Source organism: Comamonas guangdongensis (assembly GCF_041079535.1).
GTDB classification, from domain to species: domain Bacteria; phylum Pseudomonadota; class Gammaproteobacteria; order Burkholderiales; family Burkholderiaceae_C; genus Comamonas; species Comamonas guangdongensis.
On the sequence record NZ_JBFYGN010000016.1, the window covers coordinates 53,984 to 103,014 of the forward strand.

The 49,031-nt window shown below is 64.2% G+C and carries 49 protein-coding genes (1 of these 49 cut by a window edge); 22 read left to right on the top strand and 27 right to left on the bottom strand.

What is annotated here, in order from left to right:
• The 8 genes from AB6724_RS14310 to AB6724_RS14345 form a co-directional block, all read right to left on the bottom strand.
• Positions 1-1,101: the 5' portion of a CpaE/TadZ family protein gene (locus AB6724_RS14310; protein ID WP_369339195.1), read on the bottom strand. 243 nt of this gene lie to the left of the window's left edge; 1,101 of the gene's 1,344 nt are visible here — the first part of the coding sequence; the start codon lies at positions 1,099-1,101; its stop codon lies beyond the left edge, outside the window.
• Between the two features lie 15 nt (positions 1,102-1,116).
• Positions 1,117-2,481, bottom strand: coding sequence for a type II and III secretion system protein family protein (locus AB6724_RS14315; RefSeq protein WP_369339196.1), 1,365 nt, complete (start codon positions 2,479-2,481; stop codon positions 1,117-1,119).
• A 1-nt stretch (position 2,482) separates the two neighbouring features.
• Positions 2,483-3,469 carry a Flp pilus assembly protein CpaB gene (cpaB, locus tag AB6724_RS14320; RefSeq protein ID WP_369339197.1) on the bottom strand — a complete coding sequence of 329 codons (987 nt, stop codon included), beginning with the start codon at positions 3,467-3,469 and terminating at the stop codon, positions 2,483-2,485.
• A gap of 48 nt (positions 3,470-3,517) precedes the next feature.
• Positions 3,518-4,051 (bottom strand): TadE family protein, encoded by a 534-nt coding sequence (locus AB6724_RS14325; protein ID WP_369339198.1) that lies wholly within the window; start codon positions 4,049-4,051, stop codon positions 3,518-3,520.
• An 18-nt stretch (positions 4,052-4,069) separates the two neighbouring features.
• A complete protein-coding gene (locus AB6724_RS14330) occupies positions 4,070-4,540 on the bottom strand; it encodes an A24 family peptidase (protein ID WP_369339199.1) in 471 nt (156 codons plus the stop codon).
• Position 4,541: 1 nt separating this feature from the next.
• A complete protein-coding gene (locus tag AB6724_RS14335) occupies positions 4,542-4,706 on the bottom strand; it encodes a Flp family type IVb pilin (protein WP_369339200.1) in 165 nt (54 codons plus the stop codon).
• A 420-nt stretch (positions 4,707-5,126) separates the two neighbouring features.
• The gene (locus AB6724_RS14340) at positions 5,127-5,441 is read right to left on the bottom strand and encodes a helix-turn-helix domain-containing protein (RefSeq protein ID WP_369339201.1); all 315 of its coding nucleotides are present in this window, start codon (positions 5,439-5,441) and stop codon (positions 5,127-5,129) included.
• Positions 5,442-5,558: 117 nt separating this feature from the next.
• Complete coding sequence (locus tag AB6724_RS14345) at positions 5,559-6,407, bottom strand: YecA/YgfB family protein (RefSeq protein ID WP_369339202.1); 849 nt, start codon at positions 6,405-6,407, stop codon at positions 5,559-5,561.
• Positions 6,408-6,559: 152 nt separating this feature from the next.
• Between AB6724_RS14345 and AB6724_RS14350 the strand changes: the two genes are divergently transcribed.
• On the top strand, positions 6,560-8,290 hold the full coding sequence (locus AB6724_RS14350; protein ID WP_369339203.1) for an FMN-binding glutamate synthase family protein: 1,731 nt from the start codon (positions 6,560-6,562) through the stop codon (positions 8,288-8,290).
• A 34-nt stretch (positions 8,291-8,324) separates the two neighbouring features.
• Positions 8,325-9,170, top strand: a complete 846-nt coding sequence (locus AB6724_RS14355; RefSeq protein WP_369339204.1) for a BUD32 family EKC/KEOPS complex subunit — start codon at positions 8,325-8,327, stop codon at positions 9,168-9,170.
• 111 nt (positions 9,171-9,281) lie between these two features.
• Here AB6724_RS14355 and AB6724_RS14360 read toward each other — a convergent pair whose 3' ends face one another.
• Positions 9,282-10,622 carry a dicarboxylate/amino acid:cation symporter gene (locus AB6724_RS14360; RefSeq protein WP_369339205.1) on the bottom strand — a complete coding sequence of 447 codons (1,341 nt, stop codon included), beginning with the start codon at positions 10,620-10,622 and terminating at the stop codon, positions 9,282-9,284.
• Positions 10,623-10,829: 207 nt separating this feature from the next.
• On the opposite strand from AB6724_RS14360, the gene AB6724_RS14365 reads away from it, so the two are divergent.
• Positions 10,830-13,481 carry a hybrid sensor histidine kinase/response regulator gene (locus AB6724_RS14365; protein WP_369339206.1) on the top strand — a complete coding sequence of 884 codons (2,652 nt, stop codon included), beginning with the start codon at positions 10,830-10,832 and terminating at the stop codon, positions 13,479-13,481.
• Between the two features lie 55 nt (positions 13,482-13,536).
• Here AB6724_RS14365 and AB6724_RS14370 read toward each other — a convergent pair whose 3' ends face one another.
• From AB6724_RS14370 to AB6724_RS14385, 4 genes are all read right to left on the bottom strand, one after another.
• Positions 13,537-14,637, bottom strand: a complete 1,101-nt coding sequence (locus AB6724_RS14370; RefSeq protein ID WP_369339207.1) for a GGDEF domain-containing protein — start codon at positions 14,635-14,637, stop codon at positions 13,537-13,539.
• Positions 14,638-14,798: 161 nt separating this feature from the next.
• Positions 14,799-15,437, bottom strand: a complete 639-nt coding sequence (locus tag AB6724_RS14375) for a response regulator (protein ID WP_369339208.1) — start codon at positions 15,435-15,437, stop codon at positions 14,799-14,801.
• A gap of 54 nt (positions 15,438-15,491) precedes the next feature.
• Complete coding sequence (locus tag AB6724_RS14380) at positions 15,492-16,781, bottom strand: dicarboxylate/amino acid:cation symporter (RefSeq protein ID WP_369339209.1); 1,290 nt, start codon at positions 16,779-16,781, stop codon at positions 15,492-15,494.
• Between the two features lie 144 nt (positions 16,782-16,925).
• Complete coding sequence (locus tag AB6724_RS14385; protein ID WP_369339210.1) at positions 16,926-17,801, bottom strand: IclR family transcriptional regulator; 876 nt, start codon at positions 17,799-17,801, stop codon at positions 16,926-16,928.
• Positions 17,802-18,000: 199 nt separating this feature from the next.
• On the opposite strand from AB6724_RS14385, the gene AB6724_RS14390 reads away from it, so the two are divergent.
• Positions 18,001-18,981 (top strand): Bug family tripartite tricarboxylate transporter substrate binding protein, encoded by a 981-nt coding sequence (locus AB6724_RS14390; RefSeq protein WP_369339211.1) that lies wholly within the window; start codon positions 18,001-18,003, stop codon positions 18,979-18,981.
• Between the two features lie 103 nt (positions 18,982-19,084).
• Complete coding sequence (locus AB6724_RS14395; protein ID WP_369339212.1) at positions 19,085-21,436, top strand: cytochrome P450/oxidoreductase; 2,352 nt, start codon at positions 19,085-19,087, stop codon at positions 21,434-21,436.
• On the opposite strand, the gene AB6724_RS14400 is transcribed toward AB6724_RS14395, so the two are convergent.
• The gene (locus tag AB6724_RS14400; protein ID WP_369339213.1) at positions 21,437-22,267 is read right to left on the bottom strand and encodes an urease accessory protein UreD; all 831 of its coding nucleotides are present in this window, start codon (positions 22,265-22,267) and stop codon (positions 21,437-21,439) included. It lies immediately after the preceding gene.
• Positions 22,268-22,436: 169 nt separating this feature from the next.
• Here AB6724_RS14400 and AB6724_RS14405 point away from each other — a divergent pair, with 169 nt between their 5' ends.
• On the top strand, positions 22,437-23,504 hold the full coding sequence (locus tag AB6724_RS14405) for a tripartite tricarboxylate transporter substrate binding protein (RefSeq protein ID WP_369339214.1): 1,068 nt from the start codon (positions 22,437-22,439) through the stop codon (positions 23,502-23,504).
• Positions 23,505-23,531: 27 nt separating this feature from the next.
• On the top strand, positions 23,532-24,521 hold the full coding sequence (locus tag AB6724_RS14410) for a TauD/TfdA dioxygenase family protein (protein ID WP_369339215.1): 990 nt from the start codon (positions 23,532-23,534) through the stop codon (positions 24,519-24,521).
• A gap of 74 nt (positions 24,522-24,595) precedes the next feature.
• Here the strand turns inward: AB6724_RS14410 and urtE are convergent, their stop codons facing one another.
• The 5 genes from urtE to urtA form a co-directional block, all read right to left on the bottom strand.
• Positions 24,596-25,288 (bottom strand): urea ABC transporter ATP-binding subunit UrtE, encoded by a 693-nt coding sequence (gene urtE, locus AB6724_RS14415; protein ID WP_369339216.1) that lies wholly within the window; start codon positions 25,286-25,288, stop codon positions 24,596-24,598.
• A gap of 53 nt (positions 25,289-25,341) precedes the next feature.
• The gene (urtD, locus tag AB6724_RS14420) at positions 25,342-26,217 is read right to left on the bottom strand and encodes an urea ABC transporter ATP-binding protein UrtD (protein WP_369339217.1); all 876 of its coding nucleotides are present in this window, start codon (positions 26,215-26,217) and stop codon (positions 25,342-25,344) included.
• On the bottom strand, positions 26,214-27,416 hold the full coding sequence (gene urtC / locus AB6724_RS14425; RefSeq protein WP_369339218.1) for an urea ABC transporter permease subunit UrtC: 1,203 nt from the start codon (positions 27,414-27,416) through the stop codon (positions 26,214-26,216). Before urtC ends, urtD begins: the two co-directional genes overlap by 4 nt.
• Positions 27,417-27,557: 141 nt before the next feature.
• Positions 27,558-29,171 carry an urea ABC transporter permease subunit UrtB gene (urtB, locus tag AB6724_RS14430; protein ID WP_369339219.1) on the bottom strand — a complete coding sequence of 538 codons (1,614 nt, stop codon included), beginning with the start codon at positions 29,169-29,171 and terminating at the stop codon, positions 27,558-27,560.
• A 204-nt stretch (positions 29,172-29,375) separates the two neighbouring features.
• Positions 29,376-30,635 carry an urea ABC transporter substrate-binding protein gene (gene urtA, locus AB6724_RS14435; protein WP_369339220.1) on the bottom strand — a complete coding sequence of 420 codons (1,260 nt, stop codon included), beginning with the start codon at positions 30,633-30,635 and terminating at the stop codon, positions 29,376-29,378.
• 617 nt (positions 30,636-31,252) lie between these two features.
• Here urtA and AB6724_RS14440 point away from each other — a divergent pair.
• The 5 genes from AB6724_RS14440 (at position 31,253) to AB6724_RS14460 (ending at position 34,809) form a co-directional block, all read left to right on the top strand.
• On the top strand, positions 31,253-31,555 hold the full coding sequence (locus AB6724_RS14440) for an urease subunit gamma (protein ID WP_369339221.1): 303 nt from the start codon (positions 31,253-31,255) through the stop codon (positions 31,553-31,555).
• Positions 31,556-31,619: 64 nt separating this feature from the next.
• Positions 31,620-32,237, top strand: a complete 618-nt coding sequence (locus AB6724_RS14445) for a HupE/UreJ family protein (RefSeq protein ID WP_369339222.1) — start codon at positions 31,620-31,622, stop codon at positions 32,235-32,237.
• Between the two features lie 22 nt (positions 32,238-32,259).
• The gene (locus AB6724_RS14450; RefSeq protein WP_369339223.1) at positions 32,260-32,565 is read left to right on the top strand and encodes an urease subunit beta; all 306 of its coding nucleotides are present in this window, start codon (positions 32,260-32,262) and stop codon (positions 32,563-32,565) included.
• 1 nt (position 32,566) lies between these two features.
• The gene (ureC, locus tag AB6724_RS14455) at positions 32,567-34,309 is read left to right on the top strand and encodes an urease subunit alpha (RefSeq protein WP_369339224.1); all 1,743 of its coding nucleotides are present in this window, start codon (positions 32,567-32,569) and stop codon (positions 34,307-34,309) included.
• A gap of 8 nt (positions 34,310-34,317) precedes the next feature.
• Positions 34,318-34,809 carry a GNAT family N-acetyltransferase gene (locus tag AB6724_RS14460; RefSeq protein WP_369339225.1) on the top strand — a complete coding sequence of 164 codons (492 nt, stop codon included), beginning with the start codon at positions 34,318-34,320 and terminating at the stop codon, positions 34,807-34,809.
• On the opposite strand, the gene AB6724_RS14465 is transcribed toward AB6724_RS14460, so the two are convergent.
• A complete protein-coding gene (locus tag AB6724_RS14465; protein WP_369339226.1) occupies positions 34,806-35,351 on the bottom strand; it encodes a gamma-glutamylcyclotransferase family protein in 546 nt (181 codons plus the stop codon). The two genes, AB6724_RS14460 and AB6724_RS14465, sit on opposite strands and share 4 nt — an antisense overlap.
• A 95-nt stretch (positions 35,352-35,446) precedes the next feature.
• Here AB6724_RS14465 and ureE point away from each other — a divergent pair, with 95 nt between their 5' ends.
• From ureE to AB6724_RS14495, 6 genes are all read left to right on the top strand, one after another.
• Positions 35,447-35,971, top strand: coding sequence for an urease accessory protein UreE (gene ureE / locus AB6724_RS14470; RefSeq protein ID WP_439329873.1), 525 nt, complete (start codon positions 35,447-35,449; stop codon positions 35,969-35,971).
• Positions 35,952-36,671: an urease accessory protein UreF gene (locus AB6724_RS14475; RefSeq protein ID WP_369339242.1), complete on the top strand. Its 720-nt coding sequence runs from the start codon at positions 35,952-35,954 to the stop codon at positions 36,669-36,671. The genes ureE and AB6724_RS14475 overlap by 20 nt, the downstream gene beginning before the upstream one ends.
• A 13-nt stretch (positions 36,672-36,684) precedes the next feature.
• Positions 36,685-37,038: an antibiotic biosynthesis monooxygenase family protein gene (locus AB6724_RS14480; protein ID WP_369339243.1), complete on the top strand. Its 354-nt coding sequence runs from the start codon at positions 36,685-36,687 to the stop codon at positions 37,036-37,038.
• Positions 37,039-37,049: 11 nt separating this feature from the next.
• The gene (gene ureG, locus AB6724_RS14485; RefSeq protein WP_369339227.1) at positions 37,050-37,706 is read left to right on the top strand and encodes an urease accessory protein UreG; all 657 of its coding nucleotides are present in this window, start codon (positions 37,050-37,052) and stop codon (positions 37,704-37,706) included.
• Between the two features lie 507 nt (positions 37,707-38,213).
• Entirely contained in the window at positions 38,214-38,711 is a 498-nt protein-coding gene (locus AB6724_RS14490; RefSeq protein WP_369339228.1) for a RidA family protein, read from the top strand.
• Positions 38,708-39,226, top strand: a complete 519-nt coding sequence (locus tag AB6724_RS14495; protein ID WP_369339229.1) for a GNAT family N-acetyltransferase — start codon at positions 38,708-38,710, stop codon at positions 39,224-39,226. The genes AB6724_RS14490 and AB6724_RS14495 overlap by 4 nt, the downstream gene beginning before the upstream one ends.
• Positions 39,227-39,249: 23 nt before the next feature.
• On the opposite strand, the gene AB6724_RS14500 is transcribed toward AB6724_RS14495, so the two are convergent.
• Positions 39,250-40,398 carry a 3-deoxy-7-phosphoheptulonate synthase gene (locus tag AB6724_RS14500; protein ID WP_369339230.1) on the bottom strand — a complete coding sequence of 383 codons (1,149 nt, stop codon included), beginning with the start codon at positions 40,396-40,398 and terminating at the stop codon, positions 39,250-39,252.
• 152 nt (positions 40,399-40,550) lie between these two features.
• Between AB6724_RS14500 and AB6724_RS14505 the strand changes: the two genes are divergently transcribed.
• Positions 40,551-41,213, top strand: a complete 663-nt coding sequence (locus tag AB6724_RS14505; protein ID WP_369339231.1) for a hypothetical protein — start codon at positions 40,551-40,553, stop codon at positions 41,211-41,213.
• 21 nt (positions 41,214-41,234) lie between these two features.
• On the opposite strand, the gene AB6724_RS14510 is transcribed toward AB6724_RS14505, so the two are convergent.
• Positions 41,235-41,555, bottom strand: coding sequence for a DMT family transporter (locus AB6724_RS14510; RefSeq protein ID WP_369339232.1), 321 nt, complete (start codon positions 41,553-41,555; stop codon positions 41,235-41,237).
• 319 nt (positions 41,556-41,874) lie between these two features.
• Between AB6724_RS14510 and fos the strand changes: the two genes are divergently transcribed.
• Positions 41,875-42,285 (top strand): fosfomycin resistance glutathione transferase, encoded by a 411-nt coding sequence (gene fos, locus AB6724_RS14515; RefSeq protein ID WP_369339233.1) that lies wholly within the window; start codon positions 41,875-41,877, stop codon positions 42,283-42,285.
• Here the strand turns inward: fos and AB6724_RS14520 are convergent, their stop codons facing one another.
• Together AB6724_RS14520 and AB6724_RS14525 are read right to left on the bottom strand one after the other, a co-directional pair.
• Positions 42,286-42,777: a PIN domain-containing protein gene (locus AB6724_RS14520; RefSeq protein WP_369339234.1), complete on the bottom strand. Its 492-nt coding sequence runs from the start codon at positions 42,775-42,777 to the stop codon at positions 42,286-42,288.
• Positions 42,774-44,057, bottom strand: a complete 1,284-nt coding sequence (locus tag AB6724_RS14525) for a THUMP domain-containing class I SAM-dependent RNA methyltransferase (RefSeq protein ID WP_369339235.1) — start codon at positions 44,055-44,057, stop codon at positions 42,774-42,776. The genes AB6724_RS14520 and AB6724_RS14525 overlap by 4 nt, the downstream gene beginning before the upstream one ends.
• A gap of 159 nt (positions 44,058-44,216) precedes the next feature.
• On the opposite strand from AB6724_RS14525, the gene AB6724_RS14530 reads away from it, so the two are divergent.
• On the top strand, positions 44,217-44,555 hold the full coding sequence (locus tag AB6724_RS14530; protein ID WP_369339236.1) for a tRNA-binding protein: 339 nt from the start codon (positions 44,217-44,219) through the stop codon (positions 44,553-44,555).
• A 159-nt stretch (positions 44,556-44,714) separates the two neighbouring features.
• On the top strand, positions 44,715-45,635 hold the full coding sequence (locus AB6724_RS14535) for an aspartyl/asparaginyl beta-hydroxylase domain-containing protein (protein WP_369339237.1): 921 nt from the start codon (positions 44,715-44,717) through the stop codon (positions 45,633-45,635).
• Positions 45,636-45,797: 162 nt separating this feature from the next.
• On the opposite strand, the gene AB6724_RS14540 is transcribed toward AB6724_RS14535, so the two are convergent.
• The 3 genes from AB6724_RS14540 to lptA all read right to left on the bottom strand — a co-directional run bounded on the left by AB6724_RS14540 (position 45,798) and on the right by lptA (position 48,891).
• Positions 45,798-47,393 (bottom strand): RNA polymerase factor sigma-54, encoded by a 1,596-nt coding sequence (locus AB6724_RS14540; protein WP_369339244.1) that lies wholly within the window; start codon positions 47,391-47,393, stop codon positions 45,798-45,800.
• A 62-nt stretch (positions 47,394-47,455) separates the two neighbouring features.
• Positions 47,456-48,238 carry an LPS export ABC transporter ATP-binding protein gene (gene lptB / locus AB6724_RS14545; RefSeq protein WP_369339238.1) on the bottom strand — a complete coding sequence of 261 codons (783 nt, stop codon included), beginning with the start codon at positions 48,236-48,238 and terminating at the stop codon, positions 47,456-47,458.
• Positions 48,235-48,891: a lipopolysaccharide transport periplasmic protein LptA gene (gene lptA / locus AB6724_RS14550; protein ID WP_369339239.1), complete on the bottom strand. Its 657-nt coding sequence runs from the start codon at positions 48,889-48,891 to the stop codon at positions 48,235-48,237. Before lptA ends, lptB begins: the two co-directional genes overlap by 4 nt.
• Positions 48,892-49,031: the final 140 nt, after the last annotated feature.

Here is a 49,031-nt window from a genome sequence, read left to right on the forward strand (position 1 = left end):
CAACCCGGCCTGAGGATTGAAACGGTTCAGCACCAGCTTGAGCATGCGGCGCTCAATTCCCTTGGACTCCAGTTCCTTGACCAGCTGGGCGGTGGAAATAATCCCGCCCAGGGACTGGTCGCACACCACCCAGGCTGACCCGCATTCGCGCAGCACGGGCTCCAGGAAATCCGTCTGCACCATGCCCCCCAGATCGATGACCTGGGCTTTCAGCAGGCCCTTGAGCGTTCTGAGCACATTGGCGGCTGCCACGGGGCTGACCTCGCGCAGCAGGCTCAGATCTGCGGGCCAGGCCATGGCGGCCGTGCCGGTAAAGTGCTTTTCCACCGCCGAGTCCAGCAGCGTGGCGTCCAGCCGGCGCAGATTCTGTACCGCATCCACAAAGTTGAAGTGGCCCGTGACGCTCAGATAGAGCAGTCCATCACGCGCCGGCAGACCCAGATCCAGCAGAGCCGCATAGGCCTTCTCTTCCTGAGTTGCAGAGTTCGCTCCGAGCTTGCGCGCAACCTGGCCGCGGCGCGCCGCGCCACGCATGTCATGCGCATGTATTTCCTGCAGCATCACGGCCAGGTGCGTGGCCAGCGTCGTCACGCCCAGGCCCGCGCGGCCGCCCAGCAAGGGCAGGACGATATTGCCGGCCTCGGCCTCTGTTGCCACGGGCGAGGGCGAAGGAGCTGCCGGCGCCTGCAGCTGATGCCTGAAGGCGGCGAATGCCTCGGCCTCGCTGGCATCCCAGTTCACGAATTCGGTCACGCCGCAGCGCAGCGCAGCCAACATGGACGCGGAGTCCGCCGCCGAGCCCGCGCCCATCAGCACCACGCCGGGCCAGCCGCTGCGCAGATCGCCCGCCAGCAGGACGGCGGTTTCTGTGCCTGGTGCGGAGAAATCCAGCATCACCATGCCCAGACCCGGCGCTTGAAGATAGGGCGTCAACTCGGCCACATCCGGCGACACAGGGATCACCTCGGCCTCGTCGCCAAGAGCGCTGGCCAGCCAGAAGGCATGGGCGGACGAGTGCGTTGCCAGCACCACACGCACCGTCCCGGCCAGGCCTGCGGGCGGTGCGGCCTTGAGATCGGAAGAGTCCGTGCGCGTATTCATGGCTGGATCTTTGCCTCAGCGAGAAAATCCCGGCGCCACGCTGCCGGACAGACCGCCGGCCAGCCAGGGGCCCCAGACCATGGGGTCGCGCTGCTCGCTGCGCCCCGGCAGCAGCTGCTCCACATTCACATCGCGCGCCAGCGGCTTGACCAGGCGCGGCGTGACCACGATCGCCAGCTCGCTTTCCTTCTGGTTGAACTCCTGGCGCTTGAACAGCACGCCCAGAATCGGGATATCACCGAGCAGAGGCACTTTGTCGGTGCCGGACATCGTATTGCGGCTGACCAGACCGCCGATCACAAAGCTCTCGCCATCACCGAGTTCCACCGTGGTGTCTGCGCGGCGCGTGGTGATGGAGGGCACGGAGGTTCCGCTCAGCAAGATGCTGTTGGCATAGTCGAGCTCGCTGGCCTCGGGAGCGACCTTCAGCACGATGCGGTCGTTGGAAAGCACGGTCGGCGAAACCGTCAGGCCTATGCCATAGGGCTTGTACTGAATGGCCACCAGACCGGTGCCCGCGGGCACCGGAACCGGCACTTCACCGCCCGACAGAAAGTTGGCGCTTTGCCCGGACAAGGCAACCAGCGTCGGGGCCGCTAGGACCCGCGCCAGATTGTTGCCCTCGAGCATGCCGATATTCACGCCGATGCCGGCCTTGTCAAACTGCATCAACAAATTGAAAGCCTGGGTCAACGGGTTCAACGAAGACCCAGGAATGGAGCTTCCCCCACCTCCGTTGTATGAGCCACGACCAAAAATTCCGAAACTGAAGCCTGAACTATTGGGGCCGGTACTGAAAAGATTGAGTCCTACCTTCTTCAACAGCGTCTTGTTGAACTCGACGACCTTGACCTCGACCTGGACCACATTGCTTTTGAGCTGAACGCTGGAGAGATCCACGGTCTTCACCTTGTCGCCGGATTGGGCCGCGGCCAGCTCATTTGCGAATTGCTGCTCGATCAGGCTCGAGGCCCTGGCCGTGCGCAGCTCCACCCGCTGCTGCACCTGAAGCAAATAGGTCTGGGCCTGGGCTTCGCCGCGCGGCCAGACCAGGAAGGAGGTATTCCCTGGCTTGAGTGGCGTCAACAGAATCTTGGCCGCGGCCCCCTTGCCTGCGCGCTTGATATGCACGCCGGCCACGGTGTCATCCGCAATGGCGATGCGCTCCACGCCGGAGGGCAGGTCCAGTTCATGCTGAGAGCCCATCACCAGCTTGAGCTCACGCGCACCCGCTTGCCGGAACGCTGCGCTGTCTGCAGCGCTTGCCGCCTGCTGCGCCAGCGCGGAGCCGCCCAACATCAGTCCGGCGAGACTGCACAGCACAAGCCAGCGGTTCACATGCATGCGGTGATCGGATGCAGCAGAGTTCTTGTTATTCATGTCAGTACCGCACGGTTTGGGAGCTGGCCCCGCGCACGAACTCAACGGCCAGCGAAGAGTCTGCAGCCACCTTGGTCTGCGGCTGCGCGGGCTTCGCAGCACCAGCGGTCACGGGCTTGACGGCGCTCATATGCAGAGCAGTCCCTGTCGATCCCGCCAGACCACTCATGGCCACACCGGCCTGCGCCGCATCGGCGCCTTCCAGCGGAGTCCCGGTCAAGCCCCCCCTGGGCATGGCCACCGCCAGCACACCTGGCAACGGCGTGAACTTCGCCATATCGGGCTCGCCGGTATCCGCAGGATTGCGCAGCGCCAGAACCAGGCTTCCGTTGAGGCCGCCCAGCGCCAGGCGGCTGACCTCGGCCACCGGCACGGAGAGCACGGCAGTGCGCGCGCTGTCGGGAGCCGCGGCCGGCTTGCCCTCGTGCTTTTCCGAGGTCGTCAGCGCATCCACGGAAGCCGCCCCATAGGCCAGCACTCTTTTGCGTGAAAGCAGCAAGCGCGCCTGGCTCTGGTCGATCTCGTTGCCGTCGCGGCGCAATACAAAAAAGACATCGACAAAGTCGCCGGGGCGGATGCGATTGCCGGCGCCGATGCTTTCATCGACCTTGACCGCAACGGCCCGTTCGCCTTCGGGCACCTTGAGCGCCAGACCGGTCGCCATTTGCCCTTTGAGAACCGGTGCGCCTTTGGGAATATCGACAGCGGGCACAAAACCCACAGCGGCCTGGACATCGTCATACGCGCCGTCGGGAGCCGAAAGCAGCGCCGCAATCTGCAGGTCTTCGGCCTTGAGCGCCTGGCCGGCGGCAATTGTTCTTGCAGCCACGACCACATTCACGGTCGCTGCGGCTTTGAGCTCGCTGGCTGAAGTCTGCGCCTGGGCCGCCGATGTCTTTGATGACCTGGCAAGCATCCATCCATACATGCCCAAAGCCAGCGCAACCGCCAGCAAAATACCGACCGCTACCTTCGCAACATTCACCATAAGTCCCTCTTTGGAGCCCTCTACTCAAACCGGGCTTGATTGCTGTATTCAGTCCATCAGATTGATCTGCACCACAGCTTTTCCATGCAGGAAATTGGGTGTGGGCAGGCTCATCAAAGGCCCCAGCAATTTGGGAATCAAGGGAGCAGTCGCATAGCTGTAGTTCACCTGCATGGTTACGCAGTTGACCTGCTTTGGATCATTGGATGCCGTAAAAGATGCCACGCCGCACAGCCCCGAGGTCGCGTACAGGCCGGCTGCGCTGCTGACACTGTTGCCACAGGCTGCGGCCCCCAAACCGGCACCTAGCTTTCTCAACCAGTCGAGAGCGACGCTGGCCGTAGAGCAGGCGGCAGCAAGGCGCGCCTGCAATTGAGCGGCCTGGCTCAAAGTCCCGCCGCCAGCAGCCACCGGATAGCGCACGGCGGCCCTTGCGCCTTCGGCCGCCGCCAGAGTCAGGGTCTGCTGGGCGGCAAAAATCAGGCCGTAGGTAACGATGGCATAGAAGATCAGAAAAAATATAGGAAACAGAATTGCGAACTCAATTGCAGCAGCGCCATATTGTGGATTTTTAGTTCGCATGCTCTTCTTTCCGGTTTTTTATTTATCCAACATCAAAACCATCACGGTAGCCATTGAAAGATAGGTTACATAAGGGATAAACTTCTTTCGCCCATCTTCAGACCCATCGCTCCAATTTATATCCGGATTGAAAAAAAACTTTAAATTACTGCGCACAACAAACCCATGCGCAATTACCAGGCAGCAGCTTAAAACCCAGATGGGAACCAATAGCTCCCACCCCACCCATGCGCCAAGTACAGCGGAGAACTTCACATCGCCTGCCCCCATCACGCCCAATCCATAAAAAATCAGAAACGCAAAAAAAGCAATCAAACTTCCAAACAATCCATCTTTCACGGTTATGTTGACTGGATGCTTTTCAGGTATCAGCATCATGGAAGTGATCGCCAATACCAGACCCAAAATCACAAGCCAGTTAAAGCATTTCCTAAATCTTGCATCAAGGATTGCAGATATACACAACCACAAAAGAAACAAAAAACTCATTTCATGGAAGTGCGTTGGTAATCGTCTGGAATACCCCTTGCAGCCTCCCACTCAGAAGCCCAAGCACCGTCACCAAGGCCACAGCAATCAATCCCGCAATCAGCCCATATTCAATAGCCGTAGCGCCTTCTTCATCACGCAGGAATTTGACGATTTTGTCTTTCATGATCAGCTCCTTTAACAATGAGGTTTGTGGATCGCTGTGGCTGTTTTGACCATCGCGGAACTGATCTTACAAAACTAGAAACATCTTGAAATATTTGAAATGACTATCAACAACTACAGCAAATAGCCATCGACAATTGCAACTCGTTCAAAGTCATGCCCAAAAAAAATAAAAACATCAACAAAAACAATAAATTACGTTAACAAGAAGAAACCACGCCAGCGCTTCTAGCACTCTTCTCACGGCATTTTTCCTATTCAATCTACGCGAACTTCATTCATTTCCTACAAATTAATAGATTTCGTCCTACATTGATCTATCGGGCAAACCCTTGTTTACAGGTTTGCAAATAAAAAAACCTGCATTGAGCAGGTCTTTTAAAACATGGGCGCCAGTGTGGAATGGCCGAATTTCGGCAACTCACTGCAAGGCTTTGATCAATCTGAGCGCGATGTCCTTGAGCGGTGGCTCAAGACTTCTATAGCACTCCAGCAAGCGCTGTTCATCACCAGGCAACGGAGTCGCTTCATTCTGCAAGCCCGCGACCAGCTCCAGCGCCGTGGTCTGCAGCGCCAGCGCCAGGCGCGAGAGGGTGTCGTTCTTGAGGCTGCGTATGGCCCCCGATTCAATCTGCGAAATGGCGGAGGCCGTGACCTCCGCCATCTGCGCCAGCCGCCCCTGGCTTAGCCCCAGCTCCAGCCGCCGTGCGCGTATGCGTTCACCAATATGTTTCATGGCGATCCACCTCTATTGCATACGGCCTATCAAACTGCCGTTGCCCACGCGAGAGCCGCCTCTCGGCGAGGGCGCCGCCCCCCTTTGGGGGGAAGGCGCGCAGCGCCTCAGGGGTGATCATTTACCGTGGCACTTCTTGAACTTCTTGCCGCTGCCGCAGGGGCAGGGGTCGTTGCGGCCCGGCTGCTCGCCCTTGACGATGGTTTCCTGGCGCGGGCCCATGCTCTTCCAAATCTGGCGCAGATCGTAAGTGGCCCAGATGGCTTCGCCAAAGGCGTTCACGCGCTCCTCGCTGGTGGAGGCGGGGCCGTTGTCGTCATACATGCAGATGACAGGCGTGCCGGTGTCGTCCTCGGTCAGCGCGACGATGGCGTTGAGCGAGTCGTTGAGCCACTGGGCCGCTTCCTTGTCCTTGGGAGCCGCCCATTCTTCGGCCCAGTTCTCCACCACGAACATAAAGCCCAGGGCCCAGATCTGGCCGAAGGACGGGATTTCGCTGGCATCGATCTCGGCACGCTCTTCCTCGGGCAGGCTGAGCACGGCGCCGCGGGTGTCCATGGCTTCGGGGTGGAAGGCATGCTCGTCTTCCAGCGACTTGACGTTGGTATCGAGCTGCTCGCGCACTTCGGCCAGGCGCAGCTCGAACAGCTGCAGAAAGCGCGCTTGCTGGGCTTCGTCCTTGAAGACTTCCAGCTTGGGCAGCGGCTTGCCAGCCTCCACTTCCAGGGACTCGCCGTCGCCCAGCAGCATGGGCAGATATTCGGCGGCCTCGATGGGGCGGCGCGTGCAGACCAGAGCGGTCAGGAAACCGTCGCAGAACTCCCACTGGGGGATTTCTTCGCCGCGCGTGCGCAGCTCGTCGAGCAGGTCGTCGAGTTCCTCGAGCTGGTCGTTGCTCAGCGCGCCTTGGGGCAGATCGGAGAGGGCTGCGTCTTCGGCAGCAGGGGTGCTTGCTTGTTCTTGCATAGGGAAGGCTTTTATGATGGCCCGGACTGTTTCCGCCACATGGGGAGCAGGACCGGGGAAGAGGGCCGATGCATCCGGGACGGATGCACGCATACGGAGCGGAAGTTTAGCGGCCCACCAGCAACATACCCGGCCATGGGAGTATCTGCACAGTGCATCGCCTTCTGAATAGTCTGCCCTCGCGCTATAGCGCGCTTGCCATTTCCGCGCTGGTGCTTTGCATCTCGCTCTACCGTCTGATCCAGGCAGGCACAGGCCTGTGGTGGCTGATCGCCTCGGCCCTGCTGGTGCTGCTGGGCATCTGGGATCTGGTGCAGAAGCAGCATGCCATCCTGCGCAACTACCCCATCATGGGGCACTTCCGCTTCCTGTTCGAGTTCATCCGTCCCGAGATCCGCCAGTACTTCATCGAAGGCGACACCGAGGCCCAGCCTTTTTCGCGCTCCCAGCGCTCGCTGGTATACCAGCGCGCCAAGGGCCAGGTGGACAACCGCCCGTTCGGCACCCAACTCGATGTGGGCGCTCATGGCTACGAGTGGGTCAACCACTCCATGCAGCCGACCAAGCTGGGCTCGCACGACTTCCGCGTCTGGATAGGCGGTATGCCCGACCAGCCCCGGCAAGGCGTTGAGCCCTGCTCCAAGCCCTATCAGGCCAGCGTCTTCAATATCTCGGCCATGAGCTTCGGCGCGCTCTCGGGCAATGCGATCCAGGCGCTGAACCAGGGCGCCAAGATGGGCGGCTTCATCCACGACACCGGCGAAGGCTCGATCAGCCAGTACCACCGCCTGCATGGCGGCGACCTGATCTGGGAAGTGGCCTCGGGCTATTTTGGCTGCCGCAATGCCGACGGCAGCTTCAGCGAGGAGAAATTCGTCGCCAACGCCACGGACCCGCAGGTCAAGATGATCGAGATCAAGCTCAGCCAGGGCGCCAAGCCCGGCCATGGCGGGGTACTGCCCGGTGCCAAGGTGACGCCTGAGATCGCGGCCGCACGCGGCGTGCCCCAGGGCGTGGACTGCATTTCCCCTTCCAGCCACAGCGCCTTCTCCACGCCCGTGGAGCTCATGCAGTTCATCGCCAGGCTGCGCCGCCTGTCGGGCGGCAAGCCCACGGGCTTCAAGTTCTGCGTGGGCCACCCCTGGGAATGGTTTGCCATGGTCAAGGCCATGCAGGAGACCGGCATCACGCCGGACTTCATCGTCGTCGACGGTGCCGAGGGCGGCACGGGAGCAGCGCCCGTGGAGTTCGTCGACCATGTGGGCGTGCCGCTGCAGGAAGGACTGCTGCTGGTGCACAACACGCTGATCGGCGTGAATCTGCGCGAGCGCATCAAGCTCGGCGCGGCCGGCAAGGTGATCACGGCCTTCGACATCGCGCGCATGATGGCCCTAGGCGCCGACTGGTGCAACTCGGGCCGCGGCTTCATGATGGCCCTGGGCTGCATACAGGCGCAAAGCTGCCATACCGGCACCTGCCCCACGGGCGTGACCACCCAGGACAGCGTGCGCCAGCAGGCACTGGTCGTGCCGGACAAGGCCACCCGCGTGGCCAATTTCCACCGCAACACACTGCATGCGCTGCTGGAGCTGGTGCAGGCCGCGGGGCTCAGGCATCCCAACGACATCACGGCCCACCATATCGTGCGCCGGCTCGACGACACCCAGGTCAGCCTGCTGTCCAATCTGATCCTGCGCGTGGAGCCCGGCAGCCTGCTCAAGTCCCTGGACCAGCAGCACAAGGTGTTCCAGAACTACTGGCCGCTGGCCTCGGCCCAGAGTTTCCAACCGCGGCAGGAGCTCATGCTCGAACCTTCGGCTGCGGGCCGCGCCGACACGGCACAATCACAGGCTTTGCCCTTGCGCAACGGCATCTGGACCTGATCGCCGGCGCCAGGCATTTGACAGACTGCAAGCCGTGCTCCCACAGGATATTCCCGATCAAGCCAAGACACCGCCTGCGCAGAATGCTATTGATTACGAAGCTTTCCTGCGCGCGCACCTGAACCAGCCGCACAGCATCATGCGCTATGAGCAAGCGCATGAGACGCTGTGGGTCAAACGGGCCAACCGGGGCAATCCGGCCCTCAATTACTGGCTGCTGAGCACGCTGGCCAGGCTGTTCAGAGCCGCCGTGCTGCAGCCCGTCCCCAACCCCGGCGGAGCGGCCTCCATACGGACCGAAGAGCGGCGCCTGCGCGGCTTCCGGACCCTGGGCCTGCGCGTGCCCCAGGTTCTGGCCACGGCCGAGCAGGCTTTTGTGATGCGCCATCTGGGCCGCCCCGGCGAGGAGGCGCCCTCGCTGAGCAATGCGATCGAAAGCGCCATCGCCCAGGGTGCGCCCGCCGTGCTGCAACTGTGGCAGCAAGGCCTGGACGCGATACGCGAGGTCCATGCCAAGGGAGAGGTCCTGAGCCAGGCCGTGGCCCGCAATATGGTGGTCTGCAGCGATGGCGTGATCGGCTTCATCGACTTCGAGGACGACCCGGCCGCCCACCTGCCCCGTGCCGTGTGCATGGCACGGGATGCGCTCAACTATGCGCAGTCCACCGCCCTGTTCCTGCAGCAGGCCGGAGCCATGGAGCCGGCGCAGCAGCAATGGAGAGCGTTTGTCAGCGACATGCCGCTGCAGGCGCAGCAGGTGCTGCGCCGCACCGTGAGCAAGCTGGGCTGGGTGCGGTTTCTGCCGCGCAGCAAGCGCCTGGGGCGCGACACGCTGCGCGTGCTTGCGGCCCATGACCTGCTGACCGCGACAGCGGCCTGAGCACGCAACATGCATAGCTGCCTCCGCAGACTGGTATTGGGCTGCAGCGCGAATAAAGCATAAAAAAGCCCCGGCCGTTAGGCCGGGGCTTTTTGCCATCTATCCGCCAGATCAGGCGCGAACCGGAGCGGCCGTCTCGGTTGTCTCAACCGTCTCGACAGGTGCCGGATTGCCCTCCAGCGCGGCGTTCAGCTTGTTGTAGTCCAGCGCATTTTCCCAGCGCGACACCACCACGGTGGCCACGGCGTTGCCGACGAAATTGGTCAGCGAACGGCATTCGGACATGAAGCGGTCCACGCCCAGAATCAGCGCCATGCCGGCCACCGGCACTTCGGGCACCACGGCCAGGGTGGCGGCCAGGGTGATGAAGCCGGCGCCCGTCACGCCCGCCGCACCCTTGGAGCTCAGCATGGCGACCAGCAGCAGGGCAATCTGGTGACCCAGGGTCAGGTGGGTATCGGTGGCCTGGGCAATGAACAGCGCGGCCAGCGTCATATAGATGTTGGTGCCGTCCAGGTTGAACGAGTAGCCGGTGGGCACGACCAGGCCCACGACGGACTTGCTGCAGCCGGCTTTTTCCATCTTGTGCATCAGCGACGGCAGAGCGGACTCCGAGGAGGAAGTGCCCAGCACCAGCAGCAGCTCGGCCTTCAGGTAGCGAATCAGCTTGACCACGGAGAAGCCGCACACGCGGGCCACCAGGCCCAGCACCACCAGCACGAACAGCAGTGAGGTGATGTAGAAGGTGGCGACCAGCTCGGCCAGGTTCAGCAGCGAGCCCAGGCCGAACTTGCCGATGGTGAAGGCGATGGCGCCGAACGCGCCGATGGGAGCGGCCTTCATCACGATGTTCACCAGCTGGAACACGGGAGCGGTGAGCGACTCGAGGAAGTTCAGCACCGGCTTGCCGCGCTCACCCACCATGGCCAGGGACACGCCGAACAGCACGGCCACGAACAGCACCTGCAGGATGTTGTCGCCCACGAAGGGGCTCATCAGCGTCTTGGGAATGATGTCCATCGCAAAGCCGACGATGGTCAGGTCATGCGTCTTGGCCACATAGGAATTGACTTCCTTCTGGTCCAGGTCGGCCGGGTTGATGTGCATGCCGGCACCGGGCTGCATCACATTGGCCACGATCAGGCCCACGATCAGCGCCAGCGTCGAGAAGGTCAGGAAGTAGGCCATGGCCTTGACGAACACGCGGCCCACGGCACGCAAATGGGTCATGCCCGCAATGCCGGTCACGATGGTCAGGAAGATCACGGGAGCGATGACCATCTTCACCAGCTTGATGAAGGCATCGCCCAGGGGCTTGAGCGCCGCGCCGTACTGGGGCTCGAAATGGCCCAGTATCACGCCCAGAATGATGGCACACACTACCTGGAAGTAGAGTTGGCGATAAAAAGGCAGATGCTCGGGTTGAGCGTTTGCTGTGGGCAGGGCTTGCACGCTGCGTCTCCGGAGAACAAAAAAGAAAACGCACCACTGAGGTGCGCCGTGTTGTTTCCGTTTGTACCGCTGCCCTGTTTTGGCGCCGATAACCTATTGGTATTAGATGCCGGCCGCTCCCTGGGGAAGATCGGCCTCACCTAGGGAAATCACCTAGAACCTACACTCTCTTCCGCAACATCGTTTTCCTATTTTCAAGCCTTGTCCATGCGCTTCTTCCGTCACCGACTGCTCTGGACCGTGCTCGTCATCCTGCTGGGCACGGTGGCGAGCATGCTGGTGGCCAGCCAGATCGCGCTACGTACCTCCTTGCTCGAGGAAAACCGCAGCGTGCAGCGCCAGCTCAGCCTCTACGCCCAGGCCCTGGTGCAGCGCATAGACCGCTACCGCACCCTGCCCGAGGTCCTGGCGCTCGACGATCGGCTCAAGGCCGCGCTGAGCCATCCGCTGAGCCGCGCCGAGGTCGACCAGCTCAACCGCAAGCTGGAGCAGGCCAACGGTGCCAGCGAGGCATCGACGCTGACGCTGATCAATCTTCAGGGCAAGGCCATCGCTGCCAGCAACTGGCGCGACGCGCACAGCAACGTCGGCGAGGACTACAGCTTTCGCCCCTATGTGCAGCAGGCCCTGGCCATGGGCAGCGGCCGCTTCTACGGCATAGGCATGACCACGGGCGTCGCGGGCTATTTTCTTTCGCGGGCGATCTTTGCGGACGACGGCTCGGCGATCGGGCTGATCGCCATCAAGATCGCTCTGCATGAGCTGGAGAGCGAATGGCAGCTGTCGCCCGACATCGTGCTGGCCTCGGATTCGCGCGGCGTGGTCTTTCTGGCCAGCAGCGACGACTGGCGCTACCGGCTGCTGACTCCGCTGAGCGAGGACGACCGGCTGGAGCTCGAGGCCACGCGCCAGTACGCCAACCAGCATCTGCGGCCGCTGAACTACCGCGTGGACAAGCACACCGGCGCGGGCGGCCTGCTGGCCAGCTTCAGCGAGCCTCGGCTTGGCAAACCCGTGCTCTGGCAAAGCCTGCAGCTGCCGGAGCTGCAATGGCAGCTGCACCTGCTGCACAACACGGAAAACAGCCTGGCCGCGAGCCGCTGGGCCGCCCTGGCCTCCGCCGGCCTGTGGCTGGCGCTGTCGCTGCTGGTGCTGTTCGTGCGCCAGCGGCAACGCATGGCGGCGTTGCGCCAGCGCAGCCGCCAGGAGCTGGAGACCGTGCTGCACCAGCATGCGCAGGAGCTGCGCACCGCGCAGGACGGCATAGTCCAGGCCGCCAAGCGTGCCGACACCGGGCTCTCGCGCAGCCTGCAGCATCTGCCGCAGGGCGTGGTGGTGATAGACGAGCAGCTGCGGCTCGTGGCCTGGAACTCGCGCTATGTCGAACTGTTCCGCTATCCGGCGGAGCTGATGCGCGTGGGCCAGCCCATAGAGAGCCTGCTGCGCCACAATGCGCGCCGCGGCCTGCTGGGCAAGGCCGATGTCGAGGAAGCGATTGCGCGGCGCCTGCAGCATCTGCGCAGCGGCACCCCCCATCTGCATGAAAGCGCCAAGGGCGACGGCACGGTGCTGGAAATCCGCGGCAATCCGCTGCCCGACGGCGGCTTTGTCACCAGCTATGCCGACATCACCAGCTACAAGAATGCGGCGCGGGAGCTGCGCTCTCTGGCCGATGCGCTGGAGCAGCGCATCGCGGAGCGCACCCGCGACCTGGATGCCGCCAGGCGTGAGGCCGAGCGCGCCAACCGCTACAAGACGCGCTTCGTGGCCGCCGCCGTGCACGACCTGCTGCAGCCGCTGAATGCGGCACGCATGTACAGCAGCCTGCTGCCCGCGCATCTGCACGACGCGGCGGGACGCCAGGTGGCCCACAGCATCGACCAGGCGCTGGCTTCGCAGGACGCCATACTCACCAGCCTGCTCGACATTGCGCGCATGGAGTCGGGCCAGCTGGAGACGCATGTGCGCGACTTTCCCCTCAACGCCCTGCTGGAGGTGGTGCAGAACAATTTCGGCATGCAGGCCGAGAGCGAAGGCCTCAAGCTGCGCTGCCTGCCCACGCGCGCCGTGGTGCGCAGCGACGAAGCGCTGCTGCGCCGCATTCTGCAGAACTTTGTCTCCAACGCCATACGCTACACGCGCAAGGGCCGCATCGTCGTGGGCTGCCGCCGCATGGGTGGGCAGCTGCGCATCGAGGTGCACGACCAGGGCCCGGGGATTCCGGAGAGCCTGCAAAAGGAAATCTTCGAGGAGTTCCGCCGCCTGGACGAGGGCCATGCCGACGACCGCGGCACCGGCCTGGGCCTGGCCATCGTGGAGCGCCTGGGCAAGCTGCTCGGCCATGAGATCGGGCTGCGCTCCCAGCTGGGCCGAGGCAGCGTTTTCTGGGTCAGCGTGCCGCTGGGCGACGCCCAGGCCATCGCCCCCCCTCCCCAGGCCGCCGATGCCGTCACCGCAGACGCCGGGCCGCTGCAAGGCGGCAGCGTCTGGTATGTGGAAGACGACCCGCCCACCCGCGCCGCCACCTGCACTCTGCTGCAGCGCTGGGGCTGCCGGGTGCCGTTTGCCGGAGGCGCGCCCGAAGCCCTGGCCCTGGCTGCGCCCGGCAACGCACCGCAGCTGGTGCTGCTGGACGTGCATTTGGGCCAGCTTTACGGCCCCGACATCTACGCCGTGCTGTGCGAGCGCTGGGGACAGACACCGCCGGTCATACTGCTGACGGCCGAGGGCGACAGCACCTTGCGCCGCCAGGCCGCCGAGCGCGGCTGGGGCTTCCTGGCCAAGCCCGTGCGGCCGCCGGCGCTGCGCGCGCTGATGAGCCAGATCCTGTTGCGCCAGCCCCGAAGCGAGCCGCATTGAGGTCAGGGCGCGGGCGAACATGCGCGGGCTCCGGCGGCCCCGATCTCGATGTCGCCTAGGCCGCCTCCGATGAGCCGCGATCCAGCACCACGCGGTTGCGGCCCGAGGCCTTGCCCGCATACATCGCCGCATCGGCACGCGAAACCATGGCCTCGCCCGGCTCTCCGGGCCGGTACTGGCTCACGCCCACGGTGCAGCTGATCTGGATATCGGCATGCACCCGCAGCAAGGCCGTCTGCTGGCGTATGCGCTCCAGCAGCACCTGGGCCTGATGCAGTTCGGTATCGGGCATTATCAGCAGGAACTCCTCGCCGCCATAGCGCCCGGCGCAGTCGCTGGCCCGGATCTGCGTGAACAGCAGCCGGCCGAAAGCTCTCAGCACCGCATCGCCGCCATCATGGCCGTAGCGATCGTTGATCTGCTTGAAGTGATCGATGTCCAGCAGGCCCACGCACAGCGGACGCCCATGGCGCGCCGCGGCCTCGATGCACTGGTGCAGCCTCTCCGTCACCCCCTTGCGGTTGGCCACTCCGGTCAGCTCGTCGAAGCGGACCAGCTCCTCGATCTGCGCCAGGGCCTCGGCCAGCTTGTCGTGGGCCGCGCGCAGCCGGTACTGCATGCCGCGGAAATAGGTGACCAGCAGGCTGCAGCGGAACACGCCGCCCACCATGACGGCAAAGGCCAGCAGCTGACCGGCCAGGGTGTCGGTGGTCATGCGCATCTGCGGCCCCTTCAGATAGATGATCACGGCCACCGCCACCAGAGTGCCGCTCCAGGTCATCCAGAAGCTGGTGCGCCGACGAGCCAGGAATCCATCGGCACTGAAAGCCAGCAGCATCACCATGGCCTGGAACGCCACCTGAGGCTGGGCCAGCAGCAGGCCCAGCACGGCGCTGATGGACAGCAGCTGGTGCATGAGGAACAGCCCGGGATCGCGCCGGGTCTGGCTCCAGCCGCTGGCATAGGCCCAGGTGATGAAGCCCATGCCTGCGACCACCCACAGCCCGTACCAGAGCACGGCGCTCCAGTCCGCATAGCCGGCCCAGCAATGCCCGAGAAACAGCGCAAATGCGTAGACATGGCTGAGCATCACGGAGATATGCAGCTGCCAGGTACGCTTGCGCCAGCGCTCGAACTGCGCAGCGTCTGTATGCAACAGGGAAGAGACCTCGGGCCCCCACAGCAGGTGAGCTCGCGCTTGTTGCGAAGGTGCATTCGACTGCGTCATTGCACAGGTGATCCGGTGGCGGGCAAAAAATGTGTCTTATTGTGTCACCGCCACCCCTGCCGGCCTATTGGCGGCGACGCCAGCTGCCATCAGAGTTCATGCCCGTTCTCCAGGCTCTTGACCAGTACCGCCGCCTGGGTGCGGCTGTAGCACTCCAGCTTTTTGAGGATCGCCGTCACATGCACCTTCACGGTGTTTTCGGCCAGCCCCAGCTCGTGGGCAATCTGTTTGTTCAGCAGTCCGTCGGCCAGGCACAGCAACACCCGGAACTGCTGGGGCGTGAGCTGGGCCAGCTTGGCCGCCAGCGCGGCATCGGCCTCCGAGCGCTCCGGCGCCATGGCCGGGAACCAGTTGTCGCCATCCAGAACCGCGGACATGGCCAGGCCCATGTCCTGGGCCGAGGCCGACTTGGAGATAAAGCCCGAGGCGCCAAACTGGTGGGCCCGGCGGATCACCCGCGGATCATCGTTGGAGGAAATCACGACCACGGGCACTTGCGGATATTCGCCGCGCAGATGCAGCAGCGAAGAGAAGCCGCGTGCGCCCGGCATGGTCAGATCCAGCAGCACCAGCTCGATTTCGGGATGCTCCTGCATGGCCGTGCCCACCGTCTGGGCACTGGCGGCTTCCAGAATTCTGTATTGCGGAAAGCTTTCATGCAGCACCTGGATCAGCGCTGCGCGAAACAGCGGGTGATCATCGGCAACAAGTAAGGTGGGCTCTGACATGCTCGCCAGTCTGCCACGTCGGGCCTTCACCCGGCCCGGCTGGGCCTATGCGGCTCAGTCGTCGTCGCCGTGCAGGGCCGCATAGAGCTTGTCGTAGTCCAGCGCGTTCTCCCAGCGCGAGACCACCACGGTGGCAACCGCATTGCCCATGAAATTGGTCAGGGAGCGGCATTCGCTCATGAAGCGGTCCACACCCAGGATCAGCGCCATGCCGGCGATCGGAATCTCGGGCACCACGGCCAGCGTGGCGGCCAGGGTGATGAAGCCCGCGCCCGTCACGCCCGCCGCACCCTTGGAGCTGAGCATGGCCACCAGCAGCAGGGCCAGCTCATTGCCCAGTGTCAGATGGGTGTCGGTGGCCTGGGCGATGAACAGCGAGGCCAGCGTCATATAGATGTTGGTGCCGTCCAGATTGAACGAGTAGCCGGTGGGAACGACCAGGCCCACCACGGACTTGCTGCAGCCCGCATGCTCCATCTTGTGCATCAGCGACGGCAGGGCCGATTCCGAGGACGAGGTACCCAGCACCAGCAGCAGCTCGGCGCGGAGATAGCGGATCAGCTTGAAGATGGAAAAGCCGCAGATATGCGCCATGGCCCCCAGAATCACCAGCACGAAGACCAGCGAGGTGATGTAGAAAGTGCCCACCAGCCAGGCCAGATTGACCAGGGACTCGATGCCGAACTTGCCTATGGTGAAGGCGATCGCGCCAAACGCCCCCAGGGGCGCGGCCTTCATCAGAATGCTCACCAGCTTGAACACCGGGGCCGTGAGCGCTTCGAGAAAGTTCAGAATGGGCTTGCCCGCCTCGCCCACCATAGCCAGCGCAATGCCGAACAGCACGGCCACGAACAGCACCTGCAGAATGTTGTCGCCCACCAGCGGACTGACCAGGGTCTTGGGAATCACGTCCATCAGAAAGCCGATCAGGGTCATCTCGTGCGACTGGGCGACATAGCCCTTCACGGCCGCCTGATCCAGATCGGCCACATTGATGTGCATGCCCGTGCCCGGCTCCACGATCTTGGCGATCACCAGCCCCACCACCAGCGCCAGCGTGGAGAAGAACAGGAAATACACCATGGTCTTGACGAACACCCGGCCCACCACGCGCAAATGGGTCATGCCCGCAATCCCGGTGACTATGGTCAGAAAGATCACCGGCGCGATGATCATCTTGACCAGCTTGATGAAAGCGTCGCCCAGAGGCTTGAACTTGGCGGCCAGCGCGGGCTCGAAATAGCCGAGCAGCGCGCCGATCACAATGGCGACGACGACCTGGAAATAGAGGTGCCGGTAGAAGGGCAGATGCTGTGGCGCTGCGCCGGGAGTGACGGGTTGCATGCGATCCTCCAAATCTGCAGCGCCGGCTATGGATGTGGGCGGCTGCCTGGAGAGATGTTGCGTTGCCGACTGCCATTGCGCTTGTCAGCGAACCGCCCATGCGAGGGGCGGCGCTCTCCTATCCGCGCTGGCGCGGGTCTGCGGCTACAGGCTGGCGGCCGCGCGATAGCCCAAGCTGGCGCTCACGGTGCGCGCCTCGGCGCAGACGGCTAGCGCAATCGGCCCCCGCGGGTCGGGATCGAAGCCGCCGCTGGCGCCCAGCGCGCACAGCACGCCCACCACATGGCCCGTGTAGTCGTAGAGCGGCGCCGCCACGGCGCTGATGCCCGGCAGATTGGTATCGCGTATGGCCGCGCAGCCCGCGGCACGGATCTCGGCCCGCAAGCGGCCCATAGGGTCCTCGTCGTCCAGCAGCGCGCGCCGGGCCGCCGAGGCCTGACCCAGCTCCTGCAGCGCCAGCGCATCCACCTGGCGGCGGTCGTCCATGAAGGCAAAGAAGGCGCGCCCCGTGGCCGACCACAGCATGGACATGACGGAGCCCACGCGCACATTGACGGTGACGGGCAGACTGGGCTCTTCGAAGCGCACGATGACCGGCCCCAGATTGCCCATGACGGCCACAAAGCTGGTCACCTGCAAGGTCTCGCGCAGATGCACGAGAGCCGGTTCGGCCACGCGTATCGGGTCGCTCTGGCGCATCGCCGCCAGACCCACGCGTATGGCTTCGCTGCCCAGCGCGTACTGGGTGCCGCCACGGTCCTGCTCGACCAGACCTTCGGCCATCAGGCTGGCCAGATAGCGGTGCACCTTGGCCGGACTTTCATTCACCGCCGCCCCTATGGCCGTGAGGCTGGCGCGACCGCCCAGCCCGGCCAGAGCCTTGAGCACGGCCAGACAGGTCTCGGCCGCCTGCACACGCTGGCGGCGCTCGCGCCCGGCCTCGGCGCCGGACTCCGGTGGCTGCGCCGCATCTCCGGCGCCAGGCCGAGGCCCGGGCTTTTTCTTACTCTCGATTTTCATAGCTGTATGCAATTGTCCCTGCTGCACTGCAAGGCAGTTCTATCACGGGCTCCAGGCGGCCTATGGAAATCCCTTGGCTCAAATTTACGCAATGCGTATAAAAATTACGCAAATCAATACACCGCATTAAAGCGGAGAAACCGACCGGGGCCACACCCCGGCAAACCCGCAAACCACCCCCGCCAAGGAGACACCTTCGATGAACAAACGCCTTTTTACCGCCTCGGTCCTGGCCACCAGCATGCTGTGGCTGGCGGGCGCGCCCGCGCAGGCCCAGGACAAGTTCCCCGGCAAGAACGTGCGCTGGATCGTGCCCTACGCGGCCGGCGGCGGCTCGGACTTTCTGGCCCGCACCATAGGCCAGGCCTGGGGCGCCCAGGTGCACCAGCCCATCGTGGTGGACAACCGCCCGGGCGGCAACACGGCCATCGGTGCATCGGAGACCGCGCGCGCGGCCGCGGACGGCTATACCGTGCTCTCGGCCGACAACGGCACGCTGATCTTCAACCCCGTGCTCTACAAGAGCCTGAGCTACAACCCCGGCAAGGATCTGACGCCCGTCACGCTCATGGGCCGCTTCCCCATGATTCTGGTCGCCGGTCCGGGCGAGAAGTCCAAGACCGCCAAGGAGTTCCTGGCCGAGGCCAAGGCCAGCAAGGACGGCATCAACTACGCCTCGGCCGGCGCGGGCAGCCCGCACCATCTGGCCATGGAACTGCTGAGGTCCGAGGCCGGCCTCAAGCTCTCCCACGCGCCCTACCGCGGCGCAGCGCCGGCGCTCGGCGATGTGGCCGGCGGCCAGGTGCCGGTGATGATGGTGGATCTGGCCGCCGGCGCCGGCTTCATCAAGGGCGGCAAGGTGCGGCCGCTGGCCGTGGCCAATGCCACGCGCCTGCCCCAGCTGCCCGATGTGCCCACCTTCGGCGAACTGGGCCTGCCCAACGTGCAGGCCGCGGCCCTGGTCGGCATGGTGGCCCCGGCCAAGACGCCAGCCACTGTCGTCGCTGCGCTGAACAAGCAGGTGGTAGCCGCCATCAATGAGCCCGCCGTCCGGCAAAAACTCATCGACTTTGGCGTGGAGCCCGTGGGCAACACGCCCGAGCAGTTCCAGGCCTTGATCAACAGCGAAAGCACACGCTGGCACAAGCTGATCAAGGATCTGAACATCACGCTGGACTGATTGCCCCGCTGATCTACCCCGCAGGGGCTGGCGGCAGGCCGCCCCTGCGTTCTCGTCCGATGGTGCACGCCATCCCCTGCCTCTTTGCGTTTGCGAGATAGCCATGACCGTTTCCCCCCCCGCCCGCTGCCCCATAGATCACAGCCAGTTCACCAGACCCAGCGGCCAGAGCGGCCCCACAGGCTGCCCTGTCAGCCATGGCGCGGCCGGCTTCGACCCGTTTGGCGACGGCTACCAGCAGGATCCGCCCGAATATCTGCGCTGGGCGCGCGAGCAGGAGCCGGTGTTCTACAGCCCTCAGCTGGGTTACTGGGTGGTCACGCGCTTCGACGACATCAAGGCCATCTTCCGCGACAACCTCACCTTCAGCCCCTCGATCGCACTGGAGAAGATCACGCCCACGGGCGACGAGGCCAATGCCGTGCTCGCCAGCTACGGCTTTGCGCTGAACCGCACCCTGGTCAACGAGGACGAGCCCGCCCACATGCCGCGCCGGCGTGCGTTGATGCAGCCCTTCACGCCCGAGGCACTCAAGCACCACGAGCCCATGGTGCGCCGGCTGGCCCGCGAGTATGTGGACCGCTTCATCGACGACGGCCGCGCCGATCTGGTCGATCAGATGCTGTGGGAGGTACCGCTGACGGTGGCCATGCATTTCCTGGGCGTGCCCGCCGATGATATGGACACGCTTCGCCGGTACAGCATTGCCCACACCGTCAACACCTGGGGACGCCCCCGGGCCGAGGAGCAGGTGGCCGTGGCCCATGCCGTGGGGAACTTCTGGCAGCACGCGGGCCGGATTCTCGACAAGATGCGCGCCGACCCCGACGCCGAAGGATGGATGCAATACGGCATTCGCAAGCAGAAGGAGCTGCCAGAGGTCGTCACCGACTCCTATCTGCACTCCATGATGATGGCCGGCCTCGTCGCGGCGCACGAGACCACGGCCAACGCCTCGGCCAACGCGATCAAGCTGCTGCTGCAGCACCCCAAGGCCTGGCAGGAAATCTGCGCCGATCCCTCGCTCATCCCCAACGCCGTGGAGGAGTGCCTGCGCCACAACGGCTCGGTGGCGGCCTGGCGACGACTGGCTACCAAGGATGTGGTGATCGGCGGTCAGGCCATTCCAGCCGGCAGCAAGCTGCTCATCATCACCTCTTCGGCCAACCACGACGAGCAGCATTTCGTCGATGCCGACCTGTTCGACATCCACCGCGACAATGCCAGCGATCACCTGACCTTCGGCTACGGCTCCCACCAGTGCATGGGCAAGAATCTGGCACGCATGGAAATGCAGATCTTCCTCGAGGAATTCACGCGCCGCCTGCCCCATATGCAACTGGCAGAACAACGCTTCACCTATGTGCCCAACACCTCGTTCCGCGGCCCCGAACATCTGTGGGTGCAATGGGACGTGAGCCGCAACCCCGAGCGCGCCAATCCCGCCGTGCTGGCCGCGCAGCAGCCGGTGCGCATCGGCGAATCCTCGCAAGGCGGCGTCAGCCGCACCATGCGGGTGGAAAGCACCGAGCTGATCGCGCAGGATGTGCTGCGCGTGCGACTCAAGGCGCCCGACGGACGCGATCTGCCACGCTGGACCCCGGGCTCGCACATCGACCTGCACTGCGGCGATACGGGCATCTCGCGCCAGTACTCGCTATGCGGCGATCCGCAGCAAGCGGATACCTACGAGATCGCCGTGCTGCGCGAAGAGCACAGCCGTGGCGGTTCGGACTGGATCCATGGATCGCTGCGGGCCGGGATGAAGGTGCAGATGCGCGGCCCGCGCAATCACTTCAAGCTCGGCGAAAGCGCGCAGCACTTGATTCTTGTCGCCGGCGGCATCGGCATCACGCCGATTGCGGCCATGGCGGCGCGCGCCCAGGCCTTGGGCATCCCCTATGAAATTCACTACAGCGGCAGCCAGCGCGCGCGCATGGCGCTGTGGAATGAACTGCAGGCACGGCATGGCGAGCGTCTGCAGATCTATGTGGGCGCGGAGGGCCGGCGAGCCGACTACCAGGCGCTGCTGGCCCAGGTCAGGCCCGGCGCACAGATCTATGCCTGCGGTCCGCAGCGCATGCTCGACGGCCTTGCCCAGGCCTGCCAGCACTGGCCCGAGGACAGCCTGCGCGTGGAGCATTTCTCCAGCACCCTGGGAGCGCTCGACCCGGACAAGGAGCATGGCTTTGAAGTCGAGCTGCGCGAATCCGGCATCACGCTGCAGGTGCGCAATGACGAGACCCTGCTCGATGCGCTGCGCGGCGCCAACATCGATATCGAGAGCGACTGCCGCGAAGGCCTGTGCGGCTCCTGCGAGGTGCCGGTGCTCGAAGGCGATATCGACCACCGCGACATGGTGCTGACCCGGACCGAGCGCGCGGCCTGCACCAAGATGATGAGCTGCTGCTCGCGCGCCAAGACCCGGGAGTCGAGGATCGTGCTGGCGCTTTGATCACATGGACCAGATTCTGGGGGGGCTGCCCTGCAGCCCCCAGAGTTCTTTTCTCCAATGCATCCACAGGGTTTTACACAGCATCATCACAGGCTCAACCACAGCTGATGCACAGCGCAGAACCAGCATGTTTTCATTGGGAGAAGTCACCCCGCTCAACACCGTCGGAGCGGCCTCTCCCAGCAGCCCGTGCGCGCCTTCCAGCAAGGCCTCGCGCTGCGCGCGCGCCATCGGCGAGCCGCTTGCATAGATCAGGCTGGCCAGGCAACGCCGCCCGGCCAGGCCCAGATCGCCATCGAGCAGCAGGCGATCCCGGGCATCGACCACCCCGCGCTCCAGAAAGCGCCCCGGCCATTCGATGTGCTGCTCGAAAACACCGGCCTCGTATGGCTGATTCGCCAGGGGCAAGCCCAGCGCCGTCACATCCCAGGCCATCATCTGCGCGCCTTCGGCCAGATCGAATTCCAGCCGGTTCACGGCATCGCAGGCGTTATAGGCAATCGCCTCCAGCGGTAGCCACTCCAGCCGCGCGCCGGCCTCCAGCTTGAGCCTGGTGTTCTGCCGCGCCTGCTGGCCATTGCTTTTGTAAAAGCGCGTGGCCCCGGGCGTGGTGAGCAGCGCATGTGCGCCCTCGGCCACCCGCACATCGATATCCAGCACGTCGCCGCCGACCAGCCCGCCGGGCGGATGCACGAGCACGTTATGGCAGATGGCCGGGCCTTCCGGATACAGGCTTTTGAGCACGCGCAAAGGCCCATCGTGCGTGAAATGCACGGATGTCTTGTCCGCCTGCAGGGAATAGTTCAGCGCCAGTTGCGCATGCCAGCTCATCTTCGTCTTCGCTCTCTTCAAGCCGGCCACTCGTTGGCTTCAACGCAGCTCAGCTTTTTTGCTTACTAACTCATGAAAAATCGGTCGTTGTTGCCTCGCAGCAGCGCTTCTACAGTCTCTCACACGCCATGCCGGCAAAGCGCATGGCAATGGACTCAGGAGCTTTTTCATGTCTGCCAATCAGGCCCATCATCCAGGTTTTCATCGCCCCCAGCCCTCCTGGCTGGCCTCGATGCTGCTGGTGTGCTGCGCCATGGCGGCAGGCACGGCCGCTGCGCAAACCAGCGGCACATCGGCCTCGGCATGGAAGCCCAGCAAAGCGACCGAATTCATCGTCCCCAGTGGCGCCGGCGCCGCGCTCGACCTTGCGGCCCGCAAGCTCACTGAGCTGCTGGCCCGCGATGGCCAGACCCCCGGCTTTGTGGTCAGCAACAAGTCCGGCGCGCATGCGATAGGCGCGCTCGAAGGGCTGCACCGCCCCCCTGGCGACGCGCATACGCTGATGACGCTGAGCACCAGCTATGGCAACAGCCTGGCACAGAACGCCCTGCCTGCGCACCTGCAGAAGGGCACACCGCTGGTGACCCTGTTCAGAGAGTTCACCACCGTGGTGGTGCGGGCCGACTCGCCGCTGCGCAATGCCCAGGATCTGGTCGCCCAGCTGCGCCAAGACCCCGAAAAATACTCGATAGGCATCGCCACCACCCTGGGCAACCACATCCATCTGGGCGTGGCCCAGCCCTTGCAGCAGGGCGGCGTGAATATCCAGAAGCTGCGAATCGTTCCCTACAAGTCCTCGGCGGAATCCATGGTGGCGCTGGCCGGAGGCCATCTCGATGTGATCTCGGCCACCACGCCCAATCTGCTGCCTTATCTGCAGTCGGGCCGCGTGCGCGTGCTGGCGATTGCGGCCGACAAGCGGCTTGAAGGCGCTTTCGCCCAGTCGCCCACCTGGAAGGAGCAGGGTATCGACTATGTCAGCGATTCCTTTCAGGGCGTGATGACGACCCCCGGCGCCAGCGCCGCGCAACAGGCGTACTGGGTGAACGCGCTGCGCAAGGTTTCCGAAACCCGGGAATGGAAGGAGTTTGTGGCGCTCAACCAGTGGGAACCCATCTTCCTCGGTCCGCAGGACACGGCTCGCGCACTGCATGCCCAGGTCGAACGCAGCCATGCGCTTCTCACCGAACTGGGCCTGCTGCCGGCCAGCAGCTTGCGTGTGGCCAACGCACGCTAAGACGGCCGCACACACAGGAGTCCCTTCATGAACATGCCACTGCCCCACGCCCCACTGCAGCGCCTGGACGAGCGCCTGAGCTCCGCACGGAACATCACTCCGCATATCCAGATTGCACCGCAATCGGCACATATCGGCGCGCTGATCAGCGGCGTCAATCTGCGCCAGGCACTGAGTGCCGCCGAGGTGCACACCATCCGCTCGGCCCTGCTGCGCTGGAAGGTGGTTTTCTTCCGCGACCAGCACCTCAGCCATGAGCAGCAGATCGCCTTCTCGCGCCAGTTTGGCGAGCTGACGCCCGGCCACCCCGTCTTCGGCCATGTCGAAGGCTTTCCCGAGCTGTATTCGATTGCCAAGCACCGCAAGGCCAACCGCCACAGCGGCCAGGCCGAACAACGCCCCTGGACCGGCTGGCACGCCGATGTGACAGCCGCCCACAACCCGCCAGCGGCCTCGATTCTGCGCGGCGTGACGATTCCGCCCTATGGCGGCGACACGCAATGGACCAATCTGGCCGCCGCCTACAAAGCGCTCTCCAGACCGCTGCAAGCCTTTTTGCAGGGCCTGCGCGGCGAGCACCGCTTCAGCGCGCCGCAAGGATCCACGGCCTCGCAGGAATATCTGAACCTGGTGCGCGACAACACCCTGGTCAGCGAACACCCGCTGGTCACCATTCATCCCGAGAGCGGCGAGAAGGTGCTCTACATCAGTCCCGGCTTTCTCAAGTCCATCGTGGAACTCAACACCCGCGAATCGCGCGTGCTGCTGGAGCTGCTGTGGGAGCATGCCGTGAGCAGCGAATTCACCGTGCGCTTCAAGTGGGAGCCCGGCTCGCTGGCCTTCTGGGACAACCGCTCCACGGCCCATGTGGCGCCGCAGGATATCTTTGCGCTGGAGTTCGATCGCCAGCTCTACCGCACCACGCTGGTGGGCGAAGTCCCCCAGGGCGCGGACGGTCGCGCCTCCACCGCCATACAGGGCAGTCCGGTGCTGGCCGCGCACGGCGCCGCCTATTGAAGCAATGAGTTGTCCTCCGGGCATGGCCTGAGGGCTTGAGGTGCCGCCTGCGGCACCTTTTTTTTCGGCGTCGCTCAGATCGCCACCAGTGCGCGCACATTCTTCTGCCGCATCTCGCTGCCCGGCCCGGTGGCGATCACCTCGCCGCGCTCCATCACCACATAGCGGTCGGCCAGTTCCTCGGCAAAGTCGTAGTACTGCTCGCACAGCAGGATGGCCATGTCGCCGCGATTGGCCAGCATGCGGATCACGCGGCCTATGTCCTTGATGATGCTTGGCTGTATACCTTCGGTAGGCTCATCCAGAATCAGTATCTTGGGCTGGGGCGCCAGCGCACGCGCGATGGCCAGCTGCTGCTGCTGACCACCCGAGAGATCGCCGCCGCGGCGGTGCAGCATCTGCCCCAGCACGGGAAACAGCTCGTACAGCTCGCCCGGGATTCGGGTGCCTGCCGAGCAATACGCCAGGCCCATGCGCAGATTGTCTTCGACCGACAGGCGCGAGAAGATTTCACGGCCCTGGGGCACATAGCCGATGCCGCTGCGCGCGCGCTCGTAGGGCGTCTTGTGCGCGATATCCCGGCCCTGCCATTCAATGCCGCCGCTCCTGATGGGCACCAGCCCCATCAGGCTTTTGAGCAAGGTGGTCTTGCCCACGCCGTTGCGGCCCAGCAGCACCGTGACCTTGCCGATCTCGGCGGTGAAGTTCACATCGCGCAGGATGTGCGAGCCGCCGTAGTACTGATGCAGGTTCTGAACTTTAAGCATTTTTAACCTCTGACGCTTACGCAACAAGTGCAAGCAGCTATAAAGTTTGATGACTAGCGTCCCAAATACACCTCGATCACGCGCTCGTCGGCCTGGACCTCGGCCAGCGTGCCCTCGGCCAGTACCGAGCCATCGCAGAGCACCGTAACCTTCTCGCTGATGGTGTCGATGAAGCTCATGTCGTGCTCCACCACCATCAGCGAATGCCTGCCCTTGAGCGTGAGGAACAGCTCGGCCGTGCGCACGGTTTCCTCGTCGGTCATGCCGGCCACGGGCTCGTCGAGCAGCAGCAGCCTGGGCTCCTGCACCAGCAGCATGCCGATCTCCAGCCACTGCTTCTGACCGTGGCTCAGCAGGCCCGCCTGCCGCGTCACGCTACCCGCCAGATGAATGGTGTGCAGCACCTCGGCAATGCGGTCCTTTTGCGCGCCACTGAGCTTGAACCACATGGAGGAGGCAATGCCCTTGTGGGTCTTGAGCGCCAGCTCCAGGTTCTCGAAGACGCTGAGCTCTTCGAACACCGTGGGCTTCTGGAACTTGCGGCCTATGCCCATGGCGGCGATCTCGGGCTCCTTGTAGCGCAGCAGATCGATGGTGGAGCCAAAGAACACCGTGCCGCTGTCGGGCCGGGTCTTGCCCGTGATAAGGTCCATCATCGTGGTCTTGCCCGCGCCATTGGGGCCGATGATGCAGCGCAGCTCGCCGGGCGCGATATCGAGACTCAGACCATTGATGGCCTTGAAGCCGTCGAAGCTCACATGCACGTCTTCGAGATAGAGGATGCGGCCATGGGTCACATCCACTTCACCGGTCACCACGGGGCGCGCCAGACTGGCGTTGCGGCCGCCGGATTCGGTGCGCAGCGCGGCTTCGCGCTGCTGGTAGGAAGCCAGGCGCTGCTCGCCTTCCTGCATCAGATCGGGGGTCATGCGCGCACTCCTTCGATGGCATCGGCAGAAGCCGGCTCGGCAGCAGCTTTGGCAGCTGCGGCGGCAGTCTGGTTCAACGGTGCCTGGGCCTTGCGTTTCTCACGCCACTGGCGAAGCTGCTGCGGCAGGCGAATCAGCCCTCCCGGCATGAACAGCGTCACGACGATGAACAGCGCACCCAGCACGTACAACCAGTATTCGGGTGCGGCCACGGTGAGCCAGCTCTTGCCGCCATTGACGGCAAACGCGCCGATGATGGGGCCGACCAGCGAGGCACGTCCGCCCACGGCCGTCCACACCGCCATTTCGATGGAATTGCCCACGCTCATCTCGCTGGGGTTGATGATGCCCACCTGGGGCACATAGAGCGCCCCCGCCAGGCCGCACATCATGGCCGAGATGACCCAGATCGACAGCTTGTAGGGCAGCGGGTTATAGCCGCAGAACATGGTGCGCGATTCGGCGTCGCGCACGGCCTGCAGCACGCGGCCGTACTTGCTGCGCATCAGCCAGCGCGAGAACAGAAAGCAGCCCAGCAGCGCCAGCCCCGACAGCGCGAACAGCAGCACATGCATGGCTTGCGAGTTGACGGAAAACCCCAGCAGGGTCTTGAAGCCCGTGAACCCGTTGTTGCCGCCAAAGCCGGTCTCGTTGCGGAAGAACAGCAGCATGGCGGCATAGGTCAGGGCCTGGGTGATGATGGAGAAATACACGCCCTTGATGCGCGAGCGAAAGGCGAAATAACCAAACAAACCGCCGATCAGGCCCGGCACCAGAAACACCAGCAGCACGGTGGCGGCAAAGCTGCCCGACAGCGCCCAGTGCCAGGGCAGCTCCTTCCAGTCCAGAAACCCCATGAAAGCGGGCAGAGCGCCGGGACCAGCGGCTTCGCGCATCAGGTACATGCCCATCACATAGCCGCCCAGTGCAAAGAACAGGCCGTGACCGAGACTCAGGATGCCCGTATAGCCCCAGATCAGATCGATGGCCAGAGCGCAGATGGCGTAGCACATGAACTTGCCCAGCAAACCGACCATGTAGTCGGACAGGTGCAGCGCACTGTCCTCGGCCACCCACAGATTGAGGGTCGGCGCCACGGCACAGATCACGATCAGCGCGATGAGAAACACCGTCCAGCCCTTGGCTGGTAGCAGCGGCACGGGCTTGGGCAGTTCGATGGGTATGGATTGGCTTGTCATGTCAGTTTTCTCTCATGTCGAGCAAGACACATGGCCTGCGCAACTGGCGCGGCCCAAGTACGAGACACCGAGCAAGGGCCGCCCCGCACCGAGGGTGTCATCCCCTGCAGGGGGAAGGCGCGAAGCGACTCAGGGGGTGTTTCATGTTTCCGCACTGCGGCCCTTCAAGGCAAAAATTCCTTGCGGACGCTTTTGAATGAAGACCACGATGAACAGCAGCACGGCGATCTTGGCCAGCACCGCGCCCGTCCAGCCTTCGAGCAGCTTGCTGAGCACGCCCAGGCCCAGCGCCGCATAGACCGTGCCGGCCAGCTGACCCACGCCGCCCAGCACCACCACCAGGAAACTGTCAACGATGTAGTTCTGGCCCAGATCCGGCCCCACATTGCCGATCTGGCTCAAGGCACAGCCCGCGAGGCCTGCAATGCCCGAGCCCAGTGCAAACGCATAGGTGTCGGTGCGCGCGGTGTTGACGCCCACACAGGAGGCCATGGCGCGGTTCTGCGTCACGCCGCGCACAAACAGGCCCAGGCGCGTTCTGGCGATCATGAAGGCCACGGCACCCAGCACCGCGAACGCAAAAACGATGATGGCGATACGGTTGTAAGGCAGCGTGAGATTGGGCTGCAGCGCAATGCCGCCGCTCATCCAGGCGGGGTTCTCCACGCCCACGTTTTGCGCCCCGAACAGGCTGCGCACGGTTTGCTGCAGCACCAGGCTGATGCCGAAGGTGGCGAGCAGGGTCTCCAGCGGCCGGCCATAGAGAAAGCGGATCACGCCGCGCTCCAGCACCGCGCCGACCAGCGCCGAAGCCAGGAAGGCCACGGGAATCGCCACCACCAGATACCAGCCGAACGCGGCCTCGGACATCCAGCGCTGGAACATCAGTTGCACCAGATAGGTCGCATAGGCGCCGATCATGATCAGCTCGCCATGGGCCATATTGATGACGCCCATCAGCCCGTAGGTGATGGCCAGACCCAGGGCTGCCAGCAACAGCACCGAGCCCAGGCTGATGCCACTGAAGGCGGCACCGATCCTATCGCCCCAGGCCAGGCTTTCCTCTATGCCGACCAGCGCTGCCCTGATGGCTTTCTGCACGCCGGGATCGGACTCTTCGGACAGACGCTGATTCAGCAGCAGCTGGGTATCGGGCGTCTTCTGATGCGCAAGCTGCTCCACCGCCTTCAGACGCTGCTGCACATCTTCGCTGCTCAGCAAGCTGGCAGCGCGGCTGCGCTCTAGCAGGGCTTTGACCTGTTCGTCTTTTTCGCTGGCCAGCGCTTTTTCAATCAGAGGTAGGCGCGCTGCATCGGGCTCTGCGGCCAGTTTTTCTGCAGCCGAGCGGCGCTGCGGAACATCGCCGCTGTCAAGCGCCAGCGCGGCCTGCGCCGTGTCGATGACGGAGCGCAGATAGTTGTTGCTGACGACCTCCTCGGCATCGGCCGGAAGCTTGGCCGCCTGGCCCGTCACCGGGTCGGTGACCGCATCGCCGCTCATCACATAGACCTTGCCCTGGGACACGCGCACTTCATCGTTGGCGAGTGCGCCGAGAAAGGCCGACAGGCGACCGCCATCGGTGCGGACTGCGGGATCCAGCACGGCCTGATTGATAGCTTGCACGCGCTGCTCGGAATCGTCGCCCGTGGCCATGGCATAGGCCTGCTCGGCCGTCAGCGCGTGGCTGGCAAAGCTCAGCAAGGCGCCGAGACCGGCAACCGCCACCCATGCCCATGGCTTGTGCGTGAATTTCATATCGAATCCGATTCGAGCGCTTAAGCAGAAAGCGCCATCAGCTATGTTTTGGATACCAACCCGTCAAACTGGCGCAATCCAAGCCAGTAACAGCAAGCAAGGGCCTAGGCGGCCCCGCCGCCCCATAGCGAGGCTGTTGTCCCCCTCCCGCATTGCGAAGCAAAGCGAGAGAGGGGGAAGGCGCGCAGCGCCTCAGGGGGAGCCTTACTTCGTAGGCTCGTCCTTCTTCTTGTCGTTGCCATCGATGTAAGGACTCCAGGGCTGGGCCTTGATCGGGCCCTTGGTCTTCCAGACCACGCTGAACTGGCCGTCGCCCTTGATCTCGCCCACCATCACGGGCTTGTGCAGATGATGGTTCTTCTCGTCCATCTGCACGCTGAAGCCATCGGGCGCGGTAAAGGTCTGGCCGGCCATGGCGGCGATCACCTTGTCGGTATCCGTGCTCTTGGCCTTTTCGACGGCCTGCTTCCACATATGGATGCCGACCCAGGTGGCCTCCATGGGGTCGTTGGTCAGGGGCTTGTCCTTGTGGCCCGCAATGTTCTTGGCCTTGGCGTAATCGCCCCACTGCTTGATGAAAGCCGTGTTGGTCGGGTTCTTCACGCTCATGAAGTAGTTCCAGGCCGCCAGGTGACCAACCAGGGGCTTGGTATCCACGCCGCGCAGCTCCTCCTCGCCCACGCTGAAGGCCACGACCGGCACATCCTTGGCCTTTAGGCCGGCATTGCCCAACTCCTTGTAGAAGGGCACGTTGGAGTCGCCGTTGATGGTGGAGATCACCGCCGTCTTGCCGCCGGTGGAGAACTTCTTGATGTCGGCCACGATGGTCTGGTAGTCGCTGTGGCCGAAGGGCGTGTAGGTCTCGAGGATGTCGGCGTCCTTCACGCCCTTGGACTTGAGGAAGGCGCGCAGAATCTTGTTGGTGGTGCGCGGGTACACGTAGTCCGTGCCCAGCAGCACGAAGCGCTTGGCACCGCCGCCCTCCTTGCTTATCAGGTATTCGACGGCCGGAATCGCCTGCTGGTTGGGCGCGGCGCCAGTGTAGAAGACGTTCTTGGACAGCTCCTCGCCCTCGTACTGCACGGGATAGAACAGCAGGCCGTTGTTCTGCTCGAACACCGGCAGCACCGACTTGCGCGAGACGCTGGTCCAGCAGCCGAAGACCACGGCCACCTTGTCCTGCATGAGCAGCTGCTTGGCCTTCTCGGCGAACAGCGGCCAGTTGGAGGCCGGGTCCACCACCACGGGCTCGAGCTTCTTGCCCAGCACGCCGCCCTTGGCGTTGATGTCGTCGATGGCCATCAGCACCGTGTCCTTGAGCACGGTCTCGGAGATGGCCATGGTGCCCGAGAGGCTGTGCAGCACGCCGACCTTGATGGTGTCTGCCGCCAGCACCTGAGAAGTCAAGCCCAGGCCCAGAGCCATGGATGCAGCCAGTGTTGTGAGGGTTCCGCGACGATTCATTTCAGCACTCCCGGGAGGTTGGGTTCGGTCACATTGACCGCATCTCTTCAAGTGCAAATACCGTGCCAGAGCTCTACAGACCGCATGACCACGGAACAAGTGCCGCGACGATGATGCTTCTGCCGAGGCCCAGCTCGGTCTGGCGGAAGATGTTGGCCTCCAGTTCGCGCGTGCCCAGCGCATATTTGGCAAAGTCGCTGGGTAGAGCAAAGCCCTCGTACCAACTGGCCCGCGCCTCGGTGCGAGAGCCAAGCTGCGCCAGCAGGCCCAGCTTTGCGGCCGCCCTCAGATGCCGCCCTCAGATGCCGCGCTCAGATGCCGCGCTCAAGACACTTGTGTTCATGCACCGGAAAAGCAAGGTGCGTGCCATTCCATGCATCGCCGCGGCACCAGCAATGCACCAGCAATGCACCAGCAATGCACCAGCAATGCACCAGCAATGCACCAGCAATGCACCAGCAATGCACCAGAAAGCATCTCCACACCGAAGGCAGACCTGTCTCGGTGCACGCCCACGGCATCGATGCACCAGAAAGGTGTGGATCGACGGAAACCGGACGCTTCTCGGTGGGCAAATAAAACTTGCCATTGGCATGCCACTTGCTACATAACAGGGCATGGAACTCACACCGCGCGAAAAAGACAAGCTGCTGATCTTCACCGCCGCCCTGCTGGCCGAGCGGCGCAAGGCCCGCGGCCTCAAGCTCAACTATCCCGAGGCCGTGGCCCTGATCAGCGCCTTTGTGATGGAGGGCGCACGCGACGGCAAGACCGTGGCCCAGTTGATGAGCGAAGGCCGCAGCGTGCTGAGCCGCGCCGACGTGATGGAGGGCATACCCGAGATGATTCCCGACATCCAGATCGAGGCCACTTTTCCCGACGGCACCAAGCTGGTGACCGTGCATGAACCCATTGCCTGAATCCGCATCGACCGATTTCAAGCCTTTCAGCCCTCAAGCCCTTCCCCATCCCGCGCAGACAGCTATGAAATTCAAGACACTCCTCACCAGCACAGCCGCTGCTGCAACAGCCCTGCCCCTGTCCGCGCTGGCCCATGTGGGCGCCGATGGCGGCGGCCATCACCATTTCCTGGACAGCCTGGGCCATGCCTTCGCCCACCCCTTTACCGGGGCCGACCATCTGGCCGCCATGCTGGCCGTGGGAGCCTGGAGCGCCTTGACCATGCCCGGCCTGCGTACCGCCTGGAGGGCTCCCGCCGCCTTTGTGGCGCTGCTTTTGGTGGGTGCCTTGGCGGGTTTTTCCGGCATCTGGGTGCCGGGTGTGGAGCCCATGATCGCGGCCTCGGTGCTGGTGCTGGGCCTGCTGGTGCTGGTACAGCAAAGAATGCCCTGGGGCGCGGCCGCCGGCCTCGCGGGCGTGTTTGCCTTTTTCCATGGCGCAGCCCATGGCTTTGAGCTGGCCGGCGATACGGGCATGGCCACCATCGGTGCGCTGCTGGGCATGGGCCTGGGTTCCGCCACCCTGCATCTCTCGGGCATGGTGCTGGGCCATGCGCTCATGCAGCGCCACCGCTGGATTGCCAAGCTGGGCGGGGCCGCCACGGCGGCACTGGGCGCCTTCATGCTGACACGGCTGGCCTGAACGCGAGGAAGGAAGACACGCCATGATCCCCGGTGAACTCCTGCTTGACCCAGGCGCACATGAACTCAATCCCGGCCGCCGCACGCTCACTCTGGTGGTGAGAAACGCCAGCGACCGCCCCATCCAGGTCGGCTCGCATTACCACTTTGCCGAAACCAATGCAGGACTGGATTTCGACCGCGCCGCAGCACGCGGCATGCGGCTGAATATCGCCAGCGGCATGGCCGTGCGCTTCGAGCCCGGCCAGCAGCGCACGGTGGAACTGGTGGACATTGGTGGCGATCGCCAGATCTACGGCTTTCGCGGCCTGATCCAAGGAGCGCTCTGACATGGCAACAATGGACCGGCGCGCTTACGCCGAAACCTTCGGCCCCACGCTAGGCGACCGCCTGCGCCTGGCCGATACCGAACTGATTGTCGAGGTCGAGAAAGACTACACCCTGGCCGCGGGCGGCTATGGCGAGGAAGTGAAGTTCGGCGGCGGCAAGACCATACGCGACGGCATGGCGCAAAGCCAGCGCACACGCGACGGGACCGGGACGGGCCCCTCCGGTGGCGGCGCCATGGACACGGTGCTGACCAATGCGCTCATCATCGATCACTGGGGCATCGTCAAGGCCGACATCGGCCTCAAGGACGGCCGCATTGCGGCCATAGGCAAGGCCGGCAACCCCGACACCCAGCCGGGCGTGGACATCATCATCGGCCCCGGCACCGAGATCATCTCCTGCGAGGGCAATATCGTCACCGCGGGCGGCATCGACACCCATATCCACTTCATCGCGCCGCAGCAGATCGAGGAAGCGCTGACCAGCGGCGTGACCACCATGATCGGCGGCGGCACGGGCCCGGCCACCGGGACCTTCGCCACCACCTGCACGCCCGGCCCCTGGCATATGGAGCGCATGCTGCAGGCGGCCGACGCCTTTCCCATGAATCTGGGCTTTCTGGGCAAGGGCAACGCCAGTCTACCCGGCGGCCTGCACGAGCAGATCAGCGCCGGCGCCATCGGCCTGAAGCTGCACGAGGACTGGGGCAGCACGCCGGCAGCCATAGGCAACTGCCTGACGGTGGCCGAGGCCACCGACACCCAGGTCGCCATCCATACCGACACGCTCAACGAATCCGGCTTCGTCGAGGACACCGTGGCCGCCTTCAAGGGCCGCACCATCCACACCTTCCACACCGAAGGCGCGGGCGGCGGCCATGCGCCCGACATCCTCAAGGTGGTGGGCGAGGCCAATGTGCTGCCCAGCTCCACCAATCCCACGCGCCCCTACACCATCAACACGCTGGACGAGCATGTGGACATGCTCATGGTCTGCCACCACCTTCATGCGTCGATTGCCGAGGACCTGGCCTTTGCCGAAAGCCGCATCCGCAAGGAGACGATTGCGGCCGAGGACATCTTGCACGACATAGGCGCGATCAGCATGTTCAGCTCCGACAGCCAGGCCATGGGCCGCGTGGGCGAGGTGATTCTGCGCACCTGGCAGACCGCGCACAAGATGAAGCTGCAGCGCGGCGCCCTGAGCGGCGACGGCGCGCGCAACGACAATTTCCGCGTCAAACGCTATATCGCCAAGTACACCATCAACCCCGCGATTGCTCACGGCATCAGCCACGAGGTCGGCAGCCTCGAGGTAGGCAAGTGGGCCGATATCGTGATCTGGAAGCCCGCCTTCTTTGGCGTCAAGCCGTTTTGCATCTTGAAGGGCGGCAGCATTGCCATGGCGGCAATGGGCGACCCAAACGCCTCCATTCCCACGCCCCAGCCCGTGCATTACCGGCCCATGTTTGCGAGCTTTGGCGGCGCGACCGCCAGGACCTCGCTGACCTTTGTCTCGCAGGCCGGCCTGGCCGCCGGCATTGGTCAGCGCTTCGGGCTGGCCAAGACCCTGTCGGCCGTCAAGGGCATTCGGGGCGTACAGAAGCGGCACATGATCCACAACGACCTGACGCCGCATATGGAGGTCGATGCACAGACCTATGCGGTACGCGCCAATGGCGATTTGCTGACCTGCGGGCCCGCCACCAGCCTGCCCATGGCGCAACGCTATTTCCTGTTCTGAGGCCGGCGATGCTCGAACTACGCTTTGTACTGGACCCTGCCGACGACCCTCGCGTCATTGCGTTCTTGCAGGCGCATCTGGACGATATGCACCGCATATCGCCGCCGGAGAGCGTGCATGCGCTGGATGCGGAGCAATTGCGCCAGGCCGATATCCGCTTCTGGACGGCGTGGGTCGGAGATGTACTGGTGGGCAGCTGCGCTCTCAAGCAGCTGGACGACGCCCATCTGGAGCTCAAGACCATGCGTGTGGAAGCCGACTATCGCGGGGCAGGAGTCGCCCAGCAGCTGCTGGATTTTGTCCTGCGGCAAGCCCAGCAGAGCGCAGCCCGGCAGATCAGCCTGGAAACCGGTTCCGAGGATTTTTTTGCACCGGCACGCCGTCTGTATGCCCGCAATGGCTTTGCAGCTTGCGAAGCCTTTGGCAGCTATCGGCCTGACCCCAACAGTTGCTTCATGAGCCGTGCCGTGCCGGTCATCGACTCGCAAAAGCAGGACTAGCCCTTGCCCTGCTCCGCATTCAGCTGAAACGCAGTACCCGGATGTTGACGCCCCTGACCCTCAAACCATTCCAGCCAGTCGCTGGCCAAAATCTCCGGGGCCTTGCGTACGGTGGCGGGCAGGGCTTCGTAAACCAGCAGCGTGACCGGCTGCTGGCCTCCGGAGGCCAGCATCACCGGCAAGCTCAGAATCCGCTTGCGGTATTCGCCCAGGTCCTCGGGCCACAGGCCTTCGATGCGGTCCATGGATTGCTCCAGCGCATCGTCCATGGGGTAGACCTCGGCCAGCACGGTTTGCGTCCCCTGCAAGGTGAGCCCTGGATACCAGCCCAGGTCGTGCAAAGTGCCTGTGAGCCGGGTCTTGCCAACACAGGCAATACCGGGCCTGAGCCTTGCGATGTCGTTGACGCCTCCCGCACGCAAAGTGCCGTACACCGCCACATAAGCGGCGCCACAGGCCTGCCAGCCCGCAGCCGGGTAGCGGGAAGAGGTCGGCGCGCCCATTTCCACCAAGTCCACAAAGGCGTCCTGAGAAGTTGTCATAGTGCCCCAACCTTCAAAATCATTGCAATGAGCAGCACATGCAACATATGCGCCAATCTGGTTTGAGCCGCTCCCATTCTGATGCCGAATTCACCATGCTGACTGCCAACAAACTGCTGCCGCAAGGCCAAGGCCTCTCCGCCGTGCTTCTCAAGCGCGCGGCCTACGTGGAGCTGGACTGGGACATACGCCAGAAATCGCGCTTTGCAGCCACCGACAGCCAGGGTCGCGAGCTGGCCGTCTTTTTGCCGCGCGGCCAGGCCGTGCGTGGCGGCGACGTGCTGGTGGCCGAGGACGGCTCGCTGATCCGCGTGCAGGCCGCGCCGCAGAAGGTACTGCGCATCACGGCCTGTGCCGAGCATGGGTCGCCCTTCGATCTAATGCGCGCGGCCTACCATCTGGGCAACCGTCACGTCCCCATAGAGCTGCAGCCCGACCATCTGAAGATAGAGCCCGACCATGTGCTGGCCGATATGCTGCGCAGCATGCACATGACCGTGGTCGAGGCCGATCTTCCCTTCGAGCCCGAAGGCGGAGCCTATGGCGGCCATGTGACCAATGACGGCCACAGCCACCAGCATCACGGCCATGGACATTCGCATGACCACCACGCCCATTGAGCCGCTGCTGGCTCTTGGCGCGCAGAGCTTTCTGCAGCTGATGTGGCTGGCCTCACCGGCCTTGCCCATAGGCGGATTCTCCTATTCGGAGGGGCTTGAAGCGGCCATCAATGCTGCGCTGGTCACTACGGAAACCGAAGCATCGAACTGGCTGGTGCAACAGCTGCACCTGACTCAGTCGCGCGGCGATATGGCGGTGATCGCGCAGGCGATGCCGGCCTGGAAAAGCGCGGATCTGGCGCGCATTGCCGCACTCAACCAGTGGGTAAGAACCACACGCGAAACCAGCGAGCTGCGGCTGCAGACCGAGCAGATGGGACGCTCGCTGACCGAATGGCTGAAAAACCGCTATGCCGCGGAGCCAGCCCAGCAGGTCTCCATCGCCTGGCTGGCCGCGCAGGATGCAAGCTATCCCGTCGCTTTTTCATTGGCCGCACATGGCACCGGTGCATCGGCACGCGATGCGCTGCTGGCCTACGCCTTTGGCTGGGCCGAGAACATGGTTCAGGCCGCCATCAAGGCCATGCCATTGGGCCAGAGCGCGGGCCAGCGCATTCTGGCGCGATTGACCGGGGAAATCCCCGCGGCCGTGGAGCATGCTCTGGCGCTACCAGATGGCGCAAGACAGGCTTTCTCGCCCATGCTGGCCATTCTCTCGGCCCAGCATGAACACCAATACTCTAGGCTTTTCCGCAGCTGAGCCTACACACAGGATGCATGCCTTGTTCGCCGCAACGCCCCAACCTCCCTACTACGCCGCCATCTTCACCTCCCAGCGCACCCCGGGAGAGCAAGGATATGGTGAGATGGCCGACCGCATGGCGGAGCTGGCCAGCCAGCAGGCCGGCTATCTGGGCGCGGAAAGCACCCGCGATGCCCAGGGCTTCGGCATCACCGTGTCTTACTGGGAAAGCGAGGAAGCGATCCGCCAATGGAAACGCAACGCCGAACACCGGATCGCCCAGGACAAAGGCCACACCACCTGGTATCAGCACTTCGAGCTGCGCATTGCCAAGGTGGAACGCGCCTACGGCATGGCCCGCCGATCGCAAGCTGTTCATCGTTGAAGGAAGTCACCATGTCGACCGCACTGCACCATATTCCCCATCGCACCAAGAAACTGCCGCCGCTGCGCGTGGGCATAGGCGGGCCCGTTGGATCGGGCAAGACCACCATCCTGGAAATGCTGTGCAAGGCCATGCGCGACAAATGGGACCTGGTCGCCATCACCAACGACATCTACACCAAGGAAGATCAGCGCCTGCTGACCATCAGCGGCGCCCTGCCCGCCGAGCGCATCATGGGCGTGGAGACCGGCGGCTGCCCGCATACGGCGATTCGCGAGGACGCTTCCATCAATCTGGAAGCCATCGACCGCATGCTCAAGGACTTCCCGGATGCCGACATCGTGTTCATCGAGTCGGGCGGCGACAACCTGGCCGCCACCTTCAGCCCCGAACTCAGCGACCTGACGATTTACGTGATCGACGTGGCCGCGGGCGAAAAAATTCCGCGCAAGGGCGGCCCCGGCATCACCAAGAGCGATCTCTTCGTGATCAACAAGACCGACCTCGCACCCTATGTGGGTGCGAATCTGGACATCATGCGCAGCGACACCATCAAGCAGCGCACCACGCCCAAGGGACTCAAGCCCTTTGTGATGACCAACCTCAAGACACTGGAAGGCCTGGACGAGGTGGTGGCGTTCATCGAGAAGCAGGGGCTGCTGGCCTAGCAGCCGCCAGCGCGCATGAAAAAGCCGCCTCGAACGGCGGCTGGGCTAGAGAGCAGGAAGAATTACTGGTTGGCGACTTCGAGGTGGAACTCGCGCGCTTCCTGGATGAAGTGAATCAGGGATTCGATAGCTTGGCGCATGATGAACTTTCTTTATCTCGAGAGATGCACTGCAAGCGATGGACGGTGAGCATCTCAAACACCGCAATCACCGGGTTTAACCTTAAGGGTTAACCCTTGTTTCTAAGTATAAACCACAGGCCATTTTTCGCCAACCCGTCTGTTGCGCACAAACCGCCCCAGGCATCTCTCATGTGCTGCATGATCCCGCCGCTGCGCAATCGACAAGCTTGTTTTTTGTGAAACCCGCCGGCTTCCTGCATCAAACGCGCCGTTTTTTCGCGCTAGTCGCGCCGATTTGCGCCCCAATTCGGGCACTGGCTGCTACGCTATCGCCTGTTAACAACACATATGGGTGGGCATAGATGCCGACCGGCGGGAAGTGGAAATGGTGCGTGATCAAGGTTTGCAGCAGGTGGCCGATGCATTGGGCTGCCCCATGGACGCCGACATCCAGCCCGGCGGCCACTATCGCCCCGTGGTGCGCGACGGCGCTCTGCTCTATGTGAGCGGCCAGCTGCCGCGCCTGAACGGCCAGATCGTTTCGGTCGGCCCTGTGGCCCCCGGCGAAGCGCGCCAGGGCCACGCGACGCTGGAGCAGGCCCGCCATGCGGCGCGCATCTCGGCGCTGCGCTCGCTGATGCTGCTGCAGCGCGAGCTGGGCAGCCTAGACGGCCTGCGCCGCGTCGGCCGCATGACGGTCTATGTGCACTGCAGCCAGGATTTCACCCAGCACAGCGAGGTGGCCGATGCGGCCTCGGATCTGCTGCACGAGGTGCTGGGCGAAGCCGGCGTGCATGCACGCTCGGCCATAGGCGTATGCCAGCTGCCCAAGAATGCCACGGTGGAAGTGGAGCTCACGGCCTCGGTCCGGGAGGCCTCATGACCGTCTCCAAGCTCTCCGAATCCAGCCTGCCGGCCGCCTGGCATATCACCGCCATGAACCCGGCCGAGGCGCCCTGGCCGCTGCTGCTGCTGGCCGACCCGTCGCGCGAGAAGGTCAGGCGCTACCTGCAGGGCTCCATCTGTTTTGCGGCGCGCCAGACCGCGAATTTCACGCCCAGCGGACTCGGGGCCTTGATCGGGGTCTGCGTGCTGCACCCCCGGGACGATGGCCTGCAGACCTGGGAGCTGATGAATATGGCCGTGGCGCCGGCCTGGCAGCGCAACGGCATAGGCTCGGCCCTGCTGCACCGCGCCATACGCGAGATGCGCGAGCGCGGCGTGCGGCAGCTGGAAGTGGGCACGGGCAGCTTCGGCGACCAGTTGCTGTTCTACCAGCGCCTGGGTTTTCGCGTCACCGACATCGACCGCGACTTCTTTCTGCTGAACTACACCACGCCTTTGTGGGAGCGTGGCGTGCAGCTCAAGGACATGCTGCGCCTGACGCTGGAGCTTTAGGCCGGGCGGCCCGAGGCCCGGGCTTAGGCCGCGGCCTTGGCGCGGCGCGTGCGCACCGCCTGCGCCAGTTGCTCCAGCACCGGAATCGTTTGCTCCATGCTGATGCAGGCATCGGTCAGCGACACGCCGTACTGCAGCTCCTGGCCTTCCACGATGTCCTGGCGGCCTTCGTGCAGATGGCTTTCGATCATCACGCCGGTGATGCGCTTGTCGCCACCAGCCACCTGCTGCGCCACATCGGCCGCGACCTCGATCTGGCGGCGGTGCTGCTTGCTGCTGTTGGCATGTGACAGGTCGATCATCACCTGCGGCCGCAGGCCCGATTTCTCCAGCATCTCGCAGGCCGCCTGCACATGGGCGGCATCGTAGTTGGGGGCCTTGCCGCCGCGCAGGATGATGTGGCAGTCCTGATTGCCGCGGGTTTCGAAGATCGCGCTCTGGCCCATCTTGGTCATGCCCATGAAGGCATGCGAGGACTCGGCAGCCAATATCGCGTCGCTGGCCACCTTGACGCCGCCGTCCGTGCCGTTCTTGAAGCCCACGGGGCAGGACAGGCCGCTGGCCAGCTGGCGATGGCTCTGGCTTTCCGTGGTGCGCGCGCCGATCGCGCCCCAGCTGACCAGGTCGCTGATGAACTGCGGCGACAGCAGATCCAGGAACTCCGTGCCCGCGGGCAGGCCCAGCGCCAGCACGTCGAGCAGCAGGCGGCGTGCCAGCTCCAGTCCCTCGTTGACGGCAAAGCTGCCGTCGCGGTACGGGTCGTTGATATAGCCCTTCCAGCCCACGGTGGTGCGCGGCTTCTCGAAGTAGACGCGCATCACGATCAGCAGCTCGTCCTTGAGCGCGTCGGCCTGCCGCTTGAGCTGGCGCGCATAGTCCAGGGCCTGGTCGTGATCATGGATGGAGCAGGGCCCGACCACCACGATCAGCCGGTCGTCCTGGCCATGCAGCACGCGCGAGATGGCGGCGCGGCTGGATTCGACCAGTTGCTGCGCCTCTTCGGTCACGGGCAGCCATTCCTCGAGCAGGGCGGGGGTGAGCAGCGGGCGCACGATCTTGATGCGCGTGTCGTCGATGCGGGTCTTGTCCAGCGTGGTCAGCTTGGGGCTAGCGGGCACGGCCTTGCGGGCCGGTGCCGCGCCAGGAGGCAGGGGCGTCGTGGAGGAAGTCATCCCGCTATTGTCGCGCCCTGCGCTATACCCCGCGCGCTCGCCCCCATCGGCGACTGCGTTAAGCGGCCTGCAGTCGCCGGCTGGACGGCCTCACGCCCCGCGCCGATAGACTGTCGGCCTTCCAGCCACCAGAAGACCGGACACCACCGCCCATGGAACTGCAGTTCACCATCACCCCGGCCCACACCGCATCCCGGCTGCAGACCGCGCTGCAGCGCGAGATGCAGAGGCACGCGCGGCAACAGGCCCGCCTGCAGGCGCGGATGGCGGGCTGGCAGGAACGCTGGCTCGCCCCGCTGCTGCTCTGCCTGGGCCTGGGCGGCGGCCTGCTGACCATCGCCCGGCCCGGCGAGCCGCTGAGCCTCGAGAAAATCATCGCCATGCTGATCTCGATCGCGCTCTGCATCCTGCTGTGGAAGCGCTACTCGGCGCGCCTGCTGGCAGCGCTGCGCGCACGCCGTGCCCTGCGCAGGCCACCGCTGCAAGGCCTGCACCAGCGGCTGACTCGGGCAAGTCTGCGGGCGCGCCTGCGGCGCCTGGAGGGCGACTACCGCCTGCAGCTGGACGATCAGGGCTTCACCCTGATCCATGCCCGAGGTGGGCGGGAGCGGCTGGAATGGGCGCAGATCGTGAGCCTGCAGGCCACGCCCGAGTTCTACAAGGTGGCCGGCGCCCGGCTCGCGGCCGAGGGCAAGGCCTACCATATCCCCCGCCACAGCGATGCCATGGACCCGGCCGCCTACCGGCGGGGACTGGCACTGTGGCTGAGCAAATGCCCGGTGGCGCCGGAGACGCCAGCCGCCATGGAGCGCTGATTCACCGCACACGGGCGGCGCTTATTCCCCGGCCGAGAGCTTCATCAGCACCAGGCCGCTGACGATCAGCACCGCCGCGCCCAGGCGCGTTGGAGTGACGGATTCGCCCAGCACCGCAATGCCCACGGCAAAAGCGCCCACCGCACCTATGCCGGTCCAGATCGTATAGGCCGTGCCCAGGGGCAGAGTGCGCATGGCCACCGATAACAGGCCGAAGCTGACGATCATCGCCACGATGGTGATGGCGCTGTACTTGATGTTGGTGAAGCCGTTGGACTGCTTCATCGTAAAAGCCCAGACCACTTCAAGCACACCGGCGACCAGTAGATAAACCCAAGCCATGACAAACCTCTGAAGAGATGGATGGCCAGGTCGTCCCGGCAAAGAAACAGGCCATGCGCTGCATGCCCCGGCAAGGTCGTCCCTGCATGGGTGAATATTAGCCGCAGTGCACAAATCCGGGCCAGCCATGGGTGGTTGCGGGACCACAGATGGCCGCCGCCATATCAACGGCCCGACGGCCCAGACAGAAGCGGTTCGCTTTTATTTCGATAGCTATCCACGCTCACGGGGCGCTAGCGCAGCCCTGATGGAGCGCCCATCCCGCCCCCCCGAGTCATGCAGCTAGCACACTTGCACGGTCATCTTTTCTGCCGCCGCCATGCTTACCGGACTCAACCATCTGACGCTCGCCGTCACAGACCTGCAGCGCAGCCTCGGTTTATATGTCGAGCTGCTCGGCTTTCGATTGCGTGCGCGATGGGCCTCGGGCGCTTATCTGGAGCTTGGCGAGCTTTGGCTGTGCCTGTCCGTGGATGCGAGCCGCAGCACCGTGTCCGGGCCCGATTACACCCACTACGCGTTCAGCCTTGCGCAAGCAGACTTTGCGGCATTTGCGGCCCAGGCCGCAGCGCATGGCGTGAAGGAATGGAAGAGCAACCGCAGCGAGGGCGATTCCTTCTACTTCCTCGATCCGGACGGCCACCGGCTCGAGGCCCATGTGGGCACCTTGGAGAGCCGCCTGGCGCAATGCCGGTTGCAGCCCTATGCGGGCATGGAGTTTTTCGACTGATCAGGCCTCTGCCAGCTGCGCCTCGACCAGCTGCACGATATTCCCCACCGTCGCCCCGTAATGGATGGCCACGCGCTTGCGCTGCTTGAGCACGGCCTTGTCCTTGCTGACCAGCAGCGCGCTGTGCTGGCTGGCCAGATCGAGAAAATGCTGGTCGTCGGGATCGGTGCAGGTAAAGCGGATCTTGGGCGCCTCGGGCATGTATTCGACGGCCGCATCGAAGGCCGCCATCACGCCCTCGGGCGTCTTGCCGTAGAAGGACACGCGCGGAGCGATCTGGCTGTAGCGCAGTACGCGCTCCAGCTCTATGCGCTGGGCCTCATCGGCGATCCAGCGCATCTCGCCCCTGGCCACCAGTTCGCGGATCGGCGGAATATGCGGATCGTCGAAGATCAGCATGTCCAGCACCACATTCGTATCCAGCACCACGGGGCGCGGCAGCGGGCCCTCATAGCCGTCGTTGCAGGACGGCCACTTCAACACGATCTTCATGCCTGGCCACCTTCGGCGGCAGCGCCATCGCTTTTGCGGGCCTTGACCGCGCCCTTGATCATGTCGAAGCGGAACAGACGGCATTCGATGGGGCCGTTCCACATGGGCGTGCGGCGCGACTCCTTGAGCCGCATCTTGCTCGGCAGCTTGAGGTCGGGCGTCAGCATCCAGGCGCTCCAGCCGCTGTAGTTCTTCTTCCAGTGGCTGGCCAGCTGGCTGAAGAACTCGCCGCCGTCCTCGGTCTGTGCGGTTTCGCGGCCCGCGCGCTCGACCTGGCCCATGCGCTCCGCCGCATTGCGGCCGGCGCTGCCGGCGGCTGCAATGCGCTCGCCATAGGGCGGATTCAGCAGCAGCAGGCCCGGCTGCTCGCAGGGTGGCATGCGCTGCAGCGCATCGCCGCCGCGCAGGTTGACCGATTCGGCCACTCCGGCACGCTCGGCATTGCGCTGGGCAAAGTCCACCATGCGGAAGGCGATGTCGGAGCCGTAAATGCCCACCGGCGACTCGGGCAGGATCCGGCTTTCGGCCTCGTCCAGCATGGCTTCCCAGACATGGCGCTGGAACGGCACCAGCTTCTCGAACGCAAAGCGGCGCAGAATGCCGGCCGGAATCCTGCGCGCGATCTGCGCGGCCTCGATCACCACGGTGCCGCTGCCGCAGCAGGGGTCGTACAGCGGCTGGGGGTTGTCGCCATGCGGGTTCCAGCCCGAGGCCGCGATCATGGCGGCGGCCAGGGTTTCCTTGAGCGGCGCATCGCCCTTGTCCTCGCGCCAGCCGCGCTTGAACAGCGCCTCGCCCGAAGTGTCGATATAGAGGGTCGCGCCGTCGGTGGTCAGGTGCAGGTGCACGCGCACATCGGGGTGGTGGGTTTCCACGCTGGGGCGCACGCCGTTGCGCTTGGCGCGGAAGCGGTCGGCAATCGCGTCCTTGACCTTGAGCGCGGCAAAATTCAGGCTGGTCAGCGGGCTGTGCTGGGCCGTCACCTCGATCTTGAAGGTTTCCTTGGGCGTGAACCAGATCTCCCAGGCCACCTCGCTGGCTGCACGGTACAGATCGTTCTCGCTGCGGTACATGGTGTGCGAGAGCTCGACCAGCACGCGCTGGGCCAGACGGCTGTGCAGATTGAGCAGCATGGCATCGCGCCACATGCCGCGCAGCATGACGCCGCCCCGGCCCACGAGCAGATCCTGCCCGCTGGCGCCGGTGATGGCGTGGACCTCGTCGGCCAGAAGGCCCTCGACGCCGGCGGCGCAGGGCAGAAACAAATGCAGTTGGTTCATAAAACTAGGGGCGCGCCAGCGGCGGCGCAGGCGCTTGGCGCGCATGACAGGGCGTAAGCATACGCGCTAGGCCTTTTCCAGTGCCCGCGCACGACAAGCGTTGCTCTACAGATGGGCGCCGCGGCACGGGCATGATGCGGGCCCAAGGAGCAACAAGACATGGAAGAAATCAGCTGGAACGACTTCATGAAGGTGGAGCTGCGCGTGGGCCGCGTGGTGCAGGCAGAGGTGTTCGAGGAAGCGCGCAAGCCCGCTTACAAGCTGCAGGTGGACTTCGGCCCTGAACTGGGTCTGCGCAAGTCCAGCGCCCAGATCACCCAGCTCTACCGGCCCGAGGAGCTGGTCGGCCGCCTGGTCGTGGCCGTGGTGAACTTTCCCAAAAAGCAGATCGGTCCTTTGATGAGCGAATGCCTGGTCACCGGCTTTCACAATGCCGACGGCCATGTGGCGCTATGCGTGCCAGATCAACATGTGCCGCTGGGCACTAGGCTGCTGTAGGCGCGCGGCAGTGCCGTGGCCTGGGCCATCTAGCGCACTCCATACACATCGCGAGCAACCCGCGCGGGGAGATCGTCGACGTCTCGATACTCCCTCAAGCGACGCCGGTTTGATCTGCCCCATGGCCCCGTTCCGAGCCCCCCGGTAAAATTGGAAGTTATGGCAAAAATCATCGTCCTGGCACTGGTGCTGCTTTTCTTTGGCTGCGGGCTGTACATGCACCTGCGCGGCAAGGTGCGGCACAAGGTGCTGCGCCAGCTGTTCGACCACTCGACGTTCACCGCGCCGTTCAACGTCTTCATGCTGATGTTCAGCAAGGTGCCGCGCACGCCCTACCTGCCCACCAGCACCTTCCCCGAGCTGGCGCCGCTGCAGGCCAACTGGCGCGAGATCCGCGAGGAAGCCGTCAATCTGCAGAAGAACATGCAGATCAAGGCCGCGGCCAACAACGACGATGCGGGCTTCAACTCCTTCTTCAAGACCGGCTGGAAGCGCTTCTACCTCAAATGGTATGGCGACGCCCACCCCTCGGCCATGGAGCTGTGCCCCAAGACCACGGCCCTGGTCCAGTCCATTCCCAACGTGAAGGCGGCCATGTTCGCCGAGCTGCCGCCGGGCGCCAAGCTCAATCTGCACCGCGACCCCTACGCGGGCTCGCTGCGCTACCACCTGGCCGTGCTAGCCCCCAACGACGACCGCTGCATGATCGAGGTGGACGGCCAGCCCTATAGCTGGCGCGAGGGCGAGGGCGTGATCTTCGACGAGACCTATATGCACTGGGCCGAGAACCGCAGCGAAGGCAACCGCATCGTGCTGTTCTGCGACGTGGAGCGTCCCATGACCAACGGCTTTGCCCAGTGGCTCAACCACTGGCTGGGCAAGAACGTGGTGGCCGCGGCCAGCTCGCCCAACAACGAGGGCGACCCGCGCGGCATGATCAGCAAGCTGTTCAAGATCTCGTTCTACGCGGGCAAATACCGCCGCGCCTTCCGCGACTGGAATCCGACCTTCTACAAGATTCTCAAGTTCGGACTGATGATCGGCGTGCTGGTCTGGTTTATCTGGTGGATGGTTTCTTGATAACCCCCTGAGGCGCTTTGCGCCTTCCCCCAAGGGGGACGACAGCCTCGCCGCGAGGCGGCTCTTGCTCGCTGTCTCTCACTTGGGGCTTGCTTCATCAGGCCGTATGCCCCAACCAAAAAGCCGCTGATGTATTCAACGGCTTTTTGTTTTTTGAATTCGCTACAGCGCCTTGCGCAGCGTGGTGGTCGGAATCTTGAGCTGCTCGCGGTATTTGGCCACGGTGCGGCGCGCGCACTCTATGCCCTGCTCCTTGAGCATATCGGCCAGCTTGGCATCCGATAGCGGCTTTTTCGGATCTTCGGCATCGACAAACTGCTTGATCAGTGCGCGCACGGCCGTGCTCGAGGCGCTGCCGCCGGTTTCCGTACCCAGGCCCGAGCCGAAGAAGTACTTGAGCTCGAAGGTGCCCTGGGGCGTGGCCATGTACTTGGCCGTGGTCACGCGGCTGATGGTGGATTCGTGCAGGCCCAGAGTGTCGGCGATATCGCGCAGCACCAGCGGGCGCATGGCCAACTCGCCATGCACGAAGAAGTTCTTCTGCCGCTCCACGATGGCTTCGGAGACGCGCAATATGGTGTCGAAGCGTTGCTGGATGTTCTTGATGAACCAGCGCGCCTCCTGCAGCTGCTGCTGCAGCACCGCATGGCCTTCGCTGCTCTTGTGGCGGCGCAGCACGCCCGCATAGACATCGTGCACCTTGAGCTTGGGCATGACGTCGGGGTTGAGCTGCACGGCGAAATCCATGCGACCCGAGCCGGCGCGCACCGGGCGCACGATGACATCGGGCACGACGATCTGGCGCTCCACGTCGGCAAAGCGCCGGCCCGGGCGCGGCTCCAGGCGTGCAATCAAGGCCATGGCTTCGCGCAGCTGTTCCTCGCGTGCGCCGCACAGGCTGGCGAGCTTGCGCAGATCGCGCCGCGCCAGCAGGTCCATGGGCTGGGCGCAGATGGAACGGGCCAGCAGCAGCTGGTTCATGCGCGCCTCGGTCGTGCCCTCGTCCTCGGCGCTGCGGATCAGCTCGCGCAGCTGCAGCTGCAGGCATTCGGCCAGGTCACGCGCGCCCACGCCCACGGGCTCCAGGCTTTGCAGCAGCCTGAGCGCAATCGCAAAGCGCTGCTCCAGCTCCTCGCGCTCCTCCAGGTCCTCGCCAGCCAGGCTCCGGGCCAGTTCGGCCAGCGAGTCTTCGAGATAGCCGTCGTCGCTCAGCGACTCGATGAGAAAGCGCAGGGCCGCACAGTCCTCGGCCCCCAGATGCAGGCTCAGCGCCTGGCGGTGCAGAAATTCGGTCAGGCTCTCGTGGCCGCGGGCCAGGTCTATGGCGTCGGTTTCATCGTCGCCCTCGCGGTTGCGCGTGGAGCTGCCGGCCGCCTCCCATTCGCTGCTGGCCTCGCCCCCCCATTCGCCGTCCTGGCCGTCGAGGCCCTCGGCCTCCCAATTCAGGGTTTCGGGAGTCTCGGGCGCCGCGGTTTCCGCTACGGATTCGGAAGCTGTCTGCGCAGTTGCCACTTCCTTTTCCGACGAAAACACCTCGGGAGCACTGGCTTCGGCAGCGCCAGCCGCTATCTCGGCAGGAGCGTCGCCGCCCGCATCGCCCTCGTCGCCGGCCTGCTCGAGAAACGGGTTGTCGATCAGCATCTGCTCGACTTCCTGCGCCAACTCCAGCGTGGACAGCTGCAGCAGCTGAATGGATTGCTGCAGCTGGGGCGTGAGCGACAGATGCTGCGAAACGCGTAGCGACAGGCCTGGCTTCAAGAGCAAACCTCCCGCATTGGCACAACGATGAAAGCGGAATGGCGTGCAGGCATACGGGGCTCTTACATGCGGAAGTGCTCGCCCAGATAAACGCGGCGCACATCGGCGTTCTCCACGATCTCCTCGGGCGTGCCTTCGGCCAGCACATGGCCGTCGCTGATGATGAACGCGTGGTCGCAGATGCCCAGCGTCTCGCGCACGTTATGGTCGGTGATGAGCACGCCTATGCCGCGCTCCTTGAGAAAGCCGATGATGCGCTGGATCTCGATCACGGCAATCGGGTCGATGCCGGCAAAAGGCTCGTCCAGCAGAATGAAGCGCGGCTGCGTGGCCAGGGCACGCGCGATTTCCACGCGACGGCGCTCGCCGCCGGACAGCGCCAGCGCGGGCGACTGGCGCAGATGGTCGACGCGCAGCTCCTGCAGCAGGCTGGTTAGACGCTGCTCAACCTCGTCGCGGCTCAAGGCCTTGTCCTGCTCGTCTTTTTGCAGCTCCAGCACGGCGCGCACATTGTCTTCCACGCTGAGCTTGCGGAAGATCGAGGCCTCCTGCGGCAGATAGGACAGGCCCAGGCGCGAGCGCTGGTGGATAGGCATATTGCCCACCGAATGGCCGTCGATGAAGATATCGCCGCCGTCGCTGCGCACCAGGCCCACGATCATGTAGAACGAGGTGGTCTTGCCGGCGCCGTTGGGGCCGAGCAGGCCCACGACCTCGCCTTTTTGCACGGACAGCGATACGTCCTTGACCACCTTGCGGCTGCCATAGGACTTGGCCAGATGCTTGGCTTCGAGACGGCTGTCGGATTCGCCGCTGCGGCTGTTGGGAAAACCGGAGGCGCTCATTTCTTCTCGTCGCCTTTGTCACCGCCCAGGGTCATGCTCTGGCGCAGCGGCGTGGCCGGAGTCGCCGGCTTGGGCTGGGCTCCGGGCGTGCCGTCCTTGGGCGCCATGATGGCGCGCACGCGACCGCCCTGGCCCACGGACGAGCTGGGCAGGCCGCCGCTGGTCTTCTGGCCGTCCACGGTGTAGATGTCGGTGATGTTGTTGTAGACGATGATGGAGCCCGTGACCTGGTCGCTGAGCTGGCCGCCGCGGTAGCGGCGCATCTCGCCGCGGCGGATGAATTTGACGATGTCGGCCTTGCCGTCGTAATCGATGGTCTCGCCTTCGCCTTCGATGAATTCCTCGGGCTGGCCGGGCAGGGTGTCACGCTTTTGGCGGAAGAAGGCGCGCTTGCCGGGCTCGGCCACGATCACGCCGTACTGATAGCCTTCGGCGTCCTGGCGCACATCCAGCTGGGTGCCGCGCAGCACGATGGTGCCCTTGGTCATCACCACATTGCCGGTGAACACGCTGGTCTGCTTGAGCTCATCGTGGCGCAGCGCATCGGCCTCGATGTTCATGGGTTTGGCGCTGTCGGCCTTTTCGGCGTGGGCCATGCCGGTCGCTGCCGCCAGAGCGCAGGCCAGCACAAGAGGAAAAAGTCGTTTTTTCATGGAAGGCACGTTTCTTGCATCCATTGTAGTCATTCCCTTTTTGACGCGGCCATGAAAATCACCCATAAAAAAAGGCTATGTCCCCGTTGAGTGTGGAAAAACGCCGATAGCCGCGAGGAGCATGGCTTGCGGGGTTGGCA

Coding starts and splice junctions, on each gene's coding strand:
- urtD (WP_369339217.1), bottom strand. CDS start 26,217: ATGACCCCCGATCTGATGCAGGAAGGCGAGCAGCGCCTGGCTTCCTAC.
- ureG (WP_369339227.1), top strand. CDS start 37,050: ATGTCGACCGCACTGCACCATATTCCCCATCGCACCAAGAAACTGCCG.
- AB6724_RS14345 (WP_369339202.1), bottom strand. CDS start 6,407: ATGCAAGAACAAGCAAGCACCCCTGCTGCCGAAGACGCAGCCCTCTCC.
- AB6724_RS14395 (WP_369339212.1), top strand. CDS start 19,085: ATGACCGTTTCCCCCCCCGCCCGCTGCCCCATAGATCACAGCCAGTTC.
- AB6724_RS14535 (WP_369339237.1), top strand. CDS start 44,715: ATGGCAAAAATCATCGTCCTGGCACTGGTGCTGCTTTTCTTTGGCTGC.
- AB6724_RS14365 (WP_369339206.1), top strand. CDS start 10,830: ATGCGCTTCTTCCGTCACCGACTGCTCTGGACCGTGCTCGTCATCCTG.
- AB6724_RS14400 (WP_369339213.1), bottom strand. CDS start 22,267: ATGAGCTGGCATGCGCAACTGGCGCTGAACTATTCCCTGCAGGCGGAC.
- fos (WP_369339233.1), top strand. CDS start 41,875: ATGCTTACCGGACTCAACCATCTGACGCTCGCCGTCACAGACCTGCAG.
- AB6724_RS14460 (WP_369339225.1), top strand. CDS start 34,318: ATGCTCGAACTACGCTTTGTACTGGACCCTGCCGACGACCCTCGCGTC.
- lptB (WP_369339238.1), bottom strand. CDS start 48,238: ATGAGCGCCTCCGGTTTTCCCAACAGCCGCAGCGGCGAATCCGACAGC.
- cpaB (WP_369339197.1), bottom strand. CDS start 3,469: ATGGTGAATGTTGCGAAGGTAGCGGTCGGTATTTTGCTGGCGGTTGCG.
- AB6724_RS14410 (WP_369339215.1), top strand. CDS start 23,532: ATGAACATGCCACTGCCCCACGCCCCACTGCAGCGCCTGGACGAGCGC.
- AB6724_RS14340 (WP_369339201.1), bottom strand. CDS start 5,441: ATGAAACATATTGGTGAACGCATACGCGCACGGCGGCTGGAGCTGGGG.
- AB6724_RS14335 (WP_369339200.1), bottom strand. CDS start 4,706: ATGAAAGACAAAATCGTCAAATTCCTGCGTGATGAAGAAGGCGCTACG.
- urtC (WP_369339218.1), bottom strand. CDS start 27,416: ATGACAAGCCAATCCATACCCATCGAACTGCCCAAGCCCGTGCCGCTG.
- AB6724_RS14375 (WP_369339208.1), bottom strand. CDS start 15,437: ATGTCAGAGCCCACCTTACTTGTTGCCGATGATCACCCGCTGTTTCGC.
- ureC (WP_369339224.1), top strand. CDS start 32,567: ATGGCAACAATGGACCGGCGCGCTTACGCCGAAACCTTCGGCCCCACG.
- AB6724_RS14495 (WP_369339229.1), top strand. CDS start 38,708: ATGACCGTCTCCAAGCTCTCCGAATCCAGCCTGCCGGCCGCCTGGCAT.
- AB6724_RS14505 (WP_369339231.1), top strand. CDS start 40,551: ATGGAACTGCAGTTCACCATCACCCCGGCCCACACCGCATCCCGGCTG.
- ureE (WP_439329873.1), top strand. CDS start 35,447: ATGCTGACTGCCAACAAACTGCTGCCGCAAGGCCAAGGCCTCTCCGCC.
- AB6724_RS14405 (WP_369339214.1), top strand. CDS start 22,437: ATGTCTGCCAATCAGGCCCATCATCCAGGTTTTCATCGCCCCCAGCCC.
- AB6724_RS14385 (WP_369339210.1), bottom strand. CDS start 17,801: ATGAAAATCGAGAGTAAGAAAAAGCCCGGGCCTCGGCCTGGCGCCGGA.
- AB6724_RS14325 (WP_369339198.1), bottom strand. CDS start 4,051: ATGCGAACTAAAAATCCACAATATGGCGCTGCTGCAATTGAGTTCGCA.
- lptA (WP_369339239.1), bottom strand. CDS start 48,891: ATGAAAAAACGACTTTTTCCTCTTGTGCTGGCCTGCGCTCTGGCGGCA.
- AB6724_RS14440 (WP_369339221.1), top strand. CDS start 31,253: ATGGAACTCACACCGCGCGAAAAAGACAAGCTGCTGATCTTCACCGCC.
- AB6724_RS14480 (WP_369339243.1), top strand. CDS start 36,685: ATGCATGCCTTGTTCGCCGCAACGCCCCAACCTCCCTACTACGCCGCC.
- AB6724_RS14500 (WP_369339230.1), bottom strand. CDS start 40,398: ATGACTTCCTCCACGACGCCCCTGCCTCCTGGCGCGGCACCGGCCCGC.
- AB6724_RS14475 (WP_369339242.1), top strand. CDS start 35,952: ATGACCACCACGCCCATTGAGCCGCTGCTGGCTCTTGGCGCGCAGAGC.
- AB6724_RS14465 (WP_369339226.1), bottom strand. CDS start 35,351: ATGACAACTTCTCAGGACGCCTTTGTGGACTTGGTGGAAATGGGCGCG.
- urtB (WP_369339219.1), bottom strand. CDS start 29,171: ATGAAATTCACGCACAAGCCATGGGCATGGGTGGCGGTTGCCGGTCTC.
- urtE (WP_369339216.1), bottom strand. CDS start 25,288: ATGCTTAAAGTTCAGAACCTGCATCAGTACTACGGCGGCTCGCACATC.
- AB6724_RS14445 (WP_369339222.1), top strand. CDS start 31,620: ATGAAATTCAAGACACTCCTCACCAGCACAGCCGCTGCTGCAACAGCC.
- AB6724_RS14330 (WP_369339199.1), bottom strand. CDS start 4,540: ATGAGTTTTTTGTTTCTTTTGTGGTTGTGTATATCTGCAATCCTTGAT.
- AB6724_RS14390 (WP_369339211.1), top strand. CDS start 18,001: ATGAACAAACGCCTTTTTACCGCCTCGGTCCTGGCCACCAGCATGCTG.
- urtA (WP_369339220.1), bottom strand. CDS start 30,635: ATGAATCGTCGCGGAACCCTCACAACACTGGCTGCATCCATGGCTCTG.
- AB6724_RS14315 (WP_369339196.1), bottom strand. CDS start 2,481: ATGAATAACAAGAACTCTGCTGCATCCGATCACCGCATGCATGTGAAC.
- AB6724_RS14380 (WP_369339209.1), bottom strand. CDS start 16,781: ATGCAACCCGTCACTCCCGGCGCAGCGCCACAGCATCTGCCCTTCTAC.
- AB6724_RS14525 (WP_369339235.1), bottom strand. CDS start 44,057: ATGAACCAACTGCATTTGTTTCTGCCCTGCGCCGCCGGCGTCGAGGGC.
- AB6724_RS14510 (WP_369339232.1), bottom strand. CDS start 41,555: ATGGCTTGGGTTTATCTACTGGTCGCCGGTGTGCTTGAAGTGGTCTGG.
- AB6724_RS14450 (WP_369339223.1), top strand. CDS start 32,260: ATGATCCCCGGTGAACTCCTGCTTGACCCAGGCGCACATGAACTCAAT.
- AB6724_RS14520 (WP_369339234.1), bottom strand. CDS start 42,777: ATGAAGATCGTGTTGAAGTGGCCGTCCTGCAACGACGGCTATGAGGGC.
- AB6724_RS14530 (WP_369339236.1), top strand. CDS start 44,217: ATGGAAGAAATCAGCTGGAACGACTTCATGAAGGTGGAGCTGCGCGTG.
- AB6724_RS14490 (WP_369339228.1), top strand. CDS start 38,214: ATGGTGCGTGATCAAGGTTTGCAGCAGGTGGCCGATGCATTGGGCTGC.